Genomic DNA, 54,979 nt, shown 5'->3' on the forward strand with positions numbered 1-54,979 from the left:
GTACTGAACCGAAGCCTTGGCGTAGAAGTTGTCGACGATCTGGTAATCAACCGTCAGACCGACCTTCCAGGCATCGCCGTCGTTGAAATCGCCAGCGGTGACACCGTAGTCGCCGTAGTACTGAACACCAGGGGTGATCTTCAGCTTGTCGGTTGCCTTGATAGCGTATTCGGCAGCGACAGCCCATTCAGCCGCGTTGTAGTAGGCGTTCGGGTTGGTGGAGTAAACAGCAGCGAGACCGAGGGTGCCGGGGCCGATGTCAACCGTACCCATTGCGCGAACGGCACCTTCTTCATTGTCGACGTCGTAGCCGGCAGTGATCTGGTAGCTGAACGCACCAGCCTTGCCGCCGAGACCGACGGCAACGCCGACGTTGTTCGGGGTTTCGCCGTCATAGAACGGACCGTCTTCCAGCTCGTCAACGCTGATGCCAGCGTAGAAGGCGTCGGTTTCATACTGGTAACGGATGGAGTTATGCAGCGTGACCGGAGAACCGATATCGTCGGTTTCGCCGGAGAGGCCGTCGTCCCACCAGCTGTAGAACAGACCGGCGCGGAAGCCAGCGATGTCGAGGTAAGCGGAGTCGAGCTTGGCGCTCTGATCGGTGGCGTTGTCAGCATTGAACTGCATGACGATGACGCCGGTCAGCGGACCGTATTCGGTGTCGCTCTTGGCGGTGAACTGAACCTGGCCGCGAGTAACAGCATCCCAGTCGGAGTCGTTAGGGCGCGTCAGCGAATTGCCCGGACGGTCGCCAACATTGACCTGGAAACGGATGTAACCGTTGATCTTCAGGCAGGTTTCGGTGCCCGGGATGTAGAAGTAGCCGGTGCCGTAAGCGTCGCAGACGCGAACATATTCAACCGGTTCCGGCTCGGCAGCAACGATAGCGTCAGCAGCCTGAGCACCGGAAACTACTGCGAGAGCAGCAGCGGAGCCGAGAAGAAGGCTCTTGATGTTCATAAATGACCTCCAATTCAAAGTTTCGATCGGGTTTGGGATCTTTCGCTGAGCAGCGTTCCCTGCCCCATTCCCGTGTTTCAAGAAGTGGACGATCAGTCGCCCTTGCTTCCGAGGGTGAAAATACAAGACGGCGGCCGTCACGCAATCACCAACTTGCTCGGATGGGGGGTTTGGGGGAGCCTTCCCGACATTCTGTTGCTGAAAGGACACAAGTTGGGCAAGCGGCCGCGATTTCCTTTATGCTTTGTTAAGAAAACGCTGATTTTGCGGCGACTTAGGTAAGATGAACCGGGAACTGGACATGGGCTTCGCAACACATTTGCGACGTTTTTTTGACGAAATCCGGATGCTGGAGGAGATATCTCCACCGCTGCAAGCGTAACCGAAGATGCACCGATCCCATTACAGTGCTTGCCGGGACATGCGAGCGGGCGGTGATTCCCAATGGCGATTCTCTCGCTGGACGCGGAGGGATTTTCTCACCAAGGAGCCATCAAGCCTTGCCGTCCAGCGGTCACGAGCGATCGCCGAAAGCGAAGGCGAATTCTCTGCCTGAAAATTAAGGATCGATCTGAACTGGGAAAATAAAAATGGCGGAGAAGATGGGATTCGAACCCACGATACGCTTTTGACGTATACTCCCTTAGCAGGGGAGCGCCTTCGACCACTCGGCCACCTCTCCGGTGCGGCCTAACTATGGTGACCGGTCTGTGAATGCAAGGGTTTTTTGAACTTTCACCAGAAGAAATACAGCGGCTGGCATTTCGGCTGGGCTGGGCAAAGGGACATTACTCCATACCGGTGATCAGCCGAATTTGACCGCGCGTCGCTTCGACGGCGAAGCTGAGCTTCGCCGTCCCGCGTTCGATAGGATTGGTGACCCCAGCATGGCGTCCCGCCGGGGTGATCCCTTGCGGAATCGGTTTCCGGCTCAGCCGAGCAGACGCTTGAGATCGGCTGAGGGGTCGGCGAGAATCGCTCTGTCGGGGTTGATCCCGGATTCCAGCAGCTTTTTGCCGGTCACATAGGCTTTGGCGTCATTGATGGCATCGACGGCAATCAGCAGACCTTTTTTAAAGTACCAGATAGAATGGGCACCTTCGCGGGCGCCGGGGCGCAGCAGCGTTTCGTCGTAGCCGAGATTGAAGCCGGCGATCTGCAGCTTGACGTCATACTGGTCGGACCAGAACCACGGCTTCGGATCATATGGCTCGCTGCCGCCGGCGATGACGGCTGCCGCCGCTTCGGCCTGGTCGACGGCGTTCTGCACCGATTCGAGCCTGATGCGGCCACCCTGCCAAGGAAGGGCCGCGCAATCGCCGGCGGCAAAGATCGCCGGATCGGAGGTGCGGGCGAATTCGTCGACGACAACGCCGTTGGCGACTTCGAGGCCGGCTTCGTTGGCGAGCTGGTCATTCGGTACGACGCCGATGCCGACGATGGCAAAGTCGATGTCGATGACCGATCCGTCGGAAAGTGCCGCGCCGGTGACGCGGCCATCCTTGCCGACCAGATGCTTGAGCCCGGTTTTCTCGCGGATCACTACGTCGTGGGTCTCATGGATCCCGCGCATGATGTCGGCGGTTTCCTTCGCCGCGACGCGTTGCAGGATGCGGTCGGCCATCTCGATGACCGTGACCTCAAGGCCGAGGTGGCGGGCAACGGCTGCCGCCTCCAGACCGATATAACCGCCGCCTATGATAAGGACGCGGCGACCGGGGCGCATCTCCTCGGCGAGCAGATCGGCGTCGCGCTTGTCGCGAGCGACATAGACACCTTCCAGATCGCCGCCGATTGCCGCGGGCAGCCGGCGCGGTGTCGCGCCGGTGGCCAGCGCCAGCGTGTCGTAATCGAGAACGGAGCCATCCTGCAGCAGAACCTGCTTGTTGTCGGGCTTGATCTGCTCGACCCATGTGGAAAGGCGAAGATCGACATCATTCTCCGCATACCAATTCTCGGCGCGGAACAGCAGGCGGTCGAAGCTCATTTCGCCGAGCAGATATTTCTTCGAAAGCGGCGGTCGCTGGTACGGAGCGACGTCTTCGACGCCGATAAGGGTGATCGGGCGCATGTCCTTCAAGCCACGTAGCTTGGCCGCCAATGCGAAACCGGCCTGCCCCGCGCCGATGATCACCAGTCTATCCGTCACGATCCCACTCCTGAAACTGCGCCCGACAACAACGCCAAGGCCTATTCCCTGCTCTGCGCGCCGTCAACGGAAAGCGGCTTCTTACCTTCAGCCGATCTCGATCCAGCGACGCTCGTGGAACGACTGTGCCATGGCATGCACCGACTTCTCTATCCTGAGACCGTCTTTAAATGTCACGATCGACGACGGCTCCCCCGATATTGCCCGGATCAGCTCGCGGCATTCGATGATCTTCAGATCGTTGAAGCCGAGACCGTGGCCGGGCGCCGGGATGAAGCGATCATAAGGCCGATGGGCGGGCGCCGCCAGTATCTTGCGGAAACCCTGTTCGGAACCGCGACCATCCGCCTGGTAGAGGTCGAATTCGTTCATCCGCTCCTGGTCATAGACGATCGAGCCATTCGAACCATAGATCTGGAGGGCAATGCGGCCCTTGCGGCCCCAGGCGGCGCGGTTGGCCATCAACACGGCGGAGATGCCGCCGCCAAGCCGCATCAGCACGTTGGCGCCATCGTGATTTTCGACGGGGCGGCGGCCACCCTCGCTCAGCGGGCGGTCGGCATAGGGCCTCACCATGTCTGTAATGACCGCCTCGACATGGCCGAACAGATACCAGAGCATCGACAGCGGGTGTACCGCGAAATCATCGAGCGCGCCATAGCCGGCGGCAAGCTCGCTCTTCCAGTAAAAGAAGACATCGGGATCGGCCATGAAATCCTCGTCCATCTCCACGCGGATATGGTTGACCGTGCCGATGGCGCCCTCACCAATAAGCGTCTTGATGTGCCGCATGACGGGATTCTGAATGTAATTATAGCCAAGCGCTGCAACCTTGCCGGAACCCCTCGCCGTTTCCAGCATGCGCTCGGCATCGGCATAGGCCGGTGCCATCGGCTTTTCGCACCAGACGTGTTTGCCGGCTTGAAGGGCTGCAATCGCCATCTCGGGATGGAACTGGTTGGGCGTGGTGACGGAGACGACGTCGACCTCAGGATCGGCAATCAGGTCCCGCCAATCGGCCGTCGCCTTCTCGAAGCCGAATTCGCCGGCACGCGCCTCAGCCAGCCCGGCATTGGCTTCGGCAAGATGCACGAGACGCGGGCGCTCGACATCGCCGAACACCGTCTTCACCGCATTCCACGCCAGCGCATGGCACTTGCCCATATAGCCGGTGCCGATCAAACCGATGCCGAGTGGCTTCATTTCCGTCTCCTCCAGGAACTGCGCGGCGATTTTTGGAATATTTGGATCATTTTGACAAGGGACCCTCCGCCGGCGTTTGGAGGCTCTCTCCGGATTTATCGTTTAAAAGTGTTGAATTACAGGCGATTAAAAACAATTAGGCGTACCGTTTGAAATCGTCTATGTTCGGCAATATGGAATATTTGTTTCATATCGTGAGCCGCGAGCATGGATAACGACCCTCAGAGGCAGGCGCGTGTGCCGCGCGATTTCGAAAGCCTGCGCAGCACCATCATCGAGCGCAAGGCGAACATGCCGAAGCGGCTGGCGCAGGTCGCCGCCTTCGCGCTCGGCAATCCCGATGAAATCGCCTTCGGCACGACGGCAAGCATTGCGGCCGCCTCCGACGTCCAGCCTTCAACGCTGGTGCGGCTGGCGCATCATCTGGGTTACGGAGGTTTCTCCGACCTGCAGAGCATCTTTCGTGAAAGGCTGCGCGACCGCACGCTGAGTTATGAGGAGCGGCTCGTCACGCTGGAGCAGGCGAGCGGCGACGACGAGGACGCGAATCTGCTCTCCGGCTTCATTGCCGCGGCCAGCCAGTCGGTCAACCGGCTGGCGGCGACGGTGCAGAGCGATACGTTTACGAAAGCAGTGGATATCCTTGCCGCCGCAGAGACGATCTATCTGATCGCCAAACGGCGCTCTTACCCGTTGACGGCGCACATGACCTACGCTTTTTCCAAGCTCAACATCCGCCACCAGATCGTCGCCTCGCCGAACGGCGTCGACCCTGAGATGGTGCAGTTCGCAACGCCGAAAGATGCGGCGATCGCCGCGAGTTTCTCGCCCTATGCGGCCGACAGCCTCAGCCAGAGCCAGGAGCTTGCCGACCGCGGCGTCCCCGTCATCGCCATCACCGATTCGGCCTTCTCGCCACTTGCCGCCTGCGCCACGCACTGGTTCGAGGTGGCTGAGGCCGATTTCGCCGGCTTCCGCTCGCTGTCGGCCTCGATGGCGCTGACCATGGCGCTGCCGGTGGCCATCGCCGAGCGGCGGCGCAAGCGTCAGCATTCAAAAGCTGGAAAAGCGAAAATGGAATAAACATTCCGAATTGACAAAATATCGGAACCGATGTTTCATTATTGACAAATTCGCAGGCACTGGAAGCCGCGCAAAATCTAGTGGGAGGACATCATGGTACAATCGAATCCGGGCTCACAGCCGGAGCCGGCGCTTGATGTAATCACCATCGGCCGTTCCTCGGTCGATCTTTACGGTCAGCAGATCGGTTCGCGGCTGGAGGATATCGGCTCCTTCGCCAAATCCGTCGGCGGCTGCCCGGCCAACATCGCCATCGGCACGGCGCGGCTCGGCCTCAAATCCGGCCTCATCACCCGCGTCGGCGACGAGCAGATGGGGCGCTTCATCCGCGAGCAGTCGGCGCGCGAAGGGGTCGCGACAGACGGCATCGTCACCGACAAGGAGCGGCTGACGGCGCTGGTGCTGCTTGCGGTCGAGGCCGAGGGCGTGTCGCCGATGATCTTCTATCGGTCGGATTGCGCCGACATGGGGCTCGATGAAGGCGATATCGACGAAGATTTCATCAAGTCGTCGCGCGCCGTTCTCGTTTCCGGCACGCATTTCTCCCGACCGAATACCGAGGCCGCGCAACGCAAGGCGATCCGCATCGCCAAGGCGAACGGCCGCAAGGTGATCTTCGACATCGACTACCGGCCGAACCTCTGGGGCCTTGCCGGCCATGCGGAAGGCTTCGAGCGCTACGTGAAGTCCGATCGGGTTTCCTCGAAGATGAAAGAAACGCTGCCGGATTGCGATCTCATCGTCGGCACCGAAGAGGAAATCCTGATCGCTTCCGGCGCCGACGACGTGCTCGGCGCGCTGAAGGAGATCCGCCGCCTGTCGCCGGCAACGATCGTGCTCAAGCGCGGCGCCATGGGATGCATCGTTTATGACGGGCCAATCGCCGACGACCTCGAAGCCGGCATCGTCGGCGAGGGCTTTCCGATCGAAGTCTTCAACGTGCTTGGCGCCGGCGATGCATTCATGTCCGGTTTCCTGCGCGGCTTCCTGCGCGATGAACCGCTGAAGACCTGCGCCACCTGGGCCAATGCCTGCGGCGCCTTCGCCGTCTCCCGCCTGCTCTGCTCGCCGGAATATCCGACCTGGGCGGAACTCGACTTCTTCCTGAAGACCGGCAGCAAACATCGGGCGCTGCGCAAGGACGAAGAGATCAACCATATCCATTGGGCATCGACCCGGCGCGGCGACATCCCGCTGCTGATGGCGCTGGCGATCGACCATCGTTCACAGCTCGTCAGCGTCGCCGACGAACTCGGCGTCGGCCACGACAAGATCGTCGCCTTCAAGCGACTGGCAGTCTCGGCAGCGGCACGCGTTTCGAACGGCCGCGACGGCTACGGCATGCTGCTCGACGAACGCTTCGGCCGCGACGCCTTTTTCGATGCGGCGACGAAGAATTTCTCCTGGATCGGCCGGCCGGTGGAATTGCCGGGCTCGAAGCCGCTGCGCTTCGAATTCAGCCAGGATATCGGCTCCCAGCTTGTCGAATGGCCGCTCGGCCATTGCATCAAGTGCCTATGCTTCTATCATCCCGACGATCCGGCCGAATTGAAGAGCGAGCAGCAGGAGAAGCTACGCACACTGTTCGAGGCATCCCGCAAGGTCGGGCGCGAGCTGCTGGTGGAGATCATCGCCGGCAAGAACGGGCCTCTCACCGACGACACGATCGCGACCGCGCTGGAAGAGCTCTATGCACTCGGCATCAAGCCGGACTGGTGGAAGCTGGAGCCTCAGGCCTCGAGCGAAGCCTGGAAAAAGATCAATGCGGTGATCGCCAAAAATGATCCATGGTGCCGCGGTATCGTGCTCTTGGGCCTCGAGGCGCCCGCCGACGAGCTGATCTCCTGCTTCGAGGCGACGCTGGCGGCTCCCTCCGTGAAGGGCTTTGCCGTCGGCCGGACGATCTTTGCCGATGCGGCGCGGGCCTGGCTCTCGGGTGGGATGAACGATGAGGAGGCCATCGTCGACATGGCGGGCCGCTTCCGGCAGCTGACAGAGGCGTGGTTGAAGACCCGCGCGCATTAACAGGAAGAACCCCTCCCCAACCCCTCCCCACAAGGGGAAGGGACTTAACTTGAGGCGCCGCCTCGTACTAGGCGGCAACCGTCCTGCTGGAAGAGACGCTGCAATATGCGTGAACAGCACGGCAGGTTAGCCCCTCCCCCTTGTGGGGAGGGGTTGGGGCGGGGAAGATAGACGAAAGCTAAAAGTTCGGGAGGCCCCGATGGGCAAGACGATACGGTTAACGATGGCGCAGGCCGTCGCGCATTTCCTCAAAAAACAGATGACCGTCGTGGACGGCAAGAAGGTGCCGATCTTCGGCGGCGTCTGGGCGATCTTCGGTCACGGCAACGTCGCCGGCATCGGCGAGGCGCTCTATCAGGTGCGCGGCGAACTGACCACCTATCGCGCCCACAATGAACAGGGCATGGCGCATGCCGCGATCGCCTATGCCAAGGCGAATTTCCGCACGCGCTTCATGGCGTGCACGACCTCGATCGGCCCCGGCGCGCTGAACATGGTAACGGCCGCGGGCGTGGCACACGTCAATCGTATTCCCGTTCTCTTCCTGCCGGGCGACGTCTTCGCCAACCGCGCACCGGATCCGGTGCTGCAGCAGATCGAGGATTTCGGCGACGGCACGGTTTCGGCCAATGACGCCTTCCGTCCGGTTTCGCGTTATTTCGACCGCATCACCCGCCCCGAGCAGATCATTTCGGCGCTGAAGCGCGCCATGCAGGTCCTGACCGATCCGCTCGATTGCGGCCCGGTGACCTTGTCGCTCTGCCAGGACGTTCAGGCTGAAGCCTTCGATTATCCGGTAAGCCTGTTCGATGAAAAAGTCTGGACGACCCGCAGGCCGCAGCCGGATGCGGACGAGCTGGCCAATGCCATCGCGCTGATCAAGGCTTCGCAAAAGCCGGTGATCGTTGCCGGCGGCGGTGTGCTCTATTCGCAGGCGACGAAGGAACTTGCCGCCTTTGCCGAGGCCCACGCCATTCCCGTCGTCGTCACCCAGGCTGGCAAGTCGTCGATCGACGAGACACTCCCGCTGGCGCTCGGCTCGGTTGGCGTCACCGGCACATCGGCGGCGAATGCAATCGCCGAAGAGACGGACCTGGTCATTGCCGTCGGCACGCGCTGCCAGGATTTCACCACCGGCTCCTGGTCGCTGTTCAAGAACGACAACCTTAATATGATCGGCCTCAATATCGCCGCCTATGACGCGGTGAAACACGACAGCCATCCGCTGGTGACTGACGCCCGCGAAGGGCTGAAGGCACTTTCGGCAGGGCTTTCCGGCTGGAAGGCGCCGGCTGCATTGGCCGAAAAGGCCGCGGCGGAGAAGAAGGTGTGGATGGAGGCCACTGTCAGGGCGATGGCAACGACCAATGCCGCCCTGCCCTCCGATGCGCAGGTGATTGGTGCGGTGGTGCGTTCGATCGGCGGCGACAACACGACGCTGCTTTGCGCTGCGGGCGGCCTTCCCGGCGAATTGCACAAGCTCTGGCCGGCAACGACGCCCGGCACCTATCACATGGAGTACGGCTTTTCCTGCATGGGCTACGAGATCGCCGGCGGGCTCGGCGCCAAGATGGCGCGTCCGGAACGAGATGTCGTCGTCATGGTCGGCGACGGTTCCTACATGATGATGAATTCCGAGATCGCGACTTCGGTTATGCTCGGCCTCAAGCTCAACATCGTCGTACTCGACAATCGCGGCTATGGCTGCATCAACCGGCTGCAGATGGGAACCGGCGGCGCCAACTTCAACAATCTGCTCAAGGACTCCTATCACGAGGTGATGCCGGAGATCGATTTCCGCGCCCATGCCGAGAGCATGGGGGCGATCGCCGTCAAGGTCGGATCGATCGCCGAACTGGAGCAGGCGATCACTGATTCGAAGAAAAACGACCGCACCTCGGTCTTCGTCATCGACACCGATCCGCTGATCACGACGGATGCCGGCGGCCACTGGTGGGACGTCGCAGTGCCTGAGGTCAGCCCGCGCGGCGAGGTCAACAGAGCCCATGAGGCCTATGTCAAAGCGCGCGCTGCTCAGCGCGTCGGTTGATCGATTGCTATGATTTCCGGGGGAGCGGAAGCGCTCCTCCGCACTATTTTCAAGGAGATTACTGATGAAGGCCAAACTCGGCATGTCGCCCATCGCGTGGTGGAACGACGACCTTCCGGAACTTAGCGACGATGTATCGCTGGAGGAATGCCTGCGGCAATCGCGCGGCGCCGGTTTCACCGGCATGGAGCAAGGCCGCCGTTTCCCCAGCAATCCCGAGGAGATGCTGCCTATCCTGCGCGCCGCCGACGTGACGCTGTGCGGCGGCTGGTTCTCGGGCACGCTGGTCAACGAGGAGCTTGCGGCCAACAAGGACCGCATCGCGCCGATGATCGAGCTATTCAAGGCGGTCAATGCGCCGTGCATCGTCTATGGCGAAGTCGGCCGTTCCATCCAGGGCGACCGCTCCAAGCCGCTCGCCACCAAGCCGCGCCTTTCCGACGACGAGATGAAGGCCTATGGGCGCCGCGTCACCGAGTTCGGCGAATGGTGCGCCGAACAGGGCATGCCGCTCTCCTATCACCATCACATGGCCGCCGTGGTCGAAACCGAGCCGGAACTCGACGCCTTCATGCGCGCTTCGGGCGAAGGCATTCCGCTGCTGCTCGATGCCGGCCATCTCGCCTTTGCCGGCGGCGACGTGCTGCGAGCCATCGACAATCACCACGCCCGCATCAACCATGTTCACGTCAAGGACATCCGCAAGGCTGTCGTTGACGGGCTTGACCGCAGCCGGCAGTCCTTCCTCGACGCGGTGGCGCTCGGCGCCTTCACCGTGCCAGGCGACGGCTCGCTTGATTTCGGCGCCATCGTCCAACGGCTCGCCGATCACGGCTATGAAGGCTGGTTCGTCGTCGAAGCCGAACAGGATCCACGCAAGGCGCCGCCGCAGAAAATGGCCGAGATCGGCCATGCGGAATTGATGCGCGTGATGACGGCGGCGGGATACAGCGTGGAAACCGAAGGCTTTCCGAAGGGATAAGGGAGAGGCCTTGCGGGACTGCTGGAGCAAGTTGTCCCCTCATCCGCCCTCCGGGCACCTTCTCCCCCAGGGGAGAAGGGGAAAAGAGACGGCGCGGCATATCCCTTCTCCCCTCGGGGAGAAGGTGGCGGCAGCCGGACGAGGGGGCCGCGCCCACTAACTTACGAGGAGAATCACCAATGCCAAACCTCAAGGTGAAACCATCCGGCACGCATGGCCGTGTCACCCATGTCACCCCTGAGAATGCCGGCTGGACCTATGTCGGTTTCGATCTGCATCGGATGAAACCGGGCGAGACGGTTTCGGGAGAGACCGGCGATCGGGAAGTCTGCCTCGTTTGGGTGACCGGCAAGGGCAAGGCCTCGGCCGGCACAAAGGATTTCGGCACGCTCGGCGGCCGCATGAGCCCGTTCGAGGGCGCGCCGCATTCGCTCTACATCCCGATGGAATCGACGTGGTCGGTGACGGCGGAAACCGATCTGGAACTCGCCGTCTGCTCGGCGCCCGGCGGCGGCACCTACCAGGCCAAGGAAATTCCGCCCGGCACGCATCCGCAGGTCACGCGCGGCAAGGGCACAAATGTGCGCTACGTCAATAATATCATGCCGGAGGACGACAGCTCGGCGCATTCGCTGCTTGTCGTCGAGGTGATCACGCCGGGTGGCCATACCTCCTCCTATCCGCCGCACAAACACGACCAGGACGACCTGCCGAACGAGAGCTTCCTGGAAGAGACCTATTACCATCGCCTCAACCCGCCGCAGGGCTTCGGTTTCCAGCGCGTCTACACCGACGATCGATCGCTCGACGAAGCGATGGCGGTCGAGGACGGCGACGTGACGCTGGTGCCGAAGGGCTATCACCCCTGCGCCGCAACTCACGGCTACGATCTCTATTATCTCAACGTCATGGCCGGGCCGAAGCGGATCTGGAAATTCCACAATGCCGTTGAGCACGAGTGGCTGATTAAGGCGTGAGGGATACCGCAGATCGCTAAATAATCTGACAGCGCCCAGCCGCCGGTGATGGTTCACTGCCTCCATCCAAACAAGGATGGAGGCTCATCATGCATAGCTCGAACTTCACGATACCGGCCCGCAACACCCGCTCTTCGCGTCCTATGCGGCCCGGCCTGCTTCATGCAACAGTCACGGCAGTCCGCTGGCTGGCGCGCAAGATCGACGAACGGCGCAACTGCAATGCGCTGATGGAACTCTCCGACGAGCAATTGAAGGATATCGGCCTTTCCAGGGGGCAGACAGAAAGCGACGTTCACGTCTATAGTCGCTACTGAAATACAGGCATCAGTTGTGATATTGTGCCCAGGCCGCCTTGTGGCGGCCTGTGTGACCGGGACATGAGATGTCGCAGTTTTCAACAGCACCGCTCCTGAAAACGAAGATGGTCACCATTCGTGATATCGTCTGCAACGGCGCGTGCCGCCATAAGAGCGACGAGGAATGCGCCCACAAGACGAGCCTCGTCTATCCCCATCGCGGTGTCTTCATGCGGCATGTCGGCCGCAACGACACGGTGGCCGAAGCCAATCAGGTGCTGTTTTTCAATGCCGGCCAGAGCTATCGCATCAGCCATCCGATTGAGGGCGGCGATGCCTGCATCGACCTGGCGATCGACGAGGCCATGCTCGAAGAGCTCGCACCGAAGGAGCAGGTGCAGGCCGGCCCGGCTTTTTCCTTCCGCCGCCAGCGCCGGCGGATCGATCCGCGGGCACAGGCCCTGGTCGCTTTGCTGCGTCACGGTCTCAGCCGCAACATCGCCGAGACGCTGGAGGTAGAAACACTGGCGCTGACGCTGGTGCTGTCCTCCGATCTTACCCGGCGCTGGACACTTGCGGAAATCGCCTCCGAGGTCGGCGTCTCACCCGTCTATCTCACCCAGGTTTTCCAACAGGTCGAGGCCACACCGCTTTACCGCTACCAGCTCAGGCTACGACTTGCCCGCGCCCTCGACCTGCTCGGCCAGTACGAGGATCTGACGGCGCTCGGCCTCGATCTCGGCTTTTCCAGCCACAGCCATTTCAGCGCCTCCTTCAAGCAGGCCTTCGGGCAAAGCCCGGGCGAATTTCAGCGCGCGGCGCAGCTGCGGCGAAGATGAAGATCGATCGCTAAAGATTTCGACAGCGGCAATGCGGTCTTCGATGATCTTATCAGCCTGTCCCGATCCGGGGACGATCAATCGGAGGATCATCTGATGAAGAAGACGACGTGCGCTGCCTGCGACTGCGAACTCGGCGCGGAAACCATCACCGTCAAGCTCGGCGGCAAGACCGTCGAGGTCTGCTGCCAGGAATGCGCCGAGGCGCTGGACGAGGCAGAAGCCGCAACAGCGGCTGCTGCAACTGGCAAGGAATAGGGCATATCAGGCAAAAGCCGCGCTGGAGAGCACGGCTTTTCAAACGGGCAGAAGCCCGTAGCGCCAACCGCGGCGTTTGGCGTTCTGCGACAGCACCAGCAAGGCAAGGAGGACCATGCCTGCCTCGGCAAAGACCGGTACCATCCAGATCCCCTGCTCGCCGAAGACGAAGGGCAGCAGGAAGGTGAGCGGCAGGGTGAGCAGATAAGGCCGTGACAGGCCGAAGATCGCCGCGCGCGGCGCGTCGCCGATCGCCTGGAAATAAGACGACAGGATCAGCATCTGCCCGAAGAGGAAATAGGCGCCGATCGTCCAGGGCAGAATGCGCGTGACCTCGGCTGCAATGGCGGGGTCGGCGACGAAGACGGCGCCGAGGCGGCCGGACATGAGCTCGACGGCGATCTCCACCAGGGTGCAATAGACGAGTGCTGCGAGCATGGCGATCTGAAGGCTGCGGCCGACGCGGAGGCCGAGGCCGGCGCCGTGATTGTTGCCGGCGATCGTCTGCAGGGCGATGCTGAGTCCAAGCAGCGGCAGATAGGTGAAGGTCATGATCCGGGTGATGATGCCGTAGGCGGCAACCGTCGCCGCATAATCAGACATACTCCAGAGCGAAACGTTGATCAGAATGGCGGCGGATGCCAGCGATATGCCGATGAAGCCGAGGCTCATGGGCGCGCCGAAGGCGACGATGCCGCGCCATTCGGCAAAAGCCAATCCTCGTAAAGGCCTGAGCGCCGCCGGGCGGCGCCAGCGATAGATAAGTACCGCTGCGAGACAGACGAATTGCGATGCGATGGAGCCGGCAGCCGAACCGAGCACGCCCCAATGAATCACCGCCATGAACAGCCAGTTGGCGAAGATGTTCAGCAGCGAGGCCGACAGCGTCACCAGCGTCATGAAACCGATCTTGCCTTCGCAGCGCAACCCGTCGAGATGCAGCGACAGGAAGAAGCTGACGGGTGCAAAGGCGATCATCGCGCCCATGAACAACTTCGCGCCATCGGCCACCGCGGCGTTGCCGGCAGCACCGGCATCGATGATCTGCCGGCCGGCGGCCCAGTAGAGCATCTTCAGGATCAGGGTGACGGCCAGCGCCAGCATTTGGGCGCCGGCAAATAGTCTGGCCGCGCCCTGGCGATCGCCCGCGCCAAGCCGGCGGGCGAGGATGCTCGCCATGCCGTTCGAAACGAGCGATTGCAGGGCGACCAGCAGCATCAGCCCCGGGAAAATCAGGCTGACAGCCGAAAGCGCATCGGGGCCGACATAAGCGCCGAGAAAATAGGCGTCGACCACGGTGAAGAGACCGTTGACGGTGGTGATCGCGACGATCGGCGCCGCCGTTTTGATGAAGACGCCCGGCAGCCAGCCGGTAAGAAAGGCGTTGCCTTTAGAAAGATTGGTCATGGAGAATCCGTGTGATATCGAGCGCGGTCCGATCCGGCTTGAAATCATGCGGATACGGATGGTCTCGAAAAAAAGGAAAAATTAGAGATCGAGCACCAGATGCGGCACGCCGTTCGAAGTCTTCCTTGGCGAGACGCCGTCGGCGTCGATCTGGGCGTTCACACGCCGGCGAAAGGCCGAAAAGCTCTCGAAGGTCACGACATCCACCGGCTCGTCGAAATGGATGGTGATCCTGTGGAGTTCGCCTCCCGGCAAGGCCGAGAGCGCCAGGATTTCACCGGTGAATGGCTGATTGAGATAGCGGCCACGAATATGCGCGCCGACGAAGAGCGGCGTCTTCGCAGCCGCATTGGGTTTTGCAGCCAGCGCCGCCAGCGTGTTCCAATCACGCGCGCCGTGCTGGCGAGCAATCATTTCCAGGGCCGCACTGTGGGTCAGCGCGGTGCCGCGATCGTGCATCGCCTGGCGCAAGCGCTTGGCTTGGGCCTTCAATTCGTCAATGGCAGGATAGGTCGTCGTCATGGAGTGAGCCTTCGCAAGGCATGCTCTTCGACTGTGGATGGGAGCTCGCATTGCCGCCAGTCAGCATGCACAAGGGCCGTGACCATGATCGCGAGGACTTCACCATGGATTTTCATCCGCGAGCGGCCGGTGCCTCGAACCGGCCCTTGTATGCGCGAACGTCGCCGACATGTCAAGAATGGCGCATGTGCGCTGAGGAGTGAGCAGATTTGGAGCAAATCTGCACGAAATCGGTGCGATTTTCCCGCAGCTTTTGCCGACGGCTTCAATCTTAACGATGCTCTTCAGCAATCGTCAGCACTCTTGCGTTATTCTCCTGTCGTACAATGAGCGGAGGCTAAAGGGCCTTTCAGATGCACCTCGACACAGAACACCCCAAGCCGGAACGTGCTTACAGAGAATTCAATCTCGATAGGCCGGGCAACATCATCTTCGTCGGCCATCACCTCAGCACCGGAACGCAGGTGCGCTGCCTGATCCGCACGATCACGCTCGCCGGCGCATTGCTCGAAGTGAGCCCGAACCTGGAAATGCCGAGCCATTTCTTCCTCGAAATCCTCGGCATCCATGACGAGATCGGCTCGACGGTGGTCAAGCGCGAAGGCGAATGGGTCACGGTCAGCTTCAACATGCTGCTCAATCCGGAATTCCTGCACCACGTGCTGCGGCTGAGCTTCGAAAGCTGAGACTTTTTTCCGCCCGCGATTTACCGGGACGTAGCGCCTTTTTCTCCCCGCCCCGTCTTGCCGAGAGACGCGCGATGGCGGAAGCGGCCCAGAGCAATCCGCGCCATTCCGGCCCCTCGAGCGGGTCGGCGAAAGGATCGCGGCGCACCCGCCTGTTATAGATTTGCAATTCGTTGAAGAGAACAACCCAGTTGAGAAGCATTGCTTCATCCTCCATCTATTGGCTCGAGCACTGGAACTAAGCCTTCGCGCCCTTCCGATGTAGAGGCGCTGGGGAAAGGGGGTTTTCATCCATGAAAGATGCGAGCTGGGACGACCTGCAGCTTTTCTTCCATGTCGCGACCGGCGGCGGGCTTTCGGCCGCGGCCGCGCGCACCGGTCTCAGCGCGCCGACCATCGGCCGGCGTATGCTGGCGCTTGAACGGGTGACGGGCCGATCGCTGTTTAACCGCGGCCCCACCGGTTATCTGCTGGCGAGGGACGGGCAGGAGCTACTCGACCGCGTCCGGCTGATGCAGGATGCAGCGCGTGCGATCTCCGACTGGCGCGGCGAGGTGTTAACACTGCCGATCGTCTCGACGGCCGCCGACAGCTGGACCTCGCGCTTCATCGCCGATCATCTCGCCAGCGTCTGGACGCCGAAGGACAGCTTTCGCATGTGCTACAAGACCCGCGACGCGGACGTCGATTTCACCTACCGCGAGGCGCATATCGCCGTTGGCCACAACAGGCCGGACAGCGGTAATGTCGCGATCCGCCGTTCGGTCAAGGTGGCGCATGCGGTCTATCAGGCCGCAGATTATGACGAGGCGAACTGCAACTGGATCTCGCTCGGCACCGATACGGCCGTCTCGCCGGCGGACAAATGGACGTTCGAACAGCCGGATTACTGGATCACCAGCTGGACGAACACGCCGCATATGCTGTTTTACCTGATCCGCGGGGGCGCCGGCCGCGGCGTGCTTCCCTGTTTCGTCGGCGATCGGGACCGCAAGCTCGTTCGCGCCGGGCCTCTCATCGACGAACTGACCCATGACATGTGGATCGTTGCGCATGATGACGAGCGACAGCGGCCGGAGGTCAGGATCGTCATCGACCGCCTGGCGGCGTTGTTTGCCGATCATCAGGAGCTGTTTGCCGGGCAGAGGCCGTCGATATAACACGAAAACGCGGGCCGTAAGACCCGCGTTTCCCCTATCCCTTTGTTTTCTGAGAGATCGACTTGCCGCCTCAGGCAGCGAGATGCCGCTGGATTTCGTCGACCGGCATGTTGGTATAATCCTTGGCCACCTCGGCTGATATCGCGGCCTGCGTATCGGCGCGAAGCGCCGGCCGTAACGTGCCGAGCGCCTTCGGCGGTGCAACGATGACGATGCGACGTGCACTCTTTTCCTGCACCAGCGCGTCGAGCTTTTCAGCCACCTGTTTCAGAAATTCGGCTTCGGCCTGGTCCTGCCAGCTGGTCTCCTCGACAGCGCTGCGGCTGAAGCCGTCTGCTGCGTGGGTGCGGCCTGGCTTATCGGCGCCAATCTCGCGATCCGGCGTGCTCGGCTGCGTCAGGGTTTCCAGCACCTTCAGGTTCATCAGCTGGGCATCGCCGGCATTCTGCATGATCAGAGCCTTGGCTCCGTCGCAAACCACGACCCATGATTCCCAAGGGATTTTGACGTTGGTCATTTTCAACTCCTCGCGTCGTCATTCGAAGCGCGCCGTGCTTCATCGATCAAGGCAGAACGCCCGGCAATTGAAAGAGTTCGGGAAAAATTGCGCCGAAATCGCACGGCGGCGGTCGGGGCGGCCTGTTCTGCGTCGAAATGCAGGTTCGAGAGATTGACGAGGAAAACAGCGCTGTTCGCCTATGCCTGCACCATTTGCCTTGGGGCTGGAAGGTAAGCCCGCGTCCCGATAATGCACATCGGGCGTCCCGCTTGGGAACAAATTTTAAACTCGTTAAAATTGTCATTTTATCTTTGACGAATGTGCAAAACATTCATGTGACGTTGGCTGGAGCAAGAACCCCAAATGTGCCCTGACTGACGGAGAATGTGAATGTCTATGCTCCGCGCCACACACCTTGCGACGGTCAAGTCCGCTGTCTACGACCTGCGCTGGGAAGAATTTAGCGTCAAGCGGCCCGCCCGCATCGTCGCCGTCCGGCCGTGCCTCACCGGCGTCTCGATGCGCAGCGCCGAGATCATCGATATCTCCCAGGGCGGCGCCACCTTCATCGTGTCGACCACCGCCGGCCTGCCGAAACATTATTATCTCAACATTCTCGGCCTCGCCTACCGGATCGGCTGTGCCGAGGTCTACCGCCATAAGGAGCGCATCGGGGTGCGGTTCATCAACATCATGGACCCCGAGGTTCTGCGCCGCGTCGTCCGCACCGATTTCCTTGTCGGCAATATGGAAGCCATCGCCGCCCGGCGGGCGCCGATCTTCCGGGCGTAAAGAGCCCAACAGCCAGTTGGCTGCAGAAATAATCTTGCTTGCGTCGGCGGTGCCCGGGCCTATTGTTGCGCCGATCGTCAATATATCCGGGAAACCGCCTTCGCATGTCCGCCTTTTCGCGCTTCACGCCGCTCGCCGGCGCCCTGCCCTCCACAGTTCCCTTCGTCGGTCCCGAGGCCATCGAGCGCCAGCGCGGACTTGTCGTTTCGGCACGCATCGGCGCCAATGAGAACGGCTTCGGCCCCGCCCCATCGGTGTTTGCTGCAATGCGCGAGGAGGCCGGCAATATCTGGAAATACAATGACCCGGAGAATCTCGCGCTCCGGCAAGCGCTTGGAGACCATCTCGGCGTCTCGGCCGCCAACATCGCCATCGGCAGCGGGATCGACGAGCTGCTCGGCCAGATCGTCCGGCTGGTGATCGAACCCGGCGCGCCCGTCGTCACCTCGCTCGGTGCCTATCCGACCTTCAATTTTCACGTCGCCGGCTTCGGCGGCCGGCTGGTGACCGTTCCCTACGCCAACGACCGCGAGGATCTCGACGGCCTACTCGATGCCGTCAAGCGGGAGAATGCGCCGCTCGTTTATTTCGCCAATCCCGATAATCCGATGGGAAGCTGGTGGGATGCCGACAGGATCGTCGCTTTCGCCCAGGCGCTGCCCGAGACGACGCTGATGGTGCTAGACGAGGCCTATAGCGAGACCGGGCCGGCAGGGGCGCTGCCCTCGATCGCCTCGATGATCGAGCTGCCGAACGTCGTTCGCACCCGAACCTTTTCCAAGGCCTACGGTCTTGCCGGCTCGCGCACCGGCTACGTGATCTCGACGGCAGGCACGGCGCAGGCCTTCGACAAGATCCGCAATCATTTCGGCATGAACCGGCTGGCGACGGCGGCGGCACTCGCCGCCCTCAAGGACCAGGCCTATCTCGCCGAGGTGGTCGGAAAAATCCAGGTGGCGCGCGACCGGATCGGCGGCATCGCCCGGGCAAACGGTCTTGAGCCCCTGCCCTCGGCAACGAATTTCGTGGCGATCGACGCCGGCCGCGATGGCGCCTATGCGCGGGCGATCGTCGACGGGCTGATGGAACGCGGCGTCTTCATCCGCATGCCCGGCGTGGCGCCACTCAATCGCTGCATTCGTGTCAGCGTCGGGCCGGAGGCGGATATGGCGCTGTTCGAAGAGGCGCTGCCACAGGTGCTGAAACAAATCGGCTGATAGAATGACGCCGAAACGTCTTAGCGGTTTTCGGGCAACATCATGCTTACACTCAGTGATGTAAAACAGCAAGAACCGCGGCCGGTGGAGGATCCGGCCGCGGTTCCGTTCTCCTGGCGTCGGGCCTGTTGAAAGCGCCCTGCCAGCTCCCTCTTTCCGAGGTTCTTATATCTTCCTACCCGTATCGGTAGGACAGGTTCAGTGGACCGTCATCCACTCACGGGCGGCGCGCAGCGCCGCCACGATTTGCATCTTGTCCATGGCGGCGGCCACATCCGCACGAAGCTCTGCGGCGCGGTCGTTGCCCTTGATTGCGGCGATGTTCAGCCATTTGTGGGCTGCGACCAGATCGACTTCGCAGCCGCGGCCGGTCGCATACATCAGACCCATTTCACAGAAGACATCGGCGCTGTTGTCGCCACCCATGGTGGCCGTTTCAGCATTGTGCATTTCAAAGCGTGCCATCGGTTTTATCCCTGTTAGCCTGTTTATGACTTACCCTGTTTTACCTCGGGGCCTTGCCGTCTATCGCGGCTTGCGGCCCTTGCGGTTCGGCGGGTTTGCCCCGCTCGTTTGATGGGTTCACTATGCCGCACGGCCTTCAAAAAACGCCTAAAATGCATGATTAATTTGAGACAAACAAAGTGCAAATGCTTGGTAAATTTGGGTTTTTGTTAAACATCAGAGGCCTTGCGACTTAAGGACTTTCGCTCGAATTTTACGAAAGATTCAGATCTGAAAATAAAGGGATCATTCATCATGAAATCAGACGCGGATATTTCGAAAGCGCGCCGCAGGCCGTTTCCTCAGCACTTTTCCAACGCCGCCATGGAAAATGACCATGCATGTTTACCTTTACGTTCGCGTCAGTTAATTTCACGCCCGATCAAGGACATCATGGAGGAAAAGATGATCCGCAGCTTCGTTCTGGCCATTTCCATCGCAATGATCGCAGGCTCAGCCCACGCCGAGGAGCCGATCGTCGGCAGTTGGAAGACGGCGGCCGGGGATACGGCGGTAATCGCCTCCTGCGGCGGCAGTTATTGCGTGACGCTGAAGACCGGCAAATATGCCGGCCGGAAGATCGGCACGCTTGCCGGAACCGGCGGCATCTATGCCGGCGAGATCACCGACCCGGCCGCCGACAAGACCTATAGCGGCTCGGGCAAGATCTCCGGCAATTCGCTGAGGATGCAGGGCTGCGTGATGAAGATCCTCTGCAAGTCACAGACCTGGACGCGGCTCTGAGGTTTTAAATACGCCTGCGCAACCATCATGGAAGCGCGAAGCATGCCGGCGCCGCGGCATGCTTCGAAGCTCTTTGCGCCCATTCCAGAGCCGTTAGCCGGCTGACTTCTATGAACGGTGGATGAACCAGCATCTCAGCACTCATTCAGCCGGCCCATGGCAAAACTCTTCTCACGATAGAGTTGCGTATCGGGGGTAAGGCGATGGACATGTATATTCTGGCAAGACGCTTCAGCATCATCACATTGTTTGCGGCGATCTTCGCGATCACCTTTTCAGCTGTCGTGGTGCATAATGGCGGCGGCGGCACGCAATCGCATTTCGGGGCGAGCTATACCTGCCTGGAGCGGAACGGCACCTTCTGCGCACCGTCGGTGCAGTGACTGGCAACAGACGCGGAAGACGATAAATTAATCGGATTCCGCCGGCGCGCGTCGTTTGCTTGTCAAAAACAACTCTCTATAATGCGTCATGAACAAACGAATCTCCCCTTTGCCGCCGCTCGACATATCCTCACCGCCCCCTTTCCAGCCGCAGAGCTTCGATGATCCCGCCAAGGCGGTGGAAGCGCTGACAGCGCTTTATGAGCGCAATACGGCGTTCCTGATCAAGAGCTTCACCGAGCTTGCGCAGGGCGCGCCGATCTCCTCGCGCTACCGTGCTTTCTACCCGCAGGTCAGCATCGAGACGACAAGCTTCGGCCACGTCGATTCGCGCCTTTCCTACGGCCATGTCACGGCACCAGGCATCTATACGACGACAGTCACCCGGCCGAAGCTCTTCAAGCATTACTTGAAGGAGCAGCTCGCGCTCCTGGTGAAGAGCCACAATGTTCCGGTCATTGTCTCGGAATCGACGACGCCGATCCCCTTGCATTTCGCCTTCGGCGAGGGTGCCCATGTCGAGGCGTCAACCAACGCCTTCATCGACATTCCGATGCGCGATATTTTCGACACTCCCGATCTCAACACCACCGACGACGAGATCGCCAATGGCGAATATATCCCGCCGCCGGGAGAGCCCTCGCCGCTTGCGCCGTTCACCGCACAGCGGATCGACTATTCGCTCGCCCGCCTGTCGCATTATACGGCGACACATGCCGAGCACTTCCAGAATTTCGTGCTGTTTACGAACTACCAGTTCTATATCGACGAGTTCTGCAGCTGGGCCCGCAAGCTGATGGCGGAGGGCGGCGACGGCCATACCGCCTTCGTCGAGCCCGGCAACATCGTCACTCTGCCAGGCTCAAACGCTCCGGAAACGGATGCGGCGCTGACCCGCCTGCCGCAGATGCCCGCCTATCACCTGAAGAAGAAGGGCCATGCCGGGATCACCATGATCAATATCGGCGTCGGCCCCTCCAACGCCAAGACGATCACGGACCACGTCGCCGTGTTGCGCCCGCATGCCTGGCTGATGCTCGGCCACTGCGCCGGCCTTCGTAACAGCCAGCGGCTCGGCGACTATGTGCTTGCCCATGCCTATATGCGCGAGGACCATGTGCTCGACGACGACCTGCCGGTCTGGGTGCCGATCCCGGCGCTCGCCGAAGTACAGGTGGCGCTGGAGGCAGCCGTTGCCGAAATCACCGGCTACGAGGGTTTCGAGCTGAAACGCATCATGCGCACCGGAACCGTCGGCACGATCGACAACCGCAACTGGGAACTGCGCGACCAGCGCGGGCCGGTGAAGCGGCTGTCCCAGGCGCGTGCGATCGCGCTCGACATGGAATCGGCAACGATCGCCGCCAACGGCTTCCGCTTCCGCGTGCCCTACGGCACGCTGCTGTGCGTCTCCGACAAGCCGCTGCACGGCGAATTGAAGCTGCCGGGCATGGCGACCGCCTTCTACCGCACGCAGGTCAACCAGCATCTGCAGATCGGCATCCGCGCCGTGCAGAAGCTGGCCGCCATGCCGAAGGAAGCACTGCATTCGCGCAAGCTGCGCAGCTTCTTCGAAACGGCCTTTCAATAGGCCGTTTCCTCACCTGCCGGTCACAACAGGCGCCGAGCGCTGCGCGAGCATCTGTGGCCTGCCGGCCGCAATGTTCAGCCCTGCAATCAACAGGGTAAAGGCCAAGAAGACGAAAGCGACGCGCAGAAGGGCCTTCAGCCCATCGCTTTCGTCGAAATCCAGCGGACGTTTCTCACCTCGGCGTGCCCAGATCTGGCTCGCCAGCGCGATTTCAAGAATACTCATTGCCATTCTCCTCGACAGTGTTTCGACGAAGCCTTGTCGAGTGCTGCCTTGCGATTTCGACGCCGGACCGGCACAAAAGATTTTTTCCGCCGCTGTCGAAATGCTCGCGGCTCGGTCGTCCAGGGTTGTTGAACACGCACAAGGAGGCTGTCCGCGATGAAATATCTCTGTCAGGTCTGGTTCGATGGCGCAGTGCTCGGCGCCAGGACGAAAGAGGAAAAGGCCGAACTCGGCACGAACTCACTCAACTATGACAAGGCGCTTGCCGAAAGCGGGCATCTGATCGTCGCCCATGCGTTGCAGCCGCCGACATCGGCGGTGACCGTCCGGGTGCGAAGCGGTGAGACGTCGGTGACGGACGGTCCTTTCGCCGAGACGAAAGAGGCCCTCGGCGGCTTTATCCTCATCGAGGCGAAAGACCTTAACGAGGCGATCCGCATCGCCGCCGGCATCCCGCTCGCCAGACTCGGCGCGATCGAGGTGCGGCCGATCCATGAATTCCGAGCTCAATGAGGAGAGACCAATGAAGTTTTTATGCCAGATCTGGTTCGACACCGAAAAGAGCAAGTTGGTAAGCCAAGCCGAATGGGAAGCCGTCACGCAGGAGTGCATCGCCAACGACAATCGCTGGCGCGACAGCGGTCATCTGCTGGTGGCGCTTGCCTTGCGTGAGCCGTCGAGCGCGATCACGGTCCGCCTGCGCGACGGCGAAGCCTCGGGGACCGACGGCCCGTTCGCCGAAATCAAGGAACATCTCGGCGGTTTCGTGCTGATCGAAGCCGAAACCATCCAGGAGGCGCAGACGATCGTATCCAGTTTTCCGATCCTCAAATATTGCTCGATCGAAGTGCGCCCCGCCTATTCGATCCAGGACGGGAGATAGTCATGCGCTACATCTGCCTGATTTATAACAGCGCCGACACGGACGGGACGCTGACGCCTGACGAAACCGACGACCTTATCAAAGCGCATTTCGCGTTCGACGAGGAGCTACGCTGCGAAGGCATCCTGATTCATTGCGATGCATTGGAAATGCCTGACAAAGCGACCGTGCTCCGCGTTCGAAACAGCGCGCTGTCGGTCACCGATGGTCCCTATGTCGAGACGAAAGAGCATCTGGCCGGCTTTTACGTCATAGAGGCACCTGACATTGCGAAGGCAAAGGAGGTTGCCGGGCGAATCCCTTCCGCGCGTTTCGGTGCGGTAGAACTCCGGCCCGCGCGAACGCTGACCCTGCCGGTTTGAGGTGCGCCTTGGAAAGACTGATCGAGGAGATTTACCGAACGCAGTCGCGCCGGGTGCTGGCGACGCTGATCCGCCTGCTTGGCGATTTCGACCGGGCGGAAGAGGCGCTCCACGATGCCTTTGCCGCCGCCGCCCGGACATGGCCGGCGGACGGCATTCCCGGCAATCCCTTCGCCTGGCTTGTTTCCACAGGGCGTTTCAAGGCGATCGACACGATCAGGCGGCGGGCGCGCTTCGATGCTTCGCAGCATCACATCGAGGACAGCCTCTACAGCGTCGACGAAACGGAGATCGGCGAGATGGAACCGATCGAGGACGACATGCTGCGGCTGATCTTCACCTGCTGCCATCCGGTCATTCCCGCCGATGCACAGATGGCGATGGCGCTGCGGGAAATCTGCGGTTTGACCACCGAAGAGATCGCCCATGCCTTCCTCATTCCGGCACCGACAGTGGCGCAGCGGATCGTGCGCGCGAAGGGCAGGATCCGGGCGGCGAAGGTCCCTTACGAGGTGCCAGCCCGCGAGGTGCTGCCTCAACGACTCGACCAGGTGCTGCACGTTATCTATCTCGTCTTCAACGAAGGTTATTCCGCCTCTTCGGGTGAAGATGTGGTCCGCGCCGACCTGACCGCAGAGGCGATACGGCTCGCACGGCTTCTTCTGGCGCTACTGCCGCATCCCGACGTCTGTGGCCTGCTGGCGTTGATGCTGCTGCAAGATTCCCGCCGTTCCGCCCGCAGCAGCGAGCAGGGATCGCTGGTGCTGCTTGCCGATCAGGATCGCTCGCTCTGGGATCATGCGAAGATTGCGGAAGGCCTGGCGCTGCTTTCCCAGGCAATGCGCCCGGGGGAGATCGGTGCCTATACGCTGCAGGCAGCGATTGCCGCCGAGCATGCCAGGGCGCCGGTCGCCGAAGAGACCGACTGGCGGCGGATCGCCTTTTATTACGACCTGCTGCTTTCAGCCCAACCCTCGCCGATCGTCGAGCTCAATCGCGCCGTGGCGGTCGCTATGGCGGAAGGGCCGGCAAAGGGGTTGGATCTGGTCGATGCCATTCTGGGGCGCGGAGAGCTGCCGGCCTATCATCTCGCCCATTCGGCGCGCGCCGATTTCCTGCGCCGCCTCGGGCGGCGCGAAGAGGCGATCGCAGCCTATGCGAGGGCGCTGTCGCTCTGCCGGCAGGAGCCGGAACAGGCATTTCTCAGAAAGCGGATTTCAGAGCTTGCCGCGACGCCCGAGCGGCAGTGAGATCGCCGTTCCGGTCAGCGCCGAGACGATGATCAGCAGGTGGGCGTTGACGCTCGCCTGGGCCAGTGCTTCCAGGGCGAGCCGCTCGCTCGAAGCGCCCAGAGCAATAGCGCCGGCGGTGATGCCGGCGGGATAGGTGCCGACGCCGCCCGGCGCATGCATTGGGAGTACGGAGGAGAGCTCGCCGCCGAGTGCACCGCCGAAGCTTGCCGCCATCGGCAGCACGCCCATCAGGCCGAGCGCCCAGGCCAGCACCAATACCTTGACCAGCCAGTTGACGATGGTCATCGCCCAGGCACGGGCAAAAGCGGTGGCATCCAGCGGCAAGCCGTTTTCGATCTCTGTGACAAATTTCTGCGCCTTCCCCGGCAGCAGCCTGGCGGCGAGGAGCAGCAGCGGCTTGCGGGCGGCGAAAGCTGCGACCGGCAGCAGCAGAAAGCCGGTCCAGAGCAGCCAGGCAACCGTCTGATTGGCGGCGGCGACGGCAAAACCGATACCGGCGGCGGCCACAAGCGCATGCAGGTCGAGCAGCCGCATGACAAACAGCGCCGAGGTCCCGCGCGTCAGCGGAATGCCGAACTCCGAGCGCATCAACAGCGGAAAGCTGGTCTCCCCGGTACGGAAGGGCAGCATGATATTCAGCAGATTGTGGATCTGGGTGACACGGAAGAGGACCGCGAACCGGCCGGCGGTCTCCTTCGGAAAATAATCATAGATGCGCCAGGTGCGCAGGAAATAGGTGCTCGTCAGGAGCACCAGCGCCGCGATCACCGGGCCGGCGCCGACATCGGCCCATTGCCTGACGATGACGGGCCAACCCCAGAACCATTGGATGAAGAGCGCATAGGCTGCGACGACAACGACCGTCAGCACCGTCATGCGATTGCGCATAAACCAGGATTGCCGGCTTTCAACGATCGAACTCTTCATGTAGTAGGCATTCCTCGCTGGGCGCCGGCTTAGGCATCGGTTCCGGCGCCAGGCCTTTTAGGAGAAATGAAGCCTGCGCACAACGGCGGAGTTGATGGGCGACGGCGGCAACGCCTCTTCCACACCGGCACGCGGGCGGCAGACCAGTGGCGACGGCGCCTTGCCGGATTGACGTGGAGATCGATGTTGGAGCGGATTACCAGAAACATTACGACCGCAAGCCTTTTTCTGGCAGTCTATTTCCTGCTCAATATCGTGCTGCGCATCTCCTTGCCGCATACGCTCGATCTCGACGAGGCGGAGCAAGCTTTCTATTCGCAATATCTGCTTGCCGGCTACGGCCCGCAGCCGCCCTTCTACAACTGGATCCAATATGCCATCGTGTCGGTGACCGGCATATCGATGTGGGTGCTGTCGGTGCCGAAGAACATTATTCTCTTCGGCTGCTATCTCTTCTACGGGCTTGCTGCCCGCGAGGCGCTGAAGAACCGTTCGCTTGCAGCCGTCGCCATGCTGAGTCTGATTACGCTGCCGCAGGTGGGGTTGATGGCGCAGCGCGAATTGACCCATACCGTCGCTCTGCTGTTTGCAACCTCGCTCTTCCTCTTCGGTTTTTTCCGCACACTTCGCCGGCCGACAGTCGGGAGCTATCTCGTCATCGGTATCGCTACCGGCATCGGGCTGATCTCCAAATACAATTTCGCCATCCTGCCATTTGCCGCCTTCATCGCCGTCCTGCCGGACCGAGAGTGGCGCAACCGTCTGTTCGACTGGCGTCTGCTGCCGGCGATCGCGATCGCCATTCTGATCATTCTGCCGCACGCGCTCTGGCTGCCCGATAATCTCGCCAGCGCTTCGGGTCCGACACTGGAGCGGATGACCGCCGAGCACGAGGCCGCCGCCGGCCTTCCCCGCATCGGACAGGGACTGCTGTCCCTGGTCATCGCGGTGATCGGCTTCGTCGCATTGCCGATCGTCCTGATCGCAGCAGCCTTCCGACGGAATTTCTTTCGTGCGCTTGCCTCGACCAGTCCGATGATCCGAGTGATCGAGCGGATGATGATCGTCAGCCTGATCGCCTTCGCCGGAGTCGTTGTCTTCGCCGGCGCGAGCGATATCCACGAACGCTGGCTCGACCCCTGCCTGCTGGTCCTGCTGATCTATCTGTTCCTGAAGCTGCAAGCCGCAGGCTTCGATCTTTCCGCCGGCCTTGCGCGCTTCCGCCCCGTCGTGCCGGTGTTCATGGTCGTCATCCTGGCGATCCTTCTGCTGCGGATCGTCGCCATTCAATATATCGGCACTTATACCAGAACGAACGTGCCCTTCTCCGGTTACGTGGCCGAACTGACCGCGACCCGCAAGCCGGTTCTGATCGTGGCCGGAACCAAGTTCGTGGCCGGCAACATGAAGCTGGAATTCCCCGATGTTCCCGTGGTGATCCCGTTCTTCCCGGGCTCCGGGGTTCCCGAATTTGCGACTGCGAAGGGGCCGGTGCTCGTTATCTGGCGCGGCGAAACCGCCGATGACCCGACGATTTCTCCCGGCTTTGCGAATGATCTCGCGAGATCGGGCATTCATCTGCAGGAGTTGAAGACGCTGACGCTGCCCTATCTTTTCAGTAACGGCAAAAAGAGCTTCTCCATTGGTTATTCCTGGGTTGAAGGCGGCGCGAAATAGCGTTCCGGCAAGTCAGTCGATTGCGGGGAAACCGGCATTGGCCGCTGGCAACCGACGGACACTTCATGTACTAGCCTTCCGCAAGCGCGGCAGCAGCGATAAGATTGCTCGGCCGTCCGGCCTTTTGGAGATGAAAGTTGCAGACAACGGTAGAGCCCATTCGCGGTACGAATGATCCGGTACAATCGCTCGAGCTGTCGCTGGTCGTGCCCATTTTCAACGAAGAGGAAAGCGTCGGCCCGCTCGTCGAGCGTGTCGCGGCTGCAATGGCCGCCTATCCCAATCCCTGGGAGCTGATCCTCGTCGACGACGGCAGCACGGATGCGACGCTCGTCAACGCCCGCAAATTTGTCGGGCGCGAGGGGCTGACGCTCAGGATCGTCGAGTTGCAGCGCAACTTCGGACAGACCGCCGCCATGCAGGCCGGGATCGACACCGCCCAGGGCCGGCTGATCGCGACGATGGACGGCGACCTGCAGAACGATCCGAAGGACATTCCTTCGATGGTCGCCGAACTGGAACGGCGTGAACTCGACCTCCTGGTCGGCTGGCGCAAGAACCGCAAGGACGGTCTGTTCCTGCGCAAGATTCCTTCCTGGTGCGCCAACTACCTGATCGGCCGCATCACCGGCGTCAAGCTGCATGATTACGGCTGCAGCCTCAAGATCTACCGTGCCTCGATCATCAAGCAGGTGAAGCTGATGGGCGAAATGCACCGTTTCATCCCGGCCTGGGTGGCCGGTGTCGTCCCGAGCTCGCGCATCGGCGAGATGGCGGTCACCCACCATGCCCGCGAGCACGGCGTTTCGAAATACGGTATTTCGCGCACCTTCCGCGTCATCCTCGATCTGCTGTCGGTGATGTTCTTCATGCGCTACAAGGCACGGCCCGGCCATTTCTTCGGCTCGCTCGGTCTTGGCCTCGGCGCGGTCGCCCTGCTGATCCTGCTTTATCTCGGCTTCGACAAGTTCATCATGGGTAATGACATCGGCACGCGCCCGATGCTGATGGTCGGCGTCGTGCTGTTGCTTTCGTCCGTGCAGATGATCACGACCGGCATCCTGGCGGAGATGATCGCGCGCACCTATTACCGCGACGACGCTTCGCCGAATTATATCGTGCGGCAGATCTTCGACGATCGCAGCCAAGCCTAAGCCGTCAGCATGATGCTGGAGCGCGCGACGAGGACGATCAAGACCGCAGGCCTGCTGCTTGCGGCCTATTTCGCGCTCAACATCGTGCTGCGTATCGCGCTGCCGCATTCGCTGGAGCTCGACGAGGCCGAGCAGTCCTTCTTCTCGCAATATCTGCTGGCCGGCTACGGCCCGCAGCCGCCGTTCTACAACTGGATGCAATATGCCGTCGTTTCGCTGACGGGCATGTCGATCGGCGCGTTGATCGTTCCGAAGAACATCCTGCTGTTCCTATCCTATCTCTTCTATGGCCTTGCCGGACGGCGCGTCCTGAAGGACCAGACGCTGGCCGCCATCGCCATGCTGGCGCTGATCACCCTGCCCCAGGTCTCCTATATGGCCCAGCAGGATCTGACCCACACGACGGCGCTGCTCTTTGCCAGCGCACTGTTTCTCTACGGCTTCTTCCGCACGCTCGACCGGCCCGAGATGGGCAGTTACCTGCTGCTCGGGCTTGCAACCGGCATCGGGCTGATCTCGAAGTATAATTTCGCGCTGATGCCTGTCGCCGCCTTGATTGCCATCTTGCCCGATAGCGAATGGCGGCGCCGAGCGCTCGACTGGCGCTTGTTGGCGGCGATCGCCGTCGCGCTCGTCATCGTCCTGCCGCATGCGATCTGGCTGCGCAACAATCTCGCCTTCGCCTCCTCCGATACTCTGGTCAAGATGGCCGCCGGCAACGAACCCGCCGGCATGGTGCGAGCCGGCAAAGGACTTCTCGCTTTTCTCGTCGCCATCATCGCCTTTGCAGCGCTGCCGGTCGCAATCTTCGCCGGCACCTTCCGCCGGGATTTCATCCGTGCGCTTTCGGCCGGAAACCGCTGGACCGGGATGATGGAGCGGATGATGCTCGCAAGTCTGGCCGGCATCGCTCTCATCGTGCTCTTCACCGGCTCGACCACGGTGCGTGAGCGCTGGCTCGACCCGTTCCTGCTGGTGCTGCCGATCTATCTCCTGGCGAAAATGCAGGCTGCCGGCATCGACCTTTCCGCCGGTCTGCGTCGCCTCCGGCCGTTGCTGCCGGTGCTGATGGCCTGCGTTCTGATCGCACTCGGCCTGCGTGTCGTCGGCGCCGGGCTGATCGGTACCTATGCCAGGCCGAATGTGCCGATGGCGGGTTTTTCGCGCGAGATGACGAGACAGGGGCAGCCGGCGCTGGTGATCGCTTCCGACACCTATGTCGGCGGCAACATGCGGCTGCAATTTCCCGATGTGCCCGTGGTGATCCCGGATTTTCCGATACCGGGCATTCCGGCCTATGACGAGGCCAAGGGGCCGGTGCTGATCGTCTGGCGCGGCAAGAAGACGGCGACGGCTGCGGATGCGGTCATGCCGGATCGGTTCACATCGGCGCTGACGGCCGCCGGTATCGCGCCGCGGGAGATCGGCTCGCTGTCGCTTCCCTATTATTTCGGCCGCCAGGGCGACAACTTCGCGCTCGGTTACGCCTGGGCCCGGCCGGGGATGCGATAGATGAGCGGGACCAACAATCGCGACATCCGCTGGATTTTCGTCCTGCTGGCCGCGTATTTCACGCTTCAGGTCGGCGTGCGGCTCGCAACCTCGCATTCGCTCGACCTCGACGAAGCCGAACAGGTCTTCCGCTCGCAGTGGTTGGCGGCCGGCTATGGCCCGCAGCCGCCCTTCTACAACTGGCTGCAATATGCTGTCTTTCAGTTTGCCGGCGTCTCGCTTGCCGCCCTCTCGGTGGTGAAGAACCTTTTGCTGTTCATCGCCTACCTGCTCTACGGCCTGACCGCGCGGCTCATCCTGCGCGACAAGGCGCTGGTGGCGGTCGCCACACTTGGGCTGCTGACGATCCCGCAGATGGCTTTCGAAATGCAGCGCGACCTGACGCATACGGTCGCCGTGTTCTTCTCGGCCAGCATCTTCTTCTACGGCTTCATCCGCAGCCTGAAGCAGCCGAGCCTTGCCTCCTATCTCATCGCCGGCATCGGCATCGGCTTCGGCCTGCTGGCCAAATATAATTTCGCGATCCTGCCGGCGGCAGCGCTGATTGCCGCGCTTTCGGATGCGCGCCTGCGGCCGCGGATCTTCGATTGGCGGCTGGTGCTGACGGCGGCGGTGGCATTCGTCATCACCCTGCCGCATCTCTTCTGGCTGAAGGACAATCTCGATTTCGCCACCGCGCGCACGCTGGAGAAGATGACCGCGAGCGGCCATGCCAGCTATCCCGCGCAGGTGGCGATGGGTGTCAGTTCGCTCGCGCTCGCCACCCTCAGCTTTGCCGGGTTGACAGTGGCGGTCTTCGCCATCGTCTTCGGCAGGAGCCTTCGTCCGGCGCTGACGGTCGGTTCGCAATGGACGCGGTTGCTGGAACGGATGATGCTTGTCTTCCTGGTCGGCATTCTGTTTTTGATCGTCTTCGGCGGTGCTGCCGGCATCAAGGATCGCTGGCTGGTGCCGATGCTGTTCCTCCTGCCGCTCTACTTCTGCCTGAAGATCGAAGCCGCGGGCGTCGCGACAGAGAGGGCGTTCCGGCGTTTCATCGTCATCGTTGCCGTCATCATGATCGGCGTGCCGGCCGCCCTCTACGGCAGCGTCGCGGCCGCACGCTTCACCGGTCATTATGAACGATTGAACAGGCCCTATGCCACGATGCTGGAGAGCTTGCGCAAACAGGCCGAGCCGGCGGCAATCCTTGCCGGCGACAGCCTACTTGCCGGCAATCTCAGGCAGGATATTCCCGGCGTGCCGGTCCTCTCGGTGGATTATCCCGGCTTCCACCCGGATCTTACCGGCCGGCGCCCACTTCTCCTGGTGTGGCTTCTCCCCAAGGGCGGAAGCGAAGCGCTGCCGCCTGATATGGCGGAGTGGCTGCAGGCCAATCTCGGCGCATCCGCGCCTGAGGCATTAGTGATTGACGCGCCATATTTCTATCGACGCGGCGACGACCGCTATCGTTTCGGCTATGCCTGGGTCAACCAGCATCCCTGAGCGCAACTTGTGCGCTGCCGCAACTCAAGGTCTCGTCTTGCCGCGCCCCGGCGGGGACTATCACGCCGATATTGCACGCTTGATGACTGTTAAATGGCTGCAAATGCACGCCGAAAACACGGATATGAAAAGGATGGTCCCAAGCGGTTGGGATAGCGGCAGGAACGACCAGTCGCCCCGTGGAAATTGAGGCAGCGCAAACTCGGAAAGGCCGGCTTGCGCAACGGCTCCCCGCACCATGGTCAGACCGGTCCCGATCAGCGCGATATGGGCATGGATGAATCCTGACCGGCGATGTCTTTGCGGCTGCATGGCCACTCGAATCCCGAAAATCGATGCAATCATCAAAAGGACCGTGGCGCTCCAAATTCCAACGCCGGGTACGGCCAAAAGCAGATAGATGGGTTCGCGCATGATCGGAAGTATCGTCATATACAGCCACCAGGCGAAGGCACTTGAGGGGTGGCTTTCCAGGAGCGGCATGCTGAGAACGAAGATCGATGCTAACGCGTAAGCCAGCGATGGCCCAAGTCGCATCATTGTGAAAATGGCAATCCACATGCAGCGTTCCATCCTTTGACCTGACGGGGGATAGGCGACGTTGATTGATCACTCAGGGAGTCACGGGGCAGATGATGCCTACCTTGGATAGTAGGCCTTTTTCACGCTATCGCATTCCGACGAAGACCGCTTCTGTCGCTTTTTTGTGAGTATATTCTTAAATTCTTGAGTTGTTAGCTTTTTTTCACGATGATTGCCGGCGGACACATCCGAGTCTTGGGCAAGAATGTCTGATGGGGGATCATATTGCCAATGTTGCAGATCAGAGCTGGAACGACATGCATCGCGTTTTTGATAGCGACCGGGGCGATTTTAGCTGGTTGCCAGTCAGCCAGTGATGGTCTGGCTGCTTATGGCGATAGTGCAAAGACCCTCGAGGATGACTCAGCGGTCGCCTTCTATAAGAACGACGAGTTGATAACCACCGGCAAACTGCAGTTTCAGGAAAAGAACTACGGAAAATCCTACGCCATTTACAAGCGAGCGGTTGACGTTTTTCCGGAAGATCCGGCCGCTTGGCTAGGCTTAGCAGCCTCCGCCGACATGGTTGCCCGCTTCGATACATCCGACCGCGCCTACCAGCAACTCTCGCGAATGATCGGCAACACCCCGGTCTACTACAACAATATTGGATATTCTCACCTATTGCGCGGTGATTTGCGCACTGCCAGACGGTATTTCCTGAAAGCCTATGAGCTTGATCCCGGAAATGAAGTCACAGCCCGTAATCTCGAATTGATGAAGAACAGCGTGAAATACGCTCAGCGGTGATAGGCCTTCAGCGATCTGCGTCGAGATGAGAGTGCCCTTGCGGCGTTGCGAGCATCGGCGCGGCGCCCTTGGCTGCGTCCAGCAACTGCTTTAAAACATGTCGCCCAAAATTGTGCAGCAGTTTCGCGACAGGACATACGGAAAAACATAAGATCCAAAGCACCTCACATGAAGCACGTTTGATGCGACGTTCTTTGGAGGTGACGTCGTTGTTACCGTGCCTTCCGAAGGATGAGTTGGCCTTCCGGCGAGAGTGTTCGTTCGTAACGCGGCAGGTCATTGACCGCAATGCCCCCGGCGGCCATCGACGCAAGACTGCTATCCGGAGTTAGAGTTTCCGCCGGCGCGGCACGGGGTGCGAAAAATTGTGCCGGTTCCTTGCCGGGGGCGCTCAGGACCAGAGCCGAACCCATGCGTAGACCGCTCGTGTCGTCGCGCCGTTCGCTCACCACAGCCTTTTGCAGCTCATCCATCTGCTGGCGAATCACTGCGACGTCGTCGGCCTTGGCATTGTCGTCCATCTTGCCCGACTGCTTTTCGATCTGTCCTTTCAGGCCATCGATGGACCTTTTCATCGCGGCGATGGTCTCGCGGCTCTCGCGAACATCCGCCGAGTTTTTAGCGGTATAGATGAGAACGCCGGCATTCACAGGCAAGAGCATCAGGAGCAAACCGACGAGCAGCGGGCTTTTTGAGCCCCTCTGCTCTACTGTTCGCAAATTGCTCGGTTTTGGGCGTTCTGCTTCGACCTCGATGCTCGGAATGCTGGTCATTCGTTTACTCCCCCGTGAGTCATCAAATCTGCGTGGGCCGTGATCGGCGCCAAGCCCGCAATCATTCGGTTGTAAATACACCTTCCCATGCCCGCTCGAGCATGTCGAGCGATGCGTTTCTAGCTATGCCGTTGAAATCGCAGTAAGAACCGACGAAATCCAAAAGATATTTCGGATGATAGCAAGATGCCGGCATATCGCCGTCATACTTGCGATCGTAGAACAGGTTCAGGTCTGGATCGCAGACAACCAATCCGTTGCCGCTGGCATAGGATTTGAAGATCCTGATATATTCGTCGCGCGACGGCGTGTTCACAAAGATCTTGTATTTGAGGCGCCGCAAGCCCGCCTCGTCGGAAAGGTCCTTCGGGGCGATATTGGTCGAAAATACCACAAGCTCGTCAAAGGGAACCTTGAACTTCTTGCCGGTGTGCAGCGTCAGGAAGTCATATCCGCGCTCGAGCGGCACAATCCAGCGATTGATCAGCGCCTGCGGCGCCACCTGTTGGCGCCCAAAGTCGTCGATGATGAAAACGCCGCCTGATGCCTTCAAGTGGATGGGCGCTTCATAGACATTTGGTCCTCCGTTGAAGGTGAGATCGAGTTGATCGAGGGTCAATTCGCCGCCCGTCTTGATCACCGGACGGCGGCATTCGATCCATCGTCGATCCGCTTTCGGATGGGATTCTGTCTCGCCCTCCGATACGGGATGATGCACGGCTTCGTCATAGAAACTGATGACATGAGCGCCGACCTCGATGGCATAGGGCACCCAGATTGTTTGACGAAACAGCTGCGACGTCCGCTCGGCGATGCTCGTCTTTCCGTTTCCGGGTGGTCCGTAAAGCAGGATAGAGCGACCGGAGTTGATGGCCGGGCCGAGCTTTTCGACCAAGGTGTGCGAGAGCACCAGCCCGGCAAGGCTGTCGGTCAGCCGCTCCGGGGTCACGCGTTCGTCGTGGATGGACTGCAAACCGATTTGCCGGCAGAACGCGTCCAGCGACACCGGCGCCGGGCCGACATATTGGCTTTGACGCGACGCGGCGTGGGCATATTCGAGCCCCTTCATTGAAAGTGCATACCGAATATCGGATCTCACATCCTCACCAGCCAGGCCGCGAGCCTCGAGGTAAGCGAGTTTCACGAGTTCCTTGATCAGGATATTGACGATCACTTTCGGCAGTTTCATGCGGTCAGCCAGATGAGATGCCGTGGTCGTATCCTGCTCGGCCGCACATTTTGACGCCAGCCGAAGCAGGAACGACGGATCCAGTCCGGCTTGTTCCAGGCTTGCCGGTGCCATCGGCATGCGCGGATCGAGAGGAATGATGGCATCGTTACGATCCTGTTCGAGCGAATACTGCATACGACCTCGCTTGGCTCAACCGCCGGGGTTCATGCTGAGAAGAAGACTGATGACACGGATAACAACGGGAACGAGAACAATGATGAGGCTTACCGGAAAAAGGAACGCGCCGAGCGGCAGCAGCATCTTGACCGGCAGGGCATTTGCCTTTTCCTCGGCGCGAATAATGCGGAGATCGCGCATTTCCTTGCAGTAGACCCGCAACGTCTGCGTTACACTGGTCCCAAGCTCCTCCGATTGGCGGAACAGAACGGATAGGGCCCGGGCTTCGTCAATCCTCAGGCGGACGGCAAGGTTCGCGAGCGCCTCGCGCAAACGCCGGCCACCTCGCACTTCCAGCATCATGATCGAGAGGTGCAGGCCGAAGTCCTGCCGCTTGTCGACGAATTCCCGGGCAACTCGGTTCGCCGCTGCCTCGATGCTCATGCCCGCATCGAGGCAGACGATCAGCATATCCATAAAATCGGGAAAAAGGCGGCGGTACTCCCTCTCTTTGGCGGCGCCACGCCGGTCGATATAGATGTTGACCAGAATGAAGGTTACGCCCGCAGCAAACATGGCAACAACCAGCGTAACCACCCGTGACATGTCCGGCACGGCCCAATTGAGAGCCCAGACCGCCGCGACCAGCACGCTGATACAGACCAGCGCACGAACCACCTGGAAGGTGGTCACGGCGCCGGCGGCGAAATAGCCCGCCCGAATCAGCCGGTTCTGGGTAGAATTCACATTGGTGTCACGCCGCGTAATCTCGAAATAGCGACGGATCAGGCGGTTTTCCGCCTCACCGAGATCGGCAATCGTCGTATCGCCAAGGTGGAACTCCTCGCCTGTTGCCGCCGAGCTCTTTGAGACCCGAACCGAGACCTCGCGCCGTCGAAAATACAATTCCGACGCTGTTGCAGAGAATATCAGCACTGCAAAGAAGACGATGAGGTAAATTCCATACTCACTCGACATGACCGCCTCAGTACTCGAAGTTGACCATCTTGTAGAGAATGACATTCCCGATCGCCATGACGGCCAGCAGCACGGTCACGACGATGGCTCCGTGGCCGCTCTCCCAGACGGGATCGAAGTAGGTCGGCGACAACGCCTTGATCATCGCGTAGAGCAGAAACGGATACATTGACATGACGATCGCCGTAATGCGTCCTTCCGAGGAAATCGCCCTGACCTTTGCCTTCAGTAGCATGCGGTCTCGCAGCGTCTTCGAAAGGTTCTGCAAGATCTCAACGAGGTTTCCGCCGGTTCCCGCCTGTACGCTCAGCGATATCGCAAGCAGGTTCAGATCCTCGACGCCGACCCGGTCCGCCAAGTTCACCAGGGCGTCGTCCAGTGTCACGCCGTAAGTGAGTTCATCCGAGAGCAGTCCGAACTCGGTGCCGATCGGATCGGGCATTTCGCGCGCCACCAAAGAAATCGCCGCCGGCAGCGGATGGCCGGCGGCCAGGCTGCGATTGGCGACATCGAGCGCTTCAGGAAGCTTCAGTTCGAATTTCCTCATGCGGCGCGCCCGGGCGCGCCAGACGACGAGCGCGGGGATGAGGAGGCAAATCAGCAGAAAGACGGGGACTCTAAACAGAGTGCTCGGCAGGAGGATCTGGACGACCAGCCATATCGAAAGAGCGCCCGCGATCGCGTAGAGAGCAAATCGTCTGGCATCGAACTTGATTCCCGACTGGGCGTAAAACAGCCGCAACCGCTGAATCATTGGGGTTTGCCGCCACCTGCCACCGGCCCCGCGCTCCTTGAGCATATCGCTATAGGTCTTACGATGATCATCGCTGACCTCGAGCAAGCTCAGCCGATGGTTCACCGCGCGGTGGCGTTCGGATGTCTTGAAGTAGCCGCGCATGACCGCTTCGACAGCAACAAGGGCGGCGGTGAAAACGGCCGCGTAAAGGAGAAGCAGGATCATTGGACAGGTCCCGTCTGCAGCGGTTTACCGGGATCAAAAATCGTCACGGGGATCTCGATCCCGAGTTCGGCAAATTCCTCGACGAACCGCGGCCGAATGCCGGTGGCGCGGAATTCTCCATGGATTCGTCCGCCTTCATCGGTGCCGAGTTTCTTAAATTTCATAATCTCCTGCATCTGCACAACTTCGCCCTCCATGCCGGTGATCTCGGAAATCGAGACGACTTTGCGGGTACCGTCGCTCAGGCGCTGGACCTGCACGATCATGGTGATGGCGGAGGAGATCTGCGAGCGAATGCTCATCTGCGACATCGGCATCCCGGCCATGCCGACCATCTGCTCAAGCCGACCGACGGCATCGCGCGGCGTATTGGCGTGAATGGTCGTCATCGATCCCTCGTGACCGGTATTCATCGCCTGCAGCATGTCGAACGCTTCGTCGCCGCGAACTTCGCCGACGATGATACGATCGGGACGCATGCGCAGGGCGTTTTTCAAAAGTTCGCGTTGACGGATCTCGTTGCGTCCGTCGAGCGTCGGCGGTCGGGTTTCCAAACGCCCGACATGCGGCTGCTGCAGTTGAAGTTCGGCTGCATCCTCGATGGTGATCAGGCGCTCCCTTGGAGAAATCTGCGACGAGAGAGCGTTGAGCAAGGTGGTCTTGCCAGAACCGGTGCCGCCTGAAATGACCATGGACACCTTGCCCTTGACCGCGGCGCTGAGAAGGATGCGCATCGCATCGGCCATAGCGCCATATTGCACGAGGCGCTCCATCGTCAGCGGCTTGCGCGTGAATTTGCGAATGGAAACGAGCGGTCCATCGACCGAGATCGGCCTGATGGCGACGTTGACGCGCGAGCCATCCTTGAGGCGAGCGTCGACCATCGGCGTCGACTCGTCGACACGGCGGCCAACCGCCGAGACGATCTTGTTAATCACCCGAAGGAGATGATCCTCGTCTTTGAACCGCACGGCGGTGCTCTCGAGCTTGCCGCTCCGCTCGACATAGACGCTATTGTAACCGTTGATGAGAATATCTGCGATCGTGTCGTCGGCCAGCAGCGGCTCGATCGGTCCGAGCCCCAGCATCTCGTCGGTGATATCGCGGATCAGATCATTGATTTCCTTGGCATTCAGCGGAAAATTGTTGGTCCGGATATAGTCCTTGACCAATGGCCGGATCTCGGTGGCGATCTCCTCGTTGTCGAGTGTGTCGAGGATCCCGAGATTGATGCGATCGAGCAGGTAGCGGTGGAGATTGACCCGCTCGGAAACCATGTCCGGCCCGAGCGAAGCCTCTTCGTCACTCGCCGCGGCGCTGTCGGAGGCCGGTTGGGCAGGCATGGCCTGAACCGCGCCAAGCAAAGACAGTTCGGCCGTCTCCGGATGTTCCCGCTTTTCCGGCTCCTGCCTGTAGAAACGCCCCATGATACCGCTCGCCATGCGCCCCACTCCTGAACTCTTATTTTACAATGACCGTGGAACCGACCTTCACCCTCTCATAGAGATCGATGACGTCGGCATTGCTCATGCGAAAACAGCCCGATGACGCAAAACCGCCGACCGTCGACTGCTCGTTCGTTCCATGAATGCGGTAGAGCGTGTCGGCCCCACCCTTGTAGAGATAGATCCCGCGAGCACCCAAAGGATTGAGCGGCCCGGCAGGCACCAGGTCCGGAAGCCCGGCTGCGCGTGCCTTCATCTCGGCAGGCGGGCGCCAGTCGGGCCATTCTGCCTTGCGTCCAACCTTGACGGTACCGCTCCAGCGAAACCCGTCTCGCCCGACGCCGATTTTGTAGCGGATCGCGCGCCCTTCGGAGATGACGAGATCCAGCGTACGGTTGCCGCTGACGATGACGATTGTCCCGGCCGCGTAGCTTTTTTCGATCGGCACCACGGCGCTTGTCGTCGGCCCGAGGCTGCGTGGCACAAGCCCGCTTGCCGCTGCATCTCCGACAGCGGCCAGAATTGCCAAAACGGCAAGGCCGGCACCGGCTGCGCAGGACCTTATGATCGCCTTCATCGCACCAGCGCTCCAAGCTTGCCGACCGCGCCGCAGAAGCGCGCCCGGGAATTCACTTGAAATGGCAGCACGCCGCGGTTGACCGCCTCGCTCACAGTGTCCCAGTCATCCGCAATGACATGCGTCGGGATCTCTTTGAATATCTTTTCCGTCTGTTGCCGGCGCAGGCCGAGGCCGAAAAGCTTGGCGCGGTATTTGTTGATGACGATGAATATCTGGTCCGCACTGCCCCGCAGACGTACCAGATTGGCAAACAGATCCTTGGCTTGAGAAAGCGCAGGCACGGTCATTTCGGTGACGATGCAGACGCTGTTGACCGAAGTGAGCACCTCGTATTTCCACGGCGTGTCATAATAGGGAACGTCGATGATCGTGTGATCGCTCTCGAAGGCGGCGACGTCGAGCATGCGCAGCACGAGTTCACGGCCCTTCGGCGCCAGAAGCACCGATGGCTGCTTGAAGGACAGCAGCGAAAAGCCGCCCGAATGCCGCTTTCTGACCAGATCGATGAATTCCAGATCGACCCGGGAAGGATTGGCGATGACCGGTTTCAAGTCGTAGTCGTTGACGAGGTTGAGATAATAGCCAAGCGCCCCGGAGCAGAAATCCGTGTCGAACAAGTCGATTCGCGGCGTGGAATTCTTGGTCGGCTGGGCCAGCACATGCGCAAGCGACGAGGCGATCACGCTGGCGCCCGCGCCGCCGACGGCCGAGACCACGGCATGCACCCGGCTGTCGCTCGCCCCGGTGCCCGGCGCATGGGTCGAAATCATGTCGATCAGTGCGCGGCGCTCGAGCGGCTTTTTCAGCCAGTCTTTGCCGTTCAGGCGGAAGAGCAGCCGCAGCATGTCGTCCGGCAGGTCTTCGGAAACGACGACGAGCGGAATGTCGCGAAAGCTGGTGCGAAAGGTAAAGAGTTCCGGCTGCTGCAGCAATGTCCCGTTGTCGACGTCGAGAACGATCAGGTCGAACTGCGTCGGATCGAACCGGCCTTTTTCTCCGAGCGCCTTCAGCGCGAGATGGCGAACATCGTACCGCGAAAGCGACCCGAACGTATCGAGCATGAAGCTCGCTGCAGCCGCGTCGTCGGAGAGGACTAGGATCTTGGTAGATGCGGCAATGTTCATGTGCGCTGTCATTTTCGCTTTCCTACGCGTAATTCAAGGATTCAGCAGGTGGAGCAGGTCTTCAAATCTTCCGTCGTGATCGTCACGGGATGGGCCGGGATGGTGACGTCGTTCAGCCCCAACAACCCGCCGAGGACAGGCAGATCGAAGGTTATGTTGCGCACCTCCAGCCGCATCGTCAGCACAGGCCCCTCCGGCCGGCCCCAGTAGCCGAGCCCCGATCGCTGATAGGTGACCATCAGCTTATCCGGGGTGATGCGCCAATTGAGGTCGCAAATGCCGGGGTGAGGATCGGTTCCCGCGTTGCAAACGCCGTCGCTTCCCCGGACAATCCGGTTCAATGACGCCGTGCAGTTTGCAAGAGCCGGTCCACAGGTCGAGGATATCGTCGCATTGTTCGGCGCCGCTTTGCCGTTGTTGAGTGGATCGGCGGCATCTGTTGGGAAAACGGCATTGAAATTCGTCGTCAGCGGATCGGATACCGCCGCCAAACGGGCTCCATATTGCAGTGCCTTGACCGTCTGATTCCACTGCGACATCGCATAACCGAACTCGATGAAGGCGGCGAATACCAGCATGACGATCGGAAAGGTCAGCAGTGCTTCGACAAGGCTGACACCACCGCTATCCTGCCAGAACGCCTTGATTGCCCTAGAGGTCACCATCCGATGTATCTCTCTTCATGGAAGGAACTGATAGTGATGGCACCAATGCCCAGAAAGCCGAACACCGGCGAGGTCTGGTAGAGATGAGCAGTGGAAATGGTGATGTCCCCGTCCGCATCCGGCGCAGTGATGGTGATGTCGGCAGCGTTGTTCCAACCGGGCACGCGGGGTTTAGCGTTTGCCGCAGGTGTTTGCGTTCCGTAAAAGGCGATCGTCTTCGCCGTCGCCTGATTGCACGTCGGCACATAGGTTCCCGACACCGGCCGGCACCGCGAAAGGTAGCGCCCGGCATCGCGCAAGCCCGCGTCGATCTGCATGCGCTGCCAGAAGATGCTGCCAAACTCGAGTATCCCCGCCGCAAAGATCGTCACAAAGGGGATCGCGAGCAGCGCTTCGGCAAGCACCGCGCCTTCCTCCCGCCGCAAGAAGCCGAGGCAAAGCCGATGCCGGATAAAATTGCGGAGCGCCATCATCTGACCAGCTCCGCTTCTTCCCGGAGGAAATCTTCGAGTGTGCCCCGTCCACCCTTGCCGCTGATGTCGATCACTTCAAGCGACAGATAGCGCTCGTTGCCAGCCTTGATCGCCGGTTTGGTCATGAACATGCGTGCGAAGGCAACCGCCTGCGTCTGCTTGTGGCCGTTCAAATGGTCGACTGAGGCCTCGTAGCCGCAATTGACGATGGCGGCGAAAATCTCGCGGCGGTCGCCATATTCGCTCCCCGTATAGTTCGACAGGGCCGGCCCCGAGTAGCACTGTCCGCCGCCTGTCGTCGGATTGCCGATTTCGCCGTTTGCCGAGGCATGGTTGAGCAGCGCCGCGGTGTTGAGCTCGTAACGATAGACGTCATAGGCGGAGGGCCGGCTCGGTGTTCCGCCGGCCTGCGGCGGATAGCTGGAATAATTGCTGAGAATCGCGCTGACCGACGGGGCCGTGCCGCCCTGCGCGACGGTCCAGTAGTTTACATAGTTCCAATTGTTGCTGGTGCTGATCTTGCCGCCGCTGAGGGGCGACATGGCTGCACCGTAACCCAATGGCACCGCCTTGGTGACATCGCCAACGGTGCTGCCGACCAGCACCGGGTCGTAGGCCTTGCAGCCGTTCTGTCCCGTTTGCTTTTGTGCGGAGCGCACGTTCTGGGCCGGGCGGTAGCGGCCATCATTGCGCAAGCCCTTGAACGACCCCTGATAAATACCGAATCGCGTGTTGACGCCGTCTTCAACCGGCCCGGCCATGGCACCCGTTTCGGTATCCAGCTTGTCCTTCGTATAACAGGCCCCCGGATTCCCGGTAGCCAAAGCGTCGGCCATCACGCTTGCGCCATTGCCCAGAGGGGTTCTCAGGAACCCGAAATTGCCAGGCCCGGGGCTGGACGAGGACGTGCTGTTCATTTCGATTTGCCGGCCGTAGAGATTGCCGGCCGCGAAGTTGGTGTGGAGATCCGCCGCCGCCTGTTCGTTGGCGGCCGGGCTCGTATTGCCAGCCGGCTCATAGGGATTGCAGATGAAGATCGGCGTGATATCACAGGCGCTGGCGTGGTATACCGCTACGGCATCGGCAGCGATGTTGATCGTATTGCGGGTGAAGCCAACCGGGACCGGAAAGATCGTCTGCATCGCCTGCGGCTTGGCGATGACCCAGGCATAGGACGCCTCGTTGGCCACTGTCGTTTTCATCGAAGCCGGGATTGATGTATCGTCGTTGGCCGGGATGTTCTTCAGAAAAGACACGGTGACCGTGCTGCCGGCATCATTTGCGGCGTTGTAGGTCACGCTGATGTGCGAGCCAAGCGACATGCCGGTCCCGCCCCCGGAAAAAGCCGCGCTATTGGCGATTTTCTCGATCGCAGTCTGCGCCCTCGAAATGGCATCATCGCGGCCATCGAGTTCGCGGGCTCCGGCCAGCGCCATCGCATCGACTGCGTTCTGGAGATCGGTGTGCAGGTTGCTGCTGCGGCCGACATCGATGACCAGCAGCGAAAAGCCGAGAAGCATCGGCATGGCAATGAGCGTCAAGGCGATGACATAGCCACGATGATCGTTCCAGAACCGTCTGACAACCCTGCCCAGCATTGGCCTACCCCCCATCACGGCTTCTGCCGTGACGACCCTTTTTCGTGCATTTTCACTTCCGGCGCGCTGCCGCCGTTCATGCCTTTCGAACAGCTACTGGCTGACGCTGGCCCCATTGGAGGCACCGTTGGCCTCCATGGCCGGCGACGGCTGAATGACCCCCACCCCGCCATTCTGGTACTCGGTCATCACCCTGCGGACCACCTTGCCGTCGCTTGCGATACGGGTTCGCTGGGCTTCCGGCGGGAACGGGTCCTCGGTATGGATGGCCTTGTTTGCTTCCATGGCGTTCCCCGCCCCGAAGGTGATCGTGTCGCGATGGTTCATGTAGTCGGCGCAGCCGGAAACCAGGCCGGCGGCCGCAAGGACGAGAAGGATGCGCTTAGCGTTTTGTAGCAACAACCTGGCCTCCCTGGTTCAGGTCGAGACGATGGCCATAAGGCCCGGTCACACCTTCGCCGTTGCGAAAGCGCCGGAGCATGTCCTTGTCGACTTCCAGGACACCGAGCGCGAAAAGTTCGACGTCGTTGGACGAACGCGTCTGATCGAGCGGACTGTAGAGGTCCTCGCCCGGGCGGGCCGGTCGCACAATATGCGGCGTTACGACGATCACGAGGTCGGATTCTTTCTTCTGGAAACTCGTCGAGCGGAACAGTGCGCCGAGGATCGGTATCTTCCCGAGGCCCGGCAATTGCTGGATGTCCTTGGCATTGATGGATTGCAGCAGACCCGCCATGGCAAAGCTCTGGCCGTCGCGAAGTGCGACCGTGGTACTGGCCGCGCGCGAGATGAAGCCCGGATTGCCGTTGACGTTGATCGACGGATCAAGCTCGGAAACCTCAGGCTCGATTTCCAGATTGATGACGCCGTCGTCAAGCACCACCGGCTTGAAGGTCAGCCGCACACCGAAGGGGCGATAGTCCGTCTCGGTGGCAACAGTCGTGCCGTTGTTCGTCGTCTTCAGGATCGGCACTTCACCGCCGGCATGGAAGCTGGCGGTCGAGCCGCTCATGGCGATGAGGTTCGGCTGAGCCAGACGACGCACCAATCCCTTCTGCTCGAGCGCGTTGATGACCATGTCGATGCGGCCGCCCGAGATTTCCAGCACCTTGGCGATCAACTGGCCGAAGGGCAGCATGCCGGTTGCCGCCCCCTTGGGGTCAACAAGAGTACGGACGAGGCTCCCGTTATCGTCCACGCCGATACCCTGGCTGGTCGTTGCCTTGCCGATGCCATTGTTGCCACGCCCGGACCAACCGATCCCGAGGTCACGACCCGTCTGACGCGAGGCTTCGATGACACGGACTTCCAGCATTACCTGCTGGCTGTCGCTGACACGCAACTGGTTCAGCACCGGCTGGTCGGAATAGGACTGGGCGATTTCGATCACCCGCTGCAATTCGACGCCGTCACGAACCATGCCTGTCAGGCGAATGCGGTCACTGGAGTTGGCCACGATAACCCGGGCAGAGGGCGCGGCAGAGCGAATGGCGGCGGCGACTTCGCTGAAATCGCTGGCAACGCGGACATCGATGACGCCGAGAAGCGACTTGTCGTCGCCATAGACAGAGATATTGGTGGCGCCGATCTTCTTGCCGCGGATGAAAAGCGACTTGTCGGAAAGCGGCACCACGTCGATCATATCAGCGCTGCCGATGACGAGATCGCCGAAGGCCTGGCCGGTATTGAGCGTCAGGGTCGCGTTCGGAGGCAGGGTCACGCGCTGGACCGATCTGCCTAAGGTGACCGATTTTTCCTGTGCGTAGGCGCAGCCGGCAAATCCGGGCCCTAAACACACACAGGCCGAAAACGCTGCCGCCAGTGCCGCAAGGCTTTTTGTCCTTGCGATTCTTCTCTTGCCATTCGCCATGCCTGCTTTAGCCCCCTCATTCGGCTGGCCGCATCTGCGGCACGCCGGCTAAACATCACTGGATCAGGCCGACTCGGTGCTCCTCGCGCTTCGTCGTGTTCCAGACCCCCACCGTCACCCACTTCGGCTCGACCGGCAATACCGGTTCGACTTTTTGTTCCACAATCTGCACTTGTTTTTCAGCTTCTGGCAACTTATTCTTTTCCAGATCATTGCCGAGCTCTGTCGCCATCGCCCCGCCACCGAGGTCGGCGACGGTGATCGGCCGGGTCTGCTCGACGGAGGCAGAGGCAATATTGCGAAGGGCCAACGAGAGCGTGCCGATGCTGGAGCCGAGGGTAAGGCGCTGCGCCTCATCGGTCGTGACCTCGAAGGTCACGGTTTTGACGACGGAGGGCTCGTCCTTGCGCTCGTCCGCGGTCTGGTCCACCGCCAGCACCTTGACGCCTTGCAGCAGCACGTCGACGAAGGTCTGATCATTGCCGGCCGGCCCGCGCACGACCCGCGTCAGAAGCACGTCGACGCGATCGGAAGGCCTGACGAAGCCGGCAACGCCGAGCACGTCGTTGACACGGATGGAGACCGCCTTCATGCCCTGGTCGAGCGCCGCCGACAGCGTGGCGCGTTCGCCGGCGCCCGTGATTTTCGAGGAAAGCACCGGCTCGCCGGGATCGATCGCCGCCATGGCATAACGCGGCTGGGCATCGCTGCCGACGACCGTCTCGATGCTGACGAACGAGCCTGCGGGTGTTTCATTGGAGGGCCATGGGATGGCTCTGAGATTTTCGGGCCGGATCCGGTCGCCGAAGCGCATCGGTTTGGCGGCGACAACGAGTGTCCGCTCCTCGGCCTTCACGCCGTTCATCGCCAGCAACCTGGCCTTCTGATCGGAGAGATACTCGCGCATGCCGAAAACTGCTGCTGCTGCGAGGACAAACGCAATAACGAGACTTAAAATCGTTGAAGAACGCATCGCAGTTACTCGCTACACTGGACGGAACGCATCCATTCATTGCTTCTAAATTAGAAGAGAGGGGTTAACAAAACCCCTCGCTTCTTCGAACGCCGATATCAGGCTGCTGGAGCGGTGAGGTTGGCCGTAAACCAGCCTGCCCAGCCGTTCCAAACGGTAGCCAGATTGGTGCCGGCCAATGTCACCGCCGTGATCACGCCGCCGACCAGCAAGGCAAGCAGAATGAGGTATTCGGTAAGTGCGACGCCGTCTTCTTCCCGCGCGAAAGCGCGTACGCAGTTTACAAATGCTTTCATCGAGAATTACCTCCCAGGTAAGTTGTGCGCCGTAATTTCCCCCGGCCGCCCTGTCGTCGAGACCGCCCCTTCGACTGGTTGTATTAATAATCTGTTAAGTCTAAATTAGTCAATCGTTTTATACATGGACGATATACATCTATACTTTTATGGTTAAGACCAAAGTCCGAATAACCTGGAGTAAATACCAGCCAGCGTCGCAGATTCTGAATTAAACTAACGTACAAGTAGGTTAAATAGCCAAAGAAGGTTGCGTTCCATGCTGAAAATGCTCTTCGTTATTAATTCACTTTCAGTATTACTTTTTCTCTACGCGGCATGGACAGATTTCCGCACATGGAAGATCCCCAACACGCTCGCTCTTGCGCTCGTGACACTTTATGCATTGCGCGCGGCGGCCGTGATGCTCAGCTCCGAGGATGTCGGCGCTGCGCTGTTTGCTTCCAGCGGAATTGCCGGCGACGTCGGAGCCGGTCTGCTGATGTTTGCGCTCGGGGTGGCGCTCTGGGCTCTCCGGCTGTTCGGCGCAGGCGACGCCAAGCTTTTCCTGCCGATCGGCCTTTTTGTCGGATGGCACGGAATGCTGCCGTTTTCGTTCTTCCTCCTCGTCCTCGGCATCGTGACGCTGCTGGTCCTGCGGCTGCCGGTGCCATTGCCCGTCGCACACCTCGCCTTTTTCTTGCGCATCGAAGAAATCCGGGCAAGCCGGAAGATACCTTATGGCGTCCTCATGGTTTTCGCCGTGCTCCTCACCTTGGCCTTGCCCATGATCCGATAGCAGCTGCAGCTACGGTGACCCGGCATCGACATGCTTCCTCGCAAGAGCACCTTTGCCAAAGCGTTCAACTTTGGTGGTGGCGGATGTCAGGGGCAATGGCATTGTGGGGAATTGGGTTGTTTGACCTTGACGGCCGCCTTCGGAGTTCAGCAGGATGCCCGCTTCCAGATAGCCGCAAGCGAAGTCGGCAGCGAGGAGACGCTCTTCAAGCGTGCCTTGAGGGCCGCAAAGAGTAATTGTTCATCTGACCCGAAGTAAAGCGCAGGTAAGCCTGGATCCGTCATCAACGCCAGTGCCGGTCGATCACTTCGGCTTAATGGTCATCAGATTGCCGAACTCCATCGGGAAGGGGAATAAAATCGTCGAAGTCTTCTCGCTGGCGATGACATTCAAAGTGCTCAAATAACGAAGTTGCATCGCCTCCGGCTGCTTGGCCAGAATTTCGGCCGCTTCCAGTAGCTTCGCTGCAGCTTGCTGTTCGCCCTCGGCATTGATGACCTTTGCGCGGCGTTCGCGTTCGGCTTCCGCCTGGCGAGCAATTGCACGAATCATCGACTCGTTGATATCCACATGTTTGATCTCGACAGTGGCTACTTTAATTCCCCAAGCATCCGTCTGAGTGTCAAGGATTTCCTGAATATCCGAGTTGAGCCTGTCACGTTCCGCCAGCATCTCATCGAGATCGTGCTTGCCGAGCACGGAGCGCAACGTCGTCTGGGCAAGCTGGCTTGTTGCCATCATGAAGTCCTCGACCTGTATTGTCGACTTCTCGGGGTCAATTACCCTGAAATAGATCACCGCGCTGACACGAACCGAGACATTGTCATGTGAGATGACGTCCTGGCTGGGGACATCGAGTACGCGCGTGCGCAAATCGACCCGCATCATCTGCTGGACATAGGGGATCAGCAGAATCAAGCCGGGGCCCTTGACTCCGGTAAAGCGGCCAAGTGTGAACACGACGCCGCGTTCATATTCCCTCAGAATCTTAACCGCGGATGCGAGGATGGCGACCAAAATGACAATGGCCACCACATAGAAGGCAAGATCTGCAAATATATCCATGACTTCTCCTCCTGCTTCCTGGGTGACCGTTAAGTGTCCTTAGGACGGCTGGCGACCTCGAGCGCCAGCCCATTGCGGCCAGTCACGCTGACAGGGTCACCCGCAACAAGCGGTTCGGCGGAAACCGCCTTCCAGCGTTCGCCATGCGCAATGACGTACCCCGTGAGCCCCGTCCAACTCTCAACTTTGCCGGAAATGCCGATCATCTGTTCTGCACCGGTGGCAACCTGGCGCAAACGCGAGGTGAATGCCAGGCGAGCAACGACAAGGCTAAAGGCAAGAGTCGCAAAGGCAATCGCGCCCAGTAGGAGGCGCGACACTTCCAGGCCGGGTACATCGGTATTGAACAAAATCGTTGCTCCCAGGATCACGGCTACCCCGCCGCCAATGCCGAAAGCGCCGAAGCTTGGCGAATGCGCCTCAGCCACAGTCAATCCCACACCGAGGAAAATAAGCCCCAGGCCGGCAAAACTCACCGGCAGCAATGCGAGGGCATAGAGACCAAGGAGGAGGCAGATGCCGCCGATCGTGCCCGGAAGCATTGTCCCAGGTGCGAGAAATTCGAAGATCAGGCCATAGATACCGACCATGATCAGGATGATTGCGATGTTCGGATCGGTAATGACGGAAAGCAGGCGCGTGCGCCAGTCAGGCTCGAATTCCTGCACGACTAAACCGGCGGTGTCGAGCTGGGCGTCCGTTTGACCGACCCGCACCATGTACCCTTGTGCCTTTGCAAGAAGATCGTTGACATCGACTGCCGTGAAATCGATGGCATGTTCGCGCACTGCCGCATTGGATGAAAGGCTCGCAGCTTCGCGGACAGCACGCTCTGCCCAGTCGGCGTTGCGGTTGCGCAATTCCGCAAGCCCGCGAATGTAACCGACCGCATCGTTAACTGCTTTGGCTTCGCTGGCATTGCCTGGAGCTTCTGCCTGTTTGTCACTAGCTTCGCTCGGCTTCTTTTCGGGTTCCGCATCGCCGCCGAAAGGCTTTATGCTGAGCGCGATTGGTGTCGCTGCACCCAGATTGGTCCCAGGCGCCATTGCCGCAATGTGGCTTGCGTAGAGAATATAGGTGCCGGCGCTGGCAGCTCGTGCCCCGCTCGGTGCGACGAAGCCCGCGACAGGCACTGGTGAGGCAAGAATTGCGCGAATGATTTCCCGCATGGAGGTGTCAAGGCCACCGGGTGTGTCCATCTGCAGAATGATCAAGGCCGCTCCACGTTCGCCGGCACGCTGGATGCCTCGTATCACGTAGTCAGAGATCGCGGGCCCAATCGCGCCGTTCACCTTGAGGACGACAGCGGCTCGGTTGGACTCCGACGCCGACGGTGCGGCGAAGCCAAAAGCTGAGAGCAGCAAAAACAACAAAGTGAAGATTGGCGGTTGCCATCGCCAACACCTTAATCCGCGCGTGACAATCTGCGGAACGTACATAGCATTTAATGTATGTCGGAAATTACAAACAAAAAGGAGAAGGCGTCTCAAGATTTACGAACAAGCGAAGAACGGCAAGCTCAAGTTTCGCTTGCATGGTTGGTTTAAACCTCAAGCTGGATGAGTTCCGGAGCCAATGATGATGATTACCGTTACGGCTTCCTACGGTGACCCGGCATCGCTGAGCGGAGTTACGACTTCAATTCCTTCCAGGCCGCATCCAGCGCCAGTCTGGTCATCGCGACCATCTCGTCCACCTCCGCGTGGGTGATAACGAGCGGTGGCGACGCTAGCATGCGGTCGCCGGTGGCGCGCAGCACGAGGCCGTTCGCCAGCGCGTGGTTGCGCACCAGCGCCCCGATCCGATCGGGCTTGTCAAAACGGGTGCGCGTGCGCTTGTCGGCAGCAAGCTGCAGGGCGCCCATCAGACCGATGCTGACGGCCTCGCCGACCAGATCATGCTCGGCGAGCGCCGCCCAGGCCTTGCCGAAATAGGGACCGATGTCGTCGCGTACCCGTTCGACCAGTCTTTCCTCCTCGATGATGCGCAGGTTTTCGAGTGCGGCGGCGGCACAAACCGGATGGCCGGAATAGGTGAAGCCGTGATTGAAGTCGCCGACCTCGTTGATCAGCACATCGGCGATGCGGTCGCTGACGAGCACGCCGCCGATCGGCAGGTAGCCGGAGGACAGCCCCTTGGCGATCGGTGCCAGATCGGGCTCGACGCCGAAATGCTGGTGGCCGAACCAGGCGCCAAGCCGGCCGAAACCGCAGATCACCTCGTCGGTCACCAGCAGGATATTGCGCGCCTTGCAGATGCGGTCGATTTCCGGCCAGTAGGTTTCGGGCGGGATGATGACGCCAGCGGCGCCCTGCACCGGTTCGGCAACGAAGGCTGCGACATTTTCCTCGCCCAGTTCATCGATCTTCGCTTCGAGCTCGCGAGCGACCTTGAGGCCGAATTCGGCGGGCGAGAGATCGCCGCCCTCGCCGTACCAATAGGGCTGGCCGATATGGACGATACCAGGGATCGGCAGGTCACCCTGCTCATGCATGTATTTCATGCCGCCGAGGCTGGCGCCGGCAACGGTCGAACCGTGATAGCCGTTTTTTCTCGATATGACGATCTTCTTCGACGGTTTGCCAACGGCGCTCCAATAGACGCGGGCCATGCGGAACCAGGTATCGTTCGCCTCCGAACCGGAGCCGGTGAAGAAGATGTGGTTGAAACGCTCGCCGGCATGTGAAGTGACCTTCTGGGCCAGCAGCGTCGCCGGCGTCGAACTCGTGCCGAAGAAAGTGTTGTAATAGGGCAGCTCGTTCATCTGTCTTGCGACCACCTCGGTGATCTCCCGGCGGCCATAGCCGATATTGACGCACCAGAGTCCGGCGAAGCCGTCGAGATATTTCCGGCCATGGTTGTCGAAGATGTGGCAGCCCTCGCCGCGCTGGATGATGCGCGTGCCTTCGCCATTCAGCTTCTTCATGTCCGCGAAGGGATGCAGGTGATGGGCGGCGTCGATCGCCGCGAGGTTCGAGGGCGGATAAGTATCGGGCATGAGGTAAAGACCCTCGCGGATTGAAAGGTTGCTGTCGATCAGATAGGAGCTTGGCCTTATCCCGGAGGATTTTCAAGGTCATGGCGAGCGATAGGACGGACGGCAAGGCCGAGGGCGGCGACCCGCGTTTCGAGATCCTGATCGTCGGCATGAACGGCGATCTGCGCGGCAAGCAGCTTCCATCAGGCGCCGCAGACAAGGTCTGGGCCGGCGAAATCCGCCTGCCGACCTCGACGCAATCACTCGACATCTGGGGCGACGACAATGACGACATTACCGGCCTGTCGCTGACGATCGGCGATCCCGATGGCAGGGTCGTTGCAGACCGGCGCAGCCTTGCGCCGATGCCCTGGGCGCCGGAGGGCTCGATGCAGGTGCTCGCCAGCATGCACGAATTTGACGGCAGCCCGAGCTTCATGGACCCGCGCGCCATCCTCGCCTCGACACTGGAACGTTATGCCTCGCGCGGCCTGACGCCTGTGGTGGCGACCGAGCTGGAATTCTACGTGATGTCGGGAGACTGGCGCGAGACCGGACGCCCCTCCCCGCCCGAAAGCCTTACCTATCGCGGCGAACCGAACGGTTTCCAGCTTTACGACATGAGCGCCGTCGACGCGCTCGACGACTATCTCGGGACGTTGAGGGCCTATGCGAAGGCGCAGGGGCTGCCGGCGGAAGCGACGACGGCGGAGTTCGGTCCCGGCCAGTTCGAGGTCAACCTGCTGCACCGCCCCGATGCGCTGGCGGCCGCCGACGACTGCCTCTACCTCAAGCGCATCGCCGAGCAGGCGGCGCGCCGCCACGGGCTGAAATCGACCTGCATGGCCAAGCCCTATTCCGAGCACGCCGGCTCCGGCCTGCATGTGCATGCGAGCGTCATCGACAGGCAAGGCCGCAACATCCTCGACGCCAAGGGCGGCGAGCCGAAGCGGCTCAAATCGGTTGCTGCCGGGCTGCTCAATAGCATGCGCGAGGCGCAGCTGATCTTCGCCCCCTTCGCCAATTCCTACCGCCGTTTCCAGCCGGGCTCGTTCGCGCCCGTCGACCTCACCTGGGGCAGCAGCCATCGCGGCACGGCGATCCGCATACCCGACAAGGATGGACCGGCGGCCCGCATCGAGCATCGTGTCGCCGGCGCCGACGCCAATCCCTATCTGCTGCTGGCGGCAATCCTCGGCGGCATGCTCACCGGTCTCGACCACGAACTCGACCCCGGCGAGGAGACGACGCCCTCGCACACGCCGGCGAATACCACACAGCTGACGCATGATTTCCTCAGCGCCGTCGAGATTTTCCGCGCCTCGCCCTTCATCGCCGATATCTTCGGCGCGCGCTATCAGGCGCTTTATGGCGACACCAAGCGCAAGGAAGCGCTCGCGCATCTGCGCACCGTCTCGGATTTCGACTATCGCACCTATCTGCCGCGGCTCTGAAACTGTCAGCGGCTAACCTAGGCAGCCGGTTCTCGGCGCTCATCCGCATCCACCTGGGCGGCGAGACCCTGCTTGACAAGCACCTTCAATTCGCCCGGATGCAGCCTAATCGAAACATCGCGTTCGAGCGGCAGCAACTCGCCGTCGATGACACAATTGGCCTTGGAACGCAGCTTCGGGAAATGCAGACGCACTTCGGCCGGGTGCATCACCATGACATCGGCATTCTCGCGCACCTTGCCGCGCAGCATATCGATGGCGAGACGGGCGACGCCGAGCGGCTTCAGCGGATTTGCCGCATAGAAACCGAGTTCGCCGCTTGTCAGATTATCGGCGTAAAGCAGCGCATTCTCGCCGAACGGATTGTTGGAAACCGAGATTGCCGACACCCAGCGGCGTTCGCGCATGCCGGCCGCCTCGAACTCGACCTCGAATTCCGGCGGATTGAACACGACACCCAAGGCCGCCTTTGTGCTCGCCCGGATCTTGCCGAGCCGCGAACGATAGCTGTAGGCGTTGCGGTAACGGACCATGCGGGCATGCAGGCCGGCGGAAAACTGGTGGATGAAGGGGCGGCCGTTGGCGCTGGCAATATCGACATTGTCGATCTCGCCGGAGGCAAGCACATCGAGCGCCTGCCAGATATCGAGCGGCACGCGCAGCGAGCGGGCAAAGAGGTTCATCGTACCGGCGGGCACGACGCCGAGCGCAATGCCGTTTTTCCAGGCGATCGATGCCGCGGCCGAAATCGTGCCGTCGCCGCCGCCGGCGACGATCCCGTCGATATCGTCGCGCTTGGCCGCCCGCTCCATGGCGGGAATGATCTCCTTTCCGGAGAAGACGATGGCGTCGAAATCGTGCCCCGCTTCGCGGAATGCTTCCTCCGCCCTCTTTTCGTAGGCCAGCATATCGGTGGTCCTGAAGGTGCCGCCGTCGCGATTGAAAAAGCCTACAAGCTTCATAAGGGCTCCCGTCCCTGGCGCGGAAATGGTCCTGCCTTGCATCTCAGATGGTTGCGGCATTGGCGATTTCAAGCGCATCCGCCTTTCCGGAAGAGTATCCGAAATGCAAATACTGCAACTGATATATGCACATAGCAGGACGCTGCACTGCGAAAAATGCACTCGACGCCTGCCGGTACATCACGGATAGATCACATATCGGAGAGATCGTCTCCACTTCCCGCCAGATACCCACGATCGCCTCGCGGCCTCGCTTGCGCCGGGGCCATTGCCAAGCAGAAAACCGTCCCGAGGAGCTCTCATGAGTGAGATCACCGTCAACGATTCTATCGATAGCCAGGATGAAGGGCTGCCCTCGGCAACGACAGTGGCGCTGGTCCAGCTGGCGCTCGCCTGTGGCGGCTTCGGTATCGGCACCGGCGAATTCGCGATCATGGGTCTGCTGCCCAATGTCGCCGCCACCTTCTCGGTGACGACGCCGCAGGCCGGCTACGTCATCAGCGCCTATGCGCTCGGCGTGGTCATCGGCGCGCCTGTCATCGCCGTGCTCGCCGCGAAAATGGCGCGCCGGACGCTGCTGCTGACACTGATGCTGATCTTTGCCGCCGGCAACATCTTCAGCGCCATGGCGCCGACCTTCGAAAGTTTCGCGCTGCTGCGCTTCATCAGCGGCCTGCCGCATGGGGCCTATTTCGGCGTCGCTGCGCTTGTCGCCGCCTCGATGGTGCCGGTGCATCGCCGGGCGCGAGCCGTCGGCCGCGTCATGCTCGGCCTGACGGTCGCAACCCTTCTCGGTACGCCCTTGACGACATTCTTCGGCCAGTCGCTCGACTGGCAGATCGCATTTTTCTCCGTCGGCGTGCTCGGCCTGCTGACGGTGGCATTGATCTGGTTCTACGTTCCGAAGGACAGGGTTTCCGAAGAGGCAAGTTTCTCACGCGAACTCGGCGCCTTCCGCCGGCCGCAGGTGTGGCTGACGCTCGGCATCGCCGCCGTCGGTTACGGCGGCATGTTTGCGATGTTCAGCTATATCGCTTCGACCACAACCGAGGTGGCGATGCTGCCGGAAACAGCTGTTCCGATCATGCTGGTGCTTTTCGGCGTCGGCATGAATGCCGGTAATTTCATCGGTTCGTGGCTTGCCGACAAATCGCTGCTCGGCACGATCGGCGGCTCGCTCGTCTATAATATCGTCGTGCTCACCACCTTCTCGCTGACCGCCGCCAATCCCTATATGCTCGGCCTCTCCGTCTTCCTCGTCGGCTGCGGTTTTGCCGCCGGTCCGGCGCTGCAGACGCGGTTGATGGATGTCGCCGCCGATGCGCAGACGCTGGCGGCCGCCTCCAACCATTCCGCCTTCAACATCGCCAATGCGATCGGCGCCTGGCTCGGCGGCCTCGTCATCGCCTGGGGCTATGGTTTTGCGGCAACCGGTTATGTCGGCGCGGCCCTCTCCTTCCTCGGTCTCTTCGTCTTTGCAGCCTCGGTGCGTCTGGAGCGCCGCAGCCGAAGCGCG

The 54,979-nt window shown here is 60.8% G+C and carries 56 protein-coding genes and 1 tRNA gene (1 of these 57 cut by a window edge); 27 read left to right on the forward strand and 30 right to left on the reverse strand.

The window, feature by feature from the left end; translation table 11 throughout:
• From ATY29_RS12140 to ATY29_RS12155, 4 genes are all read right to left on the reverse strand, one after another.
• A partial coding sequence (locus tag ATY29_RS12140; RefSeq protein WP_097536389.1) for a porin occupies window positions 1-963 on the reverse strand: 963 nt, incomplete at its 3' end.
• A gap of 591 nt (window positions 964-1,554) precedes the next feature.
• Window positions 1,555-1,645: transfer RNA gene (locus ATY29_RS12145), tRNA-Ser, on the reverse strand.
• Window positions 1,646-1,894: 249 nt separating this feature from the next.
• The gene (locus ATY29_RS12150; protein WP_025415768.1) at window positions 1,895-3,112 is read right to left on the reverse strand and encodes an NAD(P)/FAD-dependent oxidoreductase; all 1,218 of its coding nucleotides are present in this window, start codon (window positions 3,110-3,112) and stop codon (window positions 1,895-1,897) included.
• A gap of 87 nt (window positions 3,113-3,199) precedes the next feature.
• A complete protein-coding gene (locus tag ATY29_RS12155; RefSeq protein ID WP_025415767.1) occupies window positions 3,200-4,315 on the reverse strand; it encodes a Gfo/Idh/MocA family protein in 1,116 nt (371 codons plus the stop codon).
• A 207-nt stretch (window positions 4,316-4,522) separates the two neighbouring features.
• Here ATY29_RS12155 and ATY29_RS12160 point away from each other — a divergent pair, with 207 nt between their 5' ends.
• The 8 genes from ATY29_RS12160 (at window position 4,523) to ATY29_RS36850 (ending at window position 12,828) form a co-directional block, all read left to right on the forward strand.
• Window positions 4,523-5,398 carry a MurR/RpiR family transcriptional regulator gene (locus tag ATY29_RS12160; RefSeq protein WP_003569199.1) on the forward strand — a complete coding sequence of 292 codons (876 nt, stop codon included), beginning with the start codon at window positions 4,523-4,525 and terminating at the stop codon, window positions 5,396-5,398.
• Window positions 5,399-5,491: 93 nt separating this feature from the next.
• On the forward strand, window positions 5,492-7,423 hold the full coding sequence (locus ATY29_RS12165) for a bifunctional 5-dehydro-2-deoxygluconokinase/5-dehydro-2-deoxyphosphogluconate aldolase (protein ID WP_097536391.1): 1,932 nt from the start codon (window positions 5,492-5,494) through the stop codon (window positions 7,421-7,423).
• Window positions 7,424-7,622: 199 nt separating this feature from the next.
• The gene (gene iolD, locus ATY29_RS12170) at window positions 7,623-9,473 is read left to right on the forward strand and encodes a 3D-(3,5/4)-trihydroxycyclohexane-1,2-dione acylhydrolase (decyclizing) (protein WP_025415765.1); all 1,851 of its coding nucleotides are present in this window, start codon (window positions 7,623-7,625) and stop codon (window positions 9,471-9,473) included.
• 64 nt (window positions 9,474-9,537) lie between these two features.
• Window positions 9,538-10,455, forward strand: a complete 918-nt coding sequence (gene iolE / locus ATY29_RS12175) for a myo-inosose-2 dehydratase (protein ID WP_097536393.1) — start codon at window positions 9,538-9,540, stop codon at window positions 10,453-10,455.
• Between the two features lie 179 nt (window positions 10,456-10,634).
• A complete protein-coding gene (iolB, locus tag ATY29_RS12180) occupies window positions 10,635-11,432 on the forward strand; it encodes a 5-deoxy-glucuronate isomerase (RefSeq protein WP_003569212.1) in 798 nt (265 codons plus the stop codon).
• 89 nt (window positions 11,433-11,521) lie between these two features.
• Window positions 11,522-11,749: a DUF1127 domain-containing protein gene (locus ATY29_RS12185; protein WP_003569214.1), complete on the forward strand. Its 228-nt coding sequence runs from the start codon at window positions 11,522-11,524 to the stop codon at window positions 11,747-11,749.
• Window positions 11,750-11,817: 68 nt separating this feature from the next.
• Window positions 11,818-12,570, forward strand: coding sequence for a helix-turn-helix domain-containing protein (locus ATY29_RS12190; protein WP_097536395.1), 753 nt, complete (start codon window positions 11,818-11,820; stop codon window positions 12,568-12,570).
• A 96-nt stretch (window positions 12,571-12,666) separates the two neighbouring features.
• On the forward strand, window positions 12,667-12,828 hold the full coding sequence (locus tag ATY29_RS36850) for a hypothetical protein (protein WP_003569217.1): 162 nt from the start codon (window positions 12,667-12,669) through the stop codon (window positions 12,826-12,828).
• A 39-nt stretch (window positions 12,829-12,867) separates the two neighbouring features.
• Here the strand turns inward: ATY29_RS36850 and ATY29_RS12195 are convergent, their stop codons facing one another.
• Entirely contained in the window at window positions 12,868-14,235 is a 1,368-nt protein-coding gene (locus tag ATY29_RS12195) for an MATE family efflux transporter (RefSeq protein ID WP_097536511.1), read from the reverse strand.
• Between the two features lie 81 nt (window positions 14,236-14,316).
• Window positions 14,317-14,757, reverse strand: coding sequence for a glyoxalase superfamily protein (locus tag ATY29_RS12200; protein ID WP_097536397.1), 441 nt, complete (start codon window positions 14,755-14,757; stop codon window positions 14,317-14,319).
• A gap of 353 nt (window positions 14,758-15,110) precedes the next feature.
• Here ATY29_RS12200 and ATY29_RS12205 point away from each other — a divergent pair, with 353 nt between their 5' ends.
• The gene (locus ATY29_RS12205; protein WP_025415760.1) at window positions 15,111-15,443 is read left to right on the forward strand and encodes a hypothetical protein; all 333 of its coding nucleotides are present in this window, start codon (window positions 15,111-15,113) and stop codon (window positions 15,441-15,443) included.
• Here the strand turns inward: ATY29_RS12205 and ATY29_RS37655 are convergent.
• Window positions 15,394-15,645, reverse strand: a complete 252-nt coding sequence (locus ATY29_RS37655) for a hypothetical protein (RefSeq protein ID WP_080687558.1) — start codon at window positions 15,643-15,645, stop codon at window positions 15,394-15,396. The two genes, ATY29_RS12205 and ATY29_RS37655, sit on opposite strands and share 50 nt — an antisense overlap.
• Before the next feature lie 91 nt (window positions 15,646-15,736).
• Here ATY29_RS37655 and ATY29_RS12215 point away from each other — a divergent pair, with 91 nt between their 5' ends.
• Window positions 15,737-16,603: a LysR family transcriptional regulator gene (locus ATY29_RS12215; protein WP_097536399.1), complete on the forward strand. Its 867-nt coding sequence runs from the start codon at window positions 15,737-15,739 to the stop codon at window positions 16,601-16,603.
• 70 nt (window positions 16,604-16,673) lie between these two features.
• Here ATY29_RS12215 and ATY29_RS12220 read toward each other — a convergent pair whose 3' ends face one another.
• A complete protein-coding gene (locus ATY29_RS12220; RefSeq protein WP_003569233.1) occupies window positions 16,674-17,120 on the reverse strand; it encodes a baeRF12 domain-containing protein in 447 nt (148 codons plus the stop codon).
• Window positions 17,121-17,492: 372 nt separating this feature from the next.
• Between ATY29_RS12220 and ATY29_RS12230 the strand changes: the two genes are divergently transcribed.
• Window positions 17,493-17,894 (forward strand): pilus protein PilZ, encoded by a 402-nt coding sequence (locus tag ATY29_RS12230; RefSeq protein WP_003569234.1) that lies wholly within the window; start codon window positions 17,493-17,495, stop codon window positions 17,892-17,894.
• A gap of 104 nt (window positions 17,895-17,998) precedes the next feature.
• Window positions 17,999-19,111 carry a pyridoxal phosphate-dependent aminotransferase gene (locus ATY29_RS12235; protein WP_025415757.1) on the forward strand — a complete coding sequence of 371 codons (1,113 nt, stop codon included), beginning with the start codon at window positions 17,999-18,001 and terminating at the stop codon, window positions 19,109-19,111.
• 198 nt (window positions 19,112-19,309) lie between these two features.
• On the opposite strand, the gene ATY29_RS12240 is transcribed toward ATY29_RS12235, so the two are convergent.
• The gene (locus tag ATY29_RS12240; RefSeq protein ID WP_003569238.1) at window positions 19,310-19,576 is read right to left on the reverse strand and encodes an SEL1-like repeat protein; all 267 of its coding nucleotides are present in this window, start codon (window positions 19,574-19,576) and stop codon (window positions 19,310-19,312) included.
• A 444-nt stretch (window positions 19,577-20,020) separates the two neighbouring features.
• Between ATY29_RS12240 and ATY29_RS12245 the strand changes: the two genes are divergently transcribed.
• The 3 genes from ATY29_RS12245 (at window position 20,021) to ATY29_RS12255 (ending at window position 22,333) form a co-directional block, all read left to right on the forward strand.
• Window positions 20,021-20,359, forward strand: a complete 339-nt coding sequence (locus tag ATY29_RS12245; protein WP_097536512.1) for a DUF2147 domain-containing protein — start codon at window positions 20,021-20,023, stop codon at window positions 20,357-20,359.
• 203 nt (window positions 20,360-20,562) lie between these two features.
• A complete protein-coding gene (locus ATY29_RS12250) occupies window positions 20,563-20,742 on the forward strand; it encodes a hypothetical protein (protein ID WP_025415755.1) in 180 nt (59 codons plus the stop codon).
• Between the two features lie 88 nt (window positions 20,743-20,830).
• Window positions 20,831-22,333: an AMP nucleosidase gene (locus ATY29_RS12255; RefSeq protein WP_025415754.1), complete on the forward strand. Its 1,503-nt coding sequence runs from the start codon at window positions 20,831-20,833 to the stop codon at window positions 22,331-22,333.
• Window positions 22,334-22,342: 9 nt separating this feature from the next.
• Here ATY29_RS12255 and ATY29_RS12260 read toward each other — a convergent pair whose 3' ends face one another.
• Entirely contained in the window at window positions 22,343-22,558 is a 216-nt protein-coding gene (locus ATY29_RS12260) for a hypothetical protein (RefSeq protein ID WP_003569244.1), read from the reverse strand.
• A 156-nt stretch (window positions 22,559-22,714) separates the two neighbouring features.
• On the opposite strand from ATY29_RS12260, the gene ATY29_RS12265 reads away from it, so the two are divergent.
• The 4 genes from ATY29_RS12265 to ATY29_RS12280 are packed head-to-tail and all read left to right on the forward strand — an operon-like array spanning window position 22,715 to window position 25,053.
• Complete coding sequence (locus tag ATY29_RS12265) at window positions 22,715-23,071, forward strand: YciI family protein (RefSeq protein WP_003569246.1); 357 nt, start codon at window positions 22,715-22,717, stop codon at window positions 23,069-23,071.
• Between the two features lie 10 nt (window positions 23,072-23,081).
• The gene (locus tag ATY29_RS12270; RefSeq protein ID WP_097536403.1) at window positions 23,082-23,441 is read left to right on the forward strand and encodes a YciI family protein; all 360 of its coding nucleotides are present in this window, start codon (window positions 23,082-23,084) and stop codon (window positions 23,439-23,441) included.
• A 2-nt stretch (window positions 23,442-23,443) separates the two neighbouring features.
• Complete coding sequence (locus ATY29_RS12275; protein WP_025415753.1) at window positions 23,444-23,803, forward strand: YciI family protein; 360 nt, start codon at window positions 23,444-23,446, stop codon at window positions 23,801-23,803.
• Window positions 23,804-23,811: 8 nt separating this feature from the next.
• On the forward strand, window positions 23,812-25,053 hold the full coding sequence (locus ATY29_RS12280; protein WP_097536405.1) for an RNA polymerase sigma factor: 1,242 nt from the start codon (window positions 23,812-23,814) through the stop codon (window positions 25,051-25,053).
• Here the strand turns inward: ATY29_RS12280 and ATY29_RS12285 are convergent.
• Window positions 25,021-25,983 carry a lysylphosphatidylglycerol synthase domain-containing protein gene (locus ATY29_RS12285; RefSeq protein WP_097536406.1) on the reverse strand — a complete coding sequence of 321 codons (963 nt, stop codon included), beginning with the start codon at window positions 25,981-25,983 and terminating at the stop codon, window positions 25,021-25,023. The two genes, ATY29_RS12280 and ATY29_RS12285, sit on opposite strands and share 33 nt — an antisense overlap.
• A 183-nt stretch (window positions 25,984-26,166) precedes the next feature.
• Here ATY29_RS12285 and ATY29_RS12290 point away from each other — a divergent pair, with 183 nt between their 5' ends.
• The 4 genes from ATY29_RS12290 to ATY29_RS12305 all read left to right on the forward strand — a co-directional run bounded on the left by ATY29_RS12290 (window position 26,167) and on the right by ATY29_RS12305 (window position 31,811).
• Complete coding sequence (locus ATY29_RS12290; RefSeq protein WP_097536408.1) at window positions 26,167-27,660, forward strand: ArnT family glycosyltransferase; 1,494 nt, start codon at window positions 26,167-26,169, stop codon at window positions 27,658-27,660.
• 137 nt (window positions 27,661-27,797) lie between these two features.
• Complete coding sequence (locus ATY29_RS12295; RefSeq protein ID WP_097536410.1) at window positions 27,798-28,814, forward strand: glycosyltransferase family 2 protein; 1,017 nt, start codon at window positions 27,798-27,800, stop codon at window positions 28,812-28,814.
• Between the two features lie 12 nt (window positions 28,815-28,826).
• Complete coding sequence (locus tag ATY29_RS12300) at window positions 28,827-30,326, forward strand: glycosyltransferase family 39 protein (protein ID WP_097536513.1); 1,500 nt, start codon at window positions 28,827-28,829, stop codon at window positions 30,324-30,326.
• Window positions 30,327-31,811 carry an ArnT family glycosyltransferase gene (locus ATY29_RS12305; RefSeq protein WP_097536412.1) on the forward strand — a complete coding sequence of 495 codons (1,485 nt, stop codon included), beginning with the start codon at window positions 30,327-30,329 and terminating at the stop codon, window positions 31,809-31,811.
• A 60-nt stretch (window positions 31,812-31,871) separates the two neighbouring features.
• Here the strand turns inward: ATY29_RS12305 and ATY29_RS12310 are convergent, their stop codons facing one another.
• Entirely contained in the window at window positions 31,872-32,372 is a 501-nt protein-coding gene (locus ATY29_RS12310; RefSeq protein ID WP_097536414.1) for a hypothetical protein, read from the reverse strand.
• 252 nt (window positions 32,373-32,624) lie between these two features.
• Here ATY29_RS12310 and ATY29_RS12315 point away from each other — a divergent pair, with 252 nt between their 5' ends.
• Window positions 32,625-33,143, forward strand: a complete 519-nt coding sequence (locus ATY29_RS12315; protein WP_003569264.1) for a tetratricopeptide repeat protein — start codon at window positions 32,625-32,627, stop codon at window positions 33,141-33,143.
• Window positions 33,144-33,355: 212 nt separating this feature from the next.
• Here the strand turns inward: ATY29_RS12315 and ATY29_RS12320 are convergent, their stop codons facing one another.
• The 14 genes from ATY29_RS12320 to ATY29_RS12385 form a co-directional block, all read right to left on the reverse strand.
• On the reverse strand, window positions 33,356-33,916 hold the full coding sequence (locus ATY29_RS12320) for a hypothetical protein (RefSeq protein ID WP_003569266.1): 561 nt from the start codon (window positions 33,914-33,916) through the stop codon (window positions 33,356-33,358).
• Between the two features lie 61 nt (window positions 33,917-33,977).
• A complete protein-coding gene (locus ATY29_RS12325) occupies window positions 33,978-35,282 on the reverse strand; it encodes a DUF8689 domain-containing protein (RefSeq protein ID WP_097536416.1) in 1,305 nt (434 codons plus the stop codon).
• Window positions 35,283-35,297: 15 nt separating this feature from the next.
• Window positions 35,298-36,242, reverse strand: a complete 945-nt coding sequence (locus tag ATY29_RS12330; protein WP_003569269.1) for a type II secretion system F family protein — start codon at window positions 36,240-36,242, stop codon at window positions 35,298-35,300.
• A gap of 7 nt (window positions 36,243-36,249) precedes the next feature.
• Entirely contained in the window at window positions 36,250-37,203 is a 954-nt protein-coding gene (locus tag ATY29_RS12335) for a type II secretion system F family protein (protein WP_097536418.1), read from the reverse strand.
• A complete protein-coding gene (locus tag ATY29_RS12340; RefSeq protein WP_003569273.1) occupies window positions 37,200-38,645 on the reverse strand; it encodes a TadA family conjugal transfer-associated ATPase in 1,446 nt (481 codons plus the stop codon). Before ATY29_RS12340 ends, ATY29_RS12335 begins: the two co-directional genes overlap by 4 nt.
• Before the next feature lie 19 nt (window positions 38,646-38,664).
• Entirely contained in the window at window positions 38,665-39,225 is a 561-nt protein-coding gene (locus ATY29_RS12345; RefSeq protein WP_097536420.1) for a L,D-transpeptidase, read from the reverse strand.
• Window positions 39,222-40,364 carry a pilus assembly protein gene (locus ATY29_RS12350; protein WP_097536422.1) on the reverse strand — a complete coding sequence of 381 codons (1,143 nt, stop codon included), beginning with the start codon at window positions 40,362-40,364 and terminating at the stop codon, window positions 39,222-39,224. The genes ATY29_RS12345 and ATY29_RS12350 overlap by 4 nt, the downstream gene beginning before the upstream one ends.
• A gap of 29 nt (window positions 40,365-40,393) precedes the next feature.
• On the reverse strand, window positions 40,394-41,017 hold the full coding sequence (locus ATY29_RS12355; RefSeq protein WP_003569279.1) for a TadE/TadG family type IV pilus assembly protein: 624 nt from the start codon (window positions 41,015-41,017) through the stop codon (window positions 40,394-40,396).
• Window positions 41,011-41,490, reverse strand: coding sequence for a TadE/TadG family type IV pilus assembly protein (locus tag ATY29_RS12360; protein ID WP_003569281.1), 480 nt, complete (start codon window positions 41,488-41,490; stop codon window positions 41,011-41,013). Before ATY29_RS12360 ends, ATY29_RS12355 begins: the two co-directional genes overlap by 7 nt.
• Window positions 41,487-43,088 (reverse strand): TadE/TadG family type IV pilus assembly protein, encoded by a 1,602-nt coding sequence (locus ATY29_RS12365; protein ID WP_097536424.1) that lies wholly within the window; start codon window positions 43,086-43,088, stop codon window positions 41,487-41,489. Before ATY29_RS12365 ends, ATY29_RS12360 begins: the two co-directional genes overlap by 4 nt.
• A 93-nt stretch (window positions 43,089-43,181) precedes the next feature.
• A complete protein-coding gene (locus tag ATY29_RS12370) occupies window positions 43,182-43,487 on the reverse strand; it encodes a hypothetical protein (RefSeq protein ID WP_097536514.1) in 306 nt (101 codons plus the stop codon).
• A complete protein-coding gene (locus ATY29_RS12375; protein WP_097536426.1) occupies window positions 43,471-44,958 on the reverse strand; it encodes a type II and III secretion system protein family protein in 1,488 nt (495 codons plus the stop codon). The genes ATY29_RS12370 and ATY29_RS12375 overlap by 17 nt, the downstream gene beginning before the upstream one ends.
• A gap of 55 nt (window positions 44,959-45,013) precedes the next feature.
• Window positions 45,014-45,931, reverse strand: a complete 918-nt coding sequence (gene cpaB, locus ATY29_RS12380) for a Flp pilus assembly protein CpaB (protein ID WP_097536428.1) — start codon at window positions 45,929-45,931, stop codon at window positions 45,014-45,016.
• Between the two features lie 98 nt (window positions 45,932-46,029).
• On the reverse strand, window positions 46,030-46,227 hold the full coding sequence (locus ATY29_RS12385; RefSeq protein WP_003569289.1) for a Flp family type IVb pilin: 198 nt from the start codon (window positions 46,225-46,227) through the stop codon (window positions 46,030-46,032).
• 259 nt (window positions 46,228-46,486) lie between these two features.
• Between ATY29_RS12385 and ATY29_RS12390 the strand changes: the two genes are divergently transcribed.
• Window positions 46,487-47,005 carry a prepilin peptidase gene (locus ATY29_RS12390; protein WP_097536430.1) on the forward strand — a complete coding sequence of 173 codons (519 nt, stop codon included), beginning with the start codon at window positions 46,487-46,489 and terminating at the stop codon, window positions 47,003-47,005.
• A gap of 303 nt (window positions 47,006-47,308) precedes the next feature.
• Here ATY29_RS12390 and ATY29_RS12395 read toward each other — a convergent pair whose 3' ends face one another.
• From ATY29_RS12395 to ATY29_RS12405, 3 genes are all read right to left on the reverse strand, one after another.
• Complete coding sequence (locus ATY29_RS12395) at window positions 47,309-48,070, reverse strand: slipin family protein (RefSeq protein ID WP_097536432.1); 762 nt, start codon at window positions 48,068-48,070, stop codon at window positions 47,309-47,311.
• 29 nt (window positions 48,071-48,099) lie between these two features.
• Window positions 48,100-49,509, reverse strand: coding sequence for an NfeD family protein (locus ATY29_RS12400; RefSeq protein WP_097536434.1), 1,410 nt, complete (start codon window positions 49,507-49,509; stop codon window positions 48,100-48,102).
• Window positions 49,510-49,700: 191 nt separating this feature from the next.
• Window positions 49,701-51,068, reverse strand: coding sequence for an aspartate aminotransferase family protein (locus ATY29_RS12405; RefSeq protein ID WP_025415746.1), 1,368 nt, complete (start codon window positions 51,066-51,068; stop codon window positions 49,701-49,703).
• Between the two features lie 80 nt (window positions 51,069-51,148).
• On the opposite strand from ATY29_RS12405, the gene ATY29_RS12410 reads away from it, so the two are divergent.
• Window positions 51,149-52,501, forward strand: a complete 1,353-nt coding sequence (locus ATY29_RS12410) for a glutamine synthetase family protein (protein ID WP_097536447.1) — start codon at window positions 51,149-51,151, stop codon at window positions 52,499-52,501.
• 17 nt (window positions 52,502-52,518) lie between these two features.
• On the opposite strand, the gene ATY29_RS12415 is transcribed toward ATY29_RS12410, so the two are convergent.
• Window positions 52,519-53,463 (reverse strand): diacylglycerol/lipid kinase family protein, encoded by a 945-nt coding sequence (locus ATY29_RS12415; RefSeq protein ID WP_003569303.1) that lies wholly within the window; start codon window positions 53,461-53,463, stop codon window positions 52,519-52,521.
• 301 nt (window positions 53,464-53,764) lie between these two features.
• Here ATY29_RS12415 and ATY29_RS12420 point away from each other — a divergent pair, with 301 nt between their 5' ends.
• Window positions 53,765-54,979 carry the 5' portion of an MFS transporter gene (locus ATY29_RS12420; RefSeq protein WP_097536449.1) on the forward strand. Its footprint extends 12 nt past the window's final position, so only the first 1,215 of its 1,227 coding nucleotides appear in the window; it begins with the start codon at window positions 53,765-53,767; its stop codon lies beyond the right edge, outside the window.

Origin of the sequence: Rhizobium hidalgonense (assembly GCF_002914525.1) — a bacterium.
Classification (GTDB): domain Bacteria; phylum Pseudomonadota; class Alphaproteobacteria; order Rhizobiales; family Rhizobiaceae; genus Rhizobium; species Rhizobium hidalgonense.

What these genes read in the sequence shown, in the direction of transcription:
- ATY29_RS12155 (WP_025415767.1), bottom strand. Translation starts at nt 4,315, where the DNA reads ATGAAGCCACTCGGCATCGGTTTGATCGGCACCGGCTATATGGGCAAG.
- ATY29_RS12160 (WP_003569199.1), top strand. Translation starts at nt 4,523, where the DNA reads ATGGATAACGACCCTCAGAGGCAGGCGCGTGTGCCGCGCGATTTCGAA.
- ATY29_RS12165 (WP_097536391.1), top strand. Translation starts at nt 5,492, where the DNA reads ATGGTACAATCGAATCCGGGCTCACAGCCGGAGCCGGCGCTTGATGTA.
- iolD (WP_025415765.1), top strand. Translation starts at nt 7,623, where the DNA reads ATGGGCAAGACGATACGGTTAACGATGGCGCAGGCCGTCGCGCATTTC.
- iolE (WP_097536393.1), top strand. Translation starts at nt 9,538, where the DNA reads ATGAAGGCCAAACTCGGCATGTCGCCCATCGCGTGGTGGAACGACGAC.
- iolB (WP_003569212.1), top strand. Translation starts at nt 10,635, where the DNA reads ATGCCAAACCTCAAGGTGAAACCATCCGGCACGCATGGCCGTGTCACC.
- ATY29_RS12185 (WP_003569214.1), top strand. Translation starts at nt 11,522, where the DNA reads ATGCATAGCTCGAACTTCACGATACCGGCCCGCAACACCCGCTCTTCG.
- ATY29_RS12190 (WP_097536395.1), top strand. Translation starts at nt 11,818, where the DNA reads ATGTCGCAGTTTTCAACAGCACCGCTCCTGAAAACGAAGATGGTCACC.
- ATY29_RS36850 (WP_003569217.1), top strand. Translation starts at nt 12,667, where the DNA reads ATGAAGAAGACGACGTGCGCTGCCTGCGACTGCGAACTCGGCGCGGAA.
- ATY29_RS12195 (WP_097536511.1), bottom strand. Translation starts at nt 14,235, where the DNA reads ATGACCAATCTTTCTAAAGGCAACGCCTTTCTTACCGGCTGGCTGCCG.
- ATY29_RS12200 (WP_097536397.1), bottom strand. Translation starts at nt 14,757, where the DNA reads ATGACGACGACCTATCCTGCCATTGACGAATTGAAGGCCCAAGCCAAG.
- ATY29_RS12205 (WP_025415760.1), top strand. Translation starts at nt 15,111, where the DNA reads ATGCACCTCGACACAGAACACCCCAAGCCGGAACGTGCTTACAGAGAA.
- ATY29_RS37655 (WP_080687558.1), bottom strand. Translation starts at nt 15,645, where the DNA reads ATGCTTCTCAACTGGGTTGTTCTCTTCAACGAATTGCAAATCTATAAC.
- ATY29_RS12215 (WP_097536399.1), top strand. Translation starts at nt 15,737, where the DNA reads ATGAAAGATGCGAGCTGGGACGACCTGCAGCTTTTCTTCCATGTCGCG.
- ATY29_RS12220 (WP_003569233.1), bottom strand. Translation starts at nt 17,120, where the DNA reads ATGACCAACGTCAAAATCCCTTGGGAATCATGGGTCGTGGTTTGCGAC.
- ATY29_RS12230 (WP_003569234.1), top strand. Translation starts at nt 17,493, where the DNA reads ATGTCTATGCTCCGCGCCACACACCTTGCGACGGTCAAGTCCGCTGTC.
- ATY29_RS12235 (WP_025415757.1), top strand. Translation starts at nt 17,999, where the DNA reads ATGTCCGCCTTTTCGCGCTTCACGCCGCTCGCCGGCGCCCTGCCCTCC.
- ATY29_RS12240 (WP_003569238.1), bottom strand. Translation starts at nt 19,576, where the DNA reads ATGGCACGCTTTGAAATGCACAATGCTGAAACGGCCACCATGGGTGGC.
- ATY29_RS12245 (WP_097536512.1), top strand. Translation starts at nt 20,021, where the DNA reads ATGATCCGCAGCTTCGTTCTGGCCATTTCCATCGCAATGATCGCAGGC.
- ATY29_RS12250 (WP_025415755.1), top strand. Translation starts at nt 20,563, where the DNA reads ATGGACATGTATATTCTGGCAAGACGCTTCAGCATCATCACATTGTTT.
- ATY29_RS12255 (WP_025415754.1), top strand. Translation starts at nt 20,831, where the DNA reads ATGAACAAACGAATCTCCCCTTTGCCGCCGCTCGACATATCCTCACCG.
- ATY29_RS12260 (WP_003569244.1), bottom strand. Translation starts at nt 22,558, where the DNA reads ATGAGTATTCTTGAAATCGCGCTGGCGAGCCAGATCTGGGCACGCCGA.
- ATY29_RS12265 (WP_003569246.1), top strand. Translation starts at nt 22,715, where the DNA reads ATGAAATATCTCTGTCAGGTCTGGTTCGATGGCGCAGTGCTCGGCGCC.
- ATY29_RS12270 (WP_097536403.1), top strand. Translation starts at nt 23,082, where the DNA reads ATGAAGTTTTTATGCCAGATCTGGTTCGACACCGAAAAGAGCAAGTTG.
- ATY29_RS12275 (WP_025415753.1), top strand. Translation starts at nt 23,444, where the DNA reads ATGCGCTACATCTGCCTGATTTATAACAGCGCCGACACGGACGGGACG.
- ATY29_RS12285 (WP_097536406.1), bottom strand. Translation starts at nt 25,983, where the DNA reads ATGAAGAGTTCGATCGTTGAAAGCCGGCAATCCTGGTTTATGCGCAAT.
- ATY29_RS12290 (WP_097536408.1), top strand. Translation starts at nt 26,167, where the DNA reads ATGTTGGAGCGGATTACCAGAAACATTACGACCGCAAGCCTTTTTCTG.
- ATY29_RS12300 (WP_097536513.1), top strand. Translation starts at nt 28,827, where the DNA reads ATGCTGGAGCGCGCGACGAGGACGATCAAGACCGCAGGCCTGCTGCTT.
- ATY29_RS12305 (WP_097536412.1), top strand. Translation starts at nt 30,327, where the DNA reads ATGAGCGGGACCAACAATCGCGACATCCGCTGGATTTTCGTCCTGCTG.
- ATY29_RS12310 (WP_097536414.1), bottom strand. Translation starts at nt 32,372, where the DNA reads ATGTGGATTGCCATTTTCACAATGATGCGACTTGGGCCATCGCTGGCT.
- ATY29_RS12315 (WP_003569264.1), top strand. Translation starts at nt 32,625, where the DNA reads ATGTTGCAGATCAGAGCTGGAACGACATGCATCGCGTTTTTGATAGCG.
- ATY29_RS12320 (WP_003569266.1), bottom strand. Translation starts at nt 33,916, where the DNA reads ATGACCAGCATTCCGAGCATCGAGGTCGAAGCAGAACGCCCAAAACCG.
- ATY29_RS12325 (WP_097536416.1), bottom strand. Translation starts at nt 35,282, where the DNA reads ATGCAGTATTCGCTCGAACAGGATCGTAACGATGCCATCATTCCTCTC.
- ATY29_RS12330 (WP_003569269.1), bottom strand. Translation starts at nt 36,242, where the DNA reads ATGTCGAGTGAGTATGGAATTTACCTCATCGTCTTCTTTGCAGTGCTG.
- ATY29_RS12335 (WP_097536418.1), bottom strand. Translation starts at nt 37,203, where the DNA reads ATGATCCTGCTTCTCCTTTACGCGGCCGTTTTCACCGCCGCCCTTGTT.
- ATY29_RS12340 (WP_003569273.1), bottom strand. Translation starts at nt 38,645, where the DNA reads ATGGCGAGCGGTATCATGGGGCGTTTCTACAGGCAGGAGCCGGAAAAG.
- ATY29_RS12345 (WP_097536420.1), bottom strand. Translation starts at nt 39,225, where the DNA reads ATGAAGGCGATCATAAGGTCCTGCGCAGCCGGTGCCGGCCTTGCCGTT.
- ATY29_RS12350 (WP_097536422.1), bottom strand. Translation starts at nt 40,364, where the DNA reads ATGACAGCGCACATGAACATTGCCGCATCTACCAAGATCCTAGTCCTC.
- ATY29_RS12355 (WP_003569279.1), bottom strand. Translation starts at nt 41,017, where the DNA reads ATGGTGACCTCTAGGGCAATCAAGGCGTTCTGGCAGGATAGCGGTGGT.
- ATY29_RS12360 (WP_003569281.1), bottom strand. Translation starts at nt 41,490, where the DNA reads ATGATGGCGCTCCGCAATTTTATCCGGCATCGGCTTTGCCTCGGCTTC.
- ATY29_RS12365 (WP_097536424.1), bottom strand. Translation starts at nt 43,088, where the DNA reads ATGCTGGGCAGGGTTGTCAGACGGTTCTGGAACGATCATCGTGGCTAT.
- ATY29_RS12375 (WP_097536426.1), bottom strand. Translation starts at nt 44,958, where the DNA reads ATGGCGAATGGCAAGAGAAGAATCGCAAGGACAAAAAGCCTTGCGGCA.
- cpaB (WP_097536428.1), bottom strand. Translation starts at nt 45,931, where the DNA reads ATGCGTTCTTCAACGATTTTAAGTCTCGTTATTGCGTTTGTCCTCGCA.
- ATY29_RS12385 (WP_003569289.1), bottom strand. Translation starts at nt 46,227, where the DNA reads ATGAAAGCATTTGTAAACTGCGTACGCGCTTTCGCGCGGGAAGAAGAC.
- ATY29_RS12390 (WP_097536430.1), top strand. Translation starts at nt 46,487, where the DNA reads ATGCTGAAAATGCTCTTCGTTATTAATTCACTTTCAGTATTACTTTTT.
- ATY29_RS12395 (WP_097536432.1), bottom strand. Translation starts at nt 48,070, where the DNA reads ATGGATATATTTGCAGATCTTGCCTTCTATGTGGTGGCCATTGTCATT.
- ATY29_RS12400 (WP_097536434.1), bottom strand. Translation starts at nt 49,509, where the DNA reads ATGTACGTTCCGCAGATTGTCACGCGCGGATTAAGGTGTTGGCGATGG.
- ATY29_RS12405 (WP_025415746.1), bottom strand. Translation starts at nt 51,068, where the DNA reads ATGCCCGATACTTATCCGCCCTCGAACCTCGCGGCGATCGACGCCGCC.
- ATY29_RS12410 (WP_097536447.1), top strand. Translation starts at nt 51,149, where the DNA reads ATGGCGAGCGATAGGACGGACGGCAAGGCCGAGGGCGGCGACCCGCGT.
- ATY29_RS12415 (WP_003569303.1), bottom strand. Translation starts at nt 53,463, where the DNA reads ATGAAGCTTGTAGGCTTTTTCAATCGCGACGGCGGCACCTTCAGGACC.